The 57264-nt window shown below is 39.6% G+C and carries 66 protein-coding genes (2 of these 66 running past the window's edge); 53 read left to right on the top strand and 13 right to left on the bottom strand.

Annotated features, from left to right (window positions below; genetic code table 11):
* Positions 1-895, top strand: the 3' portion of a protein-coding gene (glgA, locus tag FCL54_RS10250) for a glycogen synthase GlgA (protein ID WP_138126008.1). The gene continues 572 nt to the left of window position 1, outside the view; the window shows 895 of its 1467 coding nt (coding positions 573-1467); its start codon lies beyond the left edge, outside the window; it ends in the stop codon at positions 893-895.
* Positions 896-944: 49 nt separating this feature from the next.
* On the opposite strand, the gene FCL54_RS10255 is transcribed toward glgA, so the two are convergent.
* On the bottom strand, positions 945-1226 hold the full coding sequence (locus tag FCL54_RS10255) for a hypothetical protein (protein WP_138126010.1): 282 nt from the start codon (positions 1224-1226) through the stop codon (positions 945-947).
* 126 nt (positions 1227-1352) lie between these two features.
* Here FCL54_RS10255 and FCL54_RS10260 point away from each other — a divergent pair, with 126 nt between their 5' ends.
* From FCL54_RS10260 to FCL54_RS10315, 12 genes are all read left to right on the top strand, one after another.
* Positions 1353-2696 (top strand): Na+/H+ antiporter NhaC family protein, encoded by a 1344-nt coding sequence (locus tag FCL54_RS10260; RefSeq protein WP_138126012.1) that lies wholly within the window; start codon positions 1353-1355, stop codon positions 2694-2696.
* A gap of 92 nt (positions 2697-2788) precedes the next feature.
* The gene (locus tag FCL54_RS10265) at positions 2789-3844 is read left to right on the top strand and encodes an EAL domain-containing protein (protein WP_171016773.1); all 1056 of its coding nucleotides are present in this window, start codon (positions 2789-2791) and stop codon (positions 3842-3844) included.
* Positions 3845-3927: 83 nt separating this feature from the next.
* The gene (locus FCL54_RS10270) at positions 3928-5094 is read left to right on the top strand and encodes an acyl-CoA dehydrogenase family protein (protein WP_138126016.1); all 1167 of its coding nucleotides are present in this window, start codon (positions 3928-3930) and stop codon (positions 5092-5094) included.
* Positions 5095-5111: 17 nt separating this feature from the next.
* Complete coding sequence (locus FCL54_RS10275) at positions 5112-5339, top strand: group-specific protein (RefSeq protein ID WP_138126018.1); 228 nt, start codon at positions 5112-5114, stop codon at positions 5337-5339.
* Between the two features lie 144 nt (positions 5340-5483).
* Positions 5484-6602, top strand: coding sequence for a sporulation integral membrane protein YtvI (gene ytvI, locus FCL54_RS10280; RefSeq protein WP_138126020.1), 1119 nt, complete (start codon positions 5484-5486; stop codon positions 6600-6602).
* A gap of 28 nt (positions 6603-6630) precedes the next feature.
* The gene (locus FCL54_RS10285) at positions 6631-7242 is read left to right on the top strand and encodes a lytic transglycosylase domain-containing protein (RefSeq protein ID WP_425467121.1); all 612 of its coding nucleotides are present in this window, start codon (positions 6631-6633) and stop codon (positions 7240-7242) included.
* Positions 7243-7345: 103 nt separating this feature from the next.
* Positions 7346-8485 carry a conserved virulence factor C family protein gene (locus tag FCL54_RS10290; RefSeq protein WP_138126024.1) on the top strand — a complete coding sequence of 380 codons (1140 nt, stop codon included), beginning with the start codon at positions 7346-7348 and terminating at the stop codon, positions 8483-8485.
* A gap of 33 nt (positions 8486-8518) precedes the next feature.
* Positions 8519-8947, top strand: coding sequence for a BrxA/BrxB family bacilliredoxin (locus tag FCL54_RS10295; RefSeq protein WP_138126026.1), 429 nt, complete (start codon positions 8519-8521; stop codon positions 8945-8947).
* A 243-nt stretch (positions 8948-9190) separates the two neighbouring features.
* On the top strand, positions 9191-9637 hold the full coding sequence (locus FCL54_RS10300; RefSeq protein ID WP_138126028.1) for an SACOL1771 family peroxiredoxin: 447 nt from the start codon (positions 9191-9193) through the stop codon (positions 9635-9637).
* 21 nt (positions 9638-9658) lie between these two features.
* A complete protein-coding gene (locus FCL54_RS10305) occupies positions 9659-10321 on the top strand; it encodes a YitT family protein (protein ID WP_246055202.1) in 663 nt (220 codons plus the stop codon).
* A 124-nt stretch (positions 10322-10445) separates the two neighbouring features.
* Positions 10446-12617 (top strand): FUSC family protein, encoded by a 2172-nt coding sequence (locus FCL54_RS10310; protein ID WP_246055203.1) that lies wholly within the window; start codon positions 10446-10448, stop codon positions 12615-12617.
* A 127-nt stretch (positions 12618-12744) separates the two neighbouring features.
* The gene (locus FCL54_RS10315) at positions 12745-13560 is read left to right on the top strand and encodes a DUF6612 family protein (protein ID WP_138126029.1); all 816 of its coding nucleotides are present in this window, start codon (positions 12745-12747) and stop codon (positions 13558-13560) included.
* A 61-nt stretch (positions 13561-13621) separates the two neighbouring features.
* Here the strand turns inward: FCL54_RS10315 and FCL54_RS10320 are convergent, their stop codons facing one another.
* Positions 13622-14083, bottom strand: a complete 462-nt coding sequence (locus FCL54_RS10320; RefSeq protein WP_138126031.1) for a hypothetical protein — start codon at positions 14081-14083, stop codon at positions 13622-13624.
* Between the two features lie 128 nt (positions 14084-14211).
* Between FCL54_RS10320 and FCL54_RS10325 the strand changes: the two genes are divergently transcribed.
* The 4 genes from FCL54_RS10325 to FCL54_RS10340 all read left to right on the top strand — a co-directional run bounded on the left by FCL54_RS10325 (position 14212) and on the right by FCL54_RS10340 (position 17279).
* Positions 14212-15018, top strand: a complete 807-nt coding sequence (locus FCL54_RS10325; protein ID WP_138126033.1) for an aminoglycoside adenylyltransferase domain-containing protein — start codon at positions 14212-14214, stop codon at positions 15016-15018.
* A complete protein-coding gene (locus FCL54_RS10330) occupies positions 15015-15680 on the top strand; it encodes an HAD family hydrolase (protein ID WP_138126034.1) in 666 nt (221 codons plus the stop codon). The genes FCL54_RS10325 and FCL54_RS10330 overlap by 4 nt, the downstream gene beginning before the upstream one ends.
* Positions 15681-15765: 85 nt before the next feature.
* The gene (locus FCL54_RS10335) at positions 15766-16293 is read left to right on the top strand and encodes a hypothetical protein (protein WP_138126036.1); all 528 of its coding nucleotides are present in this window, start codon (positions 15766-15768) and stop codon (positions 16291-16293) included.
* Between the two features lie 134 nt (positions 16294-16427).
* A complete protein-coding gene (locus tag FCL54_RS10340; protein ID WP_138126038.1) occupies positions 16428-17279 on the top strand; it encodes an amidohydrolase family protein in 852 nt (283 codons plus the stop codon).
* A 92-nt stretch (positions 17280-17371) separates the two neighbouring features.
* On the opposite strand, the gene FCL54_RS10345 is transcribed toward FCL54_RS10340, so the two are convergent.
* Positions 17372-18115 (bottom strand): lipase family protein, encoded by a 744-nt coding sequence (locus FCL54_RS10345; RefSeq protein WP_138126040.1) that lies wholly within the window; start codon positions 18113-18115, stop codon positions 17372-17374.
* Positions 18116-18407: 292 nt separating this feature from the next.
* Here FCL54_RS10345 and trhO (FCL54_RS10350) point away from each other — a divergent pair, with 292 nt between their 5' ends.
* Positions 18408-19376, top strand: coding sequence for an oxygen-dependent tRNA uridine(34) hydroxylase TrhO (gene trhO, locus FCL54_RS10350; protein WP_138126042.1), 969 nt, complete (start codon positions 18408-18410; stop codon positions 19374-19376).
* Positions 19377-19418: 42 nt separating this feature from the next.
* Here the strand turns inward: trhO (FCL54_RS10350) and FCL54_RS10355 are convergent, their stop codons facing one another.
* Positions 19419-20327, bottom strand: a complete 909-nt coding sequence (locus FCL54_RS10355) for a hypothetical protein (RefSeq protein ID WP_138126044.1) — start codon at positions 20325-20327, stop codon at positions 19419-19421.
* A gap of 18 nt (positions 20328-20345) precedes the next feature.
* Positions 20346-21422, bottom strand: coding sequence for a toxic anion resistance protein (locus FCL54_RS10360; protein ID WP_138126046.1), 1077 nt, complete (start codon positions 21420-21422; stop codon positions 20346-20348).
* Between the two features lie 230 nt (positions 21423-21652).
* Between FCL54_RS10360 and FCL54_RS10365 the strand changes: the two genes are divergently transcribed.
* The 3 genes from FCL54_RS10365 to FCL54_RS10375 all read left to right on the top strand — a co-directional run bounded on the left by FCL54_RS10365 (position 21653) and on the right by FCL54_RS10375 (position 23987).
* The gene (locus FCL54_RS10365; RefSeq protein ID WP_138126048.1) at positions 21653-21892 is read left to right on the top strand and encodes a glutaredoxin domain-containing protein; all 240 of its coding nucleotides are present in this window, start codon (positions 21653-21655) and stop codon (positions 21890-21892) included.
* 65 nt (positions 21893-21957) lie between these two features.
* The gene (locus tag FCL54_RS10370; protein WP_246055204.1) at positions 21958-23100 is read left to right on the top strand and encodes an acyl-CoA dehydrogenase family protein; all 1143 of its coding nucleotides are present in this window, start codon (positions 21958-21960) and stop codon (positions 23098-23100) included.
* Positions 23101-23264: 164 nt separating this feature from the next.
* Positions 23265-23987, top strand: a complete 723-nt coding sequence (locus FCL54_RS10375) for a polysaccharide deacetylase family protein (protein ID WP_138126259.1) — start codon at positions 23265-23267, stop codon at positions 23985-23987.
* 79 nt (positions 23988-24066) lie between these two features.
* Here FCL54_RS10375 and FCL54_RS10380 read toward each other — a convergent pair whose 3' ends face one another.
* Both FCL54_RS10380 and FCL54_RS10385 read right to left on the bottom strand, forming a co-directional pair.
* Positions 24067-24585, bottom strand: coding sequence for a D-glycero-alpha-D-manno-heptose-1,7-bisphosphate 7-phosphatase (locus FCL54_RS10380; RefSeq protein WP_138126052.1), 519 nt, complete (start codon positions 24583-24585; stop codon positions 24067-24069).
* 66 nt (positions 24586-24651) lie between these two features.
* Positions 24652-25467, bottom strand: coding sequence for a DUF2935 domain-containing protein (locus FCL54_RS10385; RefSeq protein WP_342773872.1), 816 nt, complete (start codon positions 25465-25467; stop codon positions 24652-24654).
* Positions 25468-25661: 194 nt separating this feature from the next.
* On the opposite strand from FCL54_RS10385, the gene FCL54_RS10390 reads away from it, so the two are divergent.
* From FCL54_RS10390 to FCL54_RS10420, 8 genes are all read left to right on the top strand, one after another.
* A complete protein-coding gene (locus FCL54_RS10390; RefSeq protein ID WP_138126056.1) occupies positions 25662-26315 on the top strand; it encodes a cell wall hydrolase in 654 nt (217 codons plus the stop codon).
* 84 nt (positions 26316-26399) lie between these two features.
* Entirely contained in the window at positions 26400-26786 is a 387-nt protein-coding gene (gene kapB, locus FCL54_RS10395; protein ID WP_138126058.1) for a kinase-associated lipoprotein KapB, read from the top strand.
* 73 nt (positions 26787-26859) lie between these two features.
* Positions 26860-27774, top strand: coding sequence for an oxygen-dependent tRNA uridine(34) hydroxylase TrhO (gene trhO, locus FCL54_RS10400; protein ID WP_138126060.1), 915 nt, complete (start codon positions 26860-26862; stop codon positions 27772-27774).
* A gap of 110 nt (positions 27775-27884) precedes the next feature.
* On the top strand, positions 27885-28676 hold the full coding sequence (locus FCL54_RS10405) for an NRDE family protein (RefSeq protein WP_138126062.1): 792 nt from the start codon (positions 27885-27887) through the stop codon (positions 28674-28676).
* Complete coding sequence (locus tag FCL54_RS10410; RefSeq protein WP_138126064.1) at positions 28664-29557, top strand: EamA family transporter; 894 nt, start codon at positions 28664-28666, stop codon at positions 29555-29557. Before FCL54_RS10405 ends, FCL54_RS10410 begins: the two co-directional genes overlap by 13 nt.
* Before the next feature lie 157 nt (positions 29558-29714).
* Positions 29715-29891, top strand: coding sequence for a hypothetical protein (locus tag FCL54_RS23940; RefSeq protein WP_171016774.1), 177 nt, complete (start codon positions 29715-29717; stop codon positions 29889-29891).
* Between the two features lie 146 nt (positions 29892-30037).
* Entirely contained in the window at positions 30038-30739 is a 702-nt protein-coding gene (locus tag FCL54_RS10415; protein ID WP_138126066.1) for a Type 1 glutamine amidotransferase-like domain-containing protein, read from the top strand.
* Positions 30740-30888: 149 nt separating this feature from the next.
* The gene (locus FCL54_RS10420) at positions 30889-31563 is read left to right on the top strand and encodes a YpjP family protein (protein ID WP_138126068.1); all 675 of its coding nucleotides are present in this window, start codon (positions 30889-30891) and stop codon (positions 31561-31563) included.
* Positions 31564-31908: 345 nt separating this feature from the next.
* On the opposite strand, the gene FCL54_RS10430 is transcribed toward FCL54_RS10420, so the two are convergent.
* Positions 31909-32145, bottom strand: a complete 237-nt coding sequence (locus tag FCL54_RS10430; protein WP_138126072.1) for a YuzB family protein — start codon at positions 32143-32145, stop codon at positions 31909-31911.
* Positions 32146-32418: 273 nt separating this feature from the next.
* On the opposite strand from FCL54_RS10430, the gene trxB reads away from it, so the two are divergent.
* A complete protein-coding gene (gene trxB / locus FCL54_RS10435) occupies positions 32419-33366 on the top strand; it encodes a thioredoxin-disulfide reductase (RefSeq protein WP_138126074.1) in 948 nt (315 codons plus the stop codon).
* Positions 33367-33756: 390 nt separating this feature from the next.
* Here trxB and FCL54_RS10440 read toward each other — a convergent pair whose 3' ends face one another.
* Positions 33757-34203 (bottom strand): Hsp20/alpha crystallin family protein, encoded by a 447-nt coding sequence (locus FCL54_RS10440; RefSeq protein WP_138126076.1) that lies wholly within the window; start codon positions 34201-34203, stop codon positions 33757-33759.
* A 116-nt stretch (positions 34204-34319) separates the two neighbouring features.
* Between FCL54_RS10440 and FCL54_RS10445 the strand changes: the two genes are divergently transcribed.
* Complete coding sequence (locus FCL54_RS10445; RefSeq protein ID WP_138126078.1) at positions 34320-35270, top strand: thymidylate synthase; 951 nt, start codon at positions 34320-34322, stop codon at positions 35268-35270.
* A 72-nt stretch (positions 35271-35342) separates the two neighbouring features.
* On the top strand, positions 35343-35831 hold the full coding sequence (locus FCL54_RS10450) for a dihydrofolate reductase (RefSeq protein ID WP_138126080.1): 489 nt from the start codon (positions 35343-35345) through the stop codon (positions 35829-35831).
* 265 nt (positions 35832-36096) lie between these two features.
* Here the strand turns inward: FCL54_RS10450 and FCL54_RS10455 are convergent, their stop codons facing one another.
* Positions 36097-36807, bottom strand: coding sequence for a Rossmann-fold NAD(P)-binding domain-containing protein (locus tag FCL54_RS10455; RefSeq protein WP_138126082.1), 711 nt, complete (start codon positions 36805-36807; stop codon positions 36097-36099).
* A 92-nt stretch (positions 36808-36899) separates the two neighbouring features.
* Complete coding sequence (locus tag FCL54_RS10460) at positions 36900-37220, bottom strand: 2Fe-2S iron-sulfur cluster-binding protein (RefSeq protein WP_138126084.1); 321 nt, start codon at positions 37218-37220, stop codon at positions 36900-36902.
* A gap of 211 nt (positions 37221-37431) precedes the next feature.
* On the opposite strand from FCL54_RS10460, the gene FCL54_RS10465 reads away from it, so the two are divergent.
* The 7 genes from FCL54_RS10465 (at position 37432) to FCL54_RS10495 (ending at position 42203) form a co-directional block, all read left to right on the top strand.
* Positions 37432-37668 (top strand): hypothetical protein, encoded by a 237-nt coding sequence (locus tag FCL54_RS10465; RefSeq protein ID WP_138126086.1) that lies wholly within the window; start codon positions 37432-37434, stop codon positions 37666-37668.
* 58 nt (positions 37669-37726) lie between these two features.
* Complete coding sequence (locus FCL54_RS10470; RefSeq protein ID WP_138126088.1) at positions 37727-38020, top strand: hypothetical protein; 294 nt, start codon at positions 37727-37729, stop codon at positions 38018-38020.
* A 186-nt stretch (positions 38021-38206) separates the two neighbouring features.
* Positions 38207-38392 (top strand): PLD nuclease N-terminal domain-containing protein, encoded by a 186-nt coding sequence (locus FCL54_RS10475; protein WP_246055205.1) that lies wholly within the window; start codon positions 38207-38209, stop codon positions 38390-38392.
* On the top strand, positions 38393-39298 hold the full coding sequence (locus FCL54_RS10480; RefSeq protein ID WP_138126090.1) for an ABC transporter ATP-binding protein: 906 nt from the start codon (positions 38393-38395) through the stop codon (positions 39296-39298).
* A complete protein-coding gene (locus FCL54_RS10485; protein WP_138126092.1) occupies positions 39298-40077 on the top strand; it encodes an ABC transporter permease in 780 nt (259 codons plus the stop codon). The genes FCL54_RS10480 and FCL54_RS10485 overlap by 1 nt, the downstream gene beginning before the upstream one ends.
* 233 nt (positions 40078-40310) lie before the next feature.
* Positions 40311-40718 (top strand): DUF2203 domain-containing protein, encoded by a 408-nt coding sequence (locus FCL54_RS10490; RefSeq protein ID WP_138126094.1) that lies wholly within the window; start codon positions 40311-40313, stop codon positions 40716-40718.
* Between the two features lie 294 nt (positions 40719-41012).
* A complete protein-coding gene (locus FCL54_RS10495) occupies positions 41013-42203 on the top strand; it encodes a M20 metallopeptidase family protein (protein ID WP_138126096.1) in 1191 nt (396 codons plus the stop codon).
* A 30-nt stretch (positions 42204-42233) separates the two neighbouring features.
* Here FCL54_RS10495 and FCL54_RS10500 read toward each other — a convergent pair whose 3' ends face one another.
* Positions 42234-42818: a cell wall hydrolase gene (locus tag FCL54_RS10500; RefSeq protein ID WP_138126098.1), complete on the bottom strand. Its 585-nt coding sequence runs from the start codon at positions 42816-42818 to the stop codon at positions 42234-42236.
* Positions 42819-43131: 313 nt separating this feature from the next.
* Between FCL54_RS10500 and FCL54_RS10505 the strand changes: the two genes are divergently transcribed.
* From FCL54_RS10505 to FCL54_RS10550, 12 genes are all read left to right on the top strand, one after another.
* Positions 43132-43599: a GNAT family N-acetyltransferase gene (locus FCL54_RS10505; protein ID WP_138126100.1), complete on the top strand. Its 468-nt coding sequence runs from the start codon at positions 43132-43134 to the stop codon at positions 43597-43599.
* 97 nt (positions 43600-43696) lie between these two features.
* Positions 43697-43828 (top strand): RAxF-45 family protein, encoded by a 132-nt coding sequence (locus FCL54_RS24610; RefSeq protein ID WP_281281365.1) that lies wholly within the window; start codon positions 43697-43699, stop codon positions 43826-43828.
* Between the two features lie 150 nt (positions 43829-43978).
* Positions 43979-45877: a ribosomal protection-like ABC-F family protein gene (abc-f, locus tag FCL54_RS10510; protein ID WP_138126102.1), complete on the top strand. Its 1899-nt coding sequence runs from the start codon at positions 43979-43981 to the stop codon at positions 45875-45877.
* A 72-nt stretch (positions 45878-45949) separates the two neighbouring features.
* On the top strand, positions 45950-46120 hold the full coding sequence (locus tag FCL54_RS23945; RefSeq protein ID WP_171016775.1) for a hypothetical protein: 171 nt from the start codon (positions 45950-45952) through the stop codon (positions 46118-46120).
* 439 nt (positions 46121-46559) lie between these two features.
* Complete coding sequence (locus tag FCL54_RS10515) at positions 46560-47384, top strand: M55 family metallopeptidase (protein WP_138126104.1); 825 nt, start codon at positions 46560-46562, stop codon at positions 47382-47384.
* Positions 47385-47401: 17 nt separating this feature from the next.
* The gene (locus tag FCL54_RS10520) at positions 47402-48331 is read left to right on the top strand and encodes an ABC transporter permease (protein ID WP_138126106.1); all 930 of its coding nucleotides are present in this window, start codon (positions 47402-47404) and stop codon (positions 48329-48331) included.
* Position 48332: 1 nt separating this feature from the next.
* A complete protein-coding gene (locus tag FCL54_RS10525) occupies positions 48333-49289 on the top strand; it encodes an ABC transporter permease (protein ID WP_138126108.1) in 957 nt (318 codons plus the stop codon).
* 82 nt (positions 49290-49371) lie between these two features.
* Positions 49372-51012: a peptide ABC transporter substrate-binding protein gene (locus tag FCL54_RS10530; protein ID WP_138126110.1), complete on the top strand. Its 1641-nt coding sequence runs from the start codon at positions 49372-49374 to the stop codon at positions 51010-51012.
* A 92-nt stretch (positions 51013-51104) separates the two neighbouring features.
* Positions 51105-52031 (top strand): S66 peptidase family protein, encoded by a 927-nt coding sequence (locus tag FCL54_RS10535; protein WP_138126112.1) that lies wholly within the window; start codon positions 51105-51107, stop codon positions 52029-52031.
* A 24-nt stretch (positions 52032-52055) separates the two neighbouring features.
* Positions 52056-53156 (top strand): dipeptide epimerase, encoded by a 1101-nt coding sequence (locus tag FCL54_RS10540; RefSeq protein WP_138126114.1) that lies wholly within the window; start codon positions 52056-52058, stop codon positions 53154-53156.
* Complete coding sequence (locus FCL54_RS10545; protein WP_425467122.1) at positions 53149-54057, top strand: C40 family peptidase; 909 nt, start codon at positions 53149-53151, stop codon at positions 54055-54057. Before FCL54_RS10540 ends, FCL54_RS10545 begins: the two co-directional genes overlap by 8 nt.
* Positions 54020-54856, top strand: a complete 837-nt coding sequence (locus FCL54_RS10550; RefSeq protein WP_171016776.1) for a serine hydrolase — start codon at positions 54020-54022, stop codon at positions 54854-54856. Before FCL54_RS10545 ends, FCL54_RS10550 begins: the two co-directional genes overlap by 38 nt.
* A gap of 57 nt (positions 54857-54913) precedes the next feature.
* Here the strand turns inward: FCL54_RS10550 and FCL54_RS10555 are convergent, their stop codons facing one another.
* Positions 54914-55408: a L,D-transpeptidase family protein gene (locus FCL54_RS10555; protein ID WP_138126120.1), complete on the bottom strand. Its 495-nt coding sequence runs from the start codon at positions 55406-55408 to the stop codon at positions 54914-54916.
* A 160-nt stretch (positions 55409-55568) separates the two neighbouring features.
* On the opposite strand from FCL54_RS10555, the gene FCL54_RS10560 reads away from it, so the two are divergent.
* Both FCL54_RS10560 and FCL54_RS10565 read left to right on the top strand, forming a co-directional pair.
* Positions 55569-56063, top strand: a complete 495-nt coding sequence (locus FCL54_RS10560) for a metallophosphoesterase family protein (RefSeq protein WP_138126122.1) — start codon at positions 55569-55571, stop codon at positions 56061-56063.
* A gap of 371 nt (positions 56064-56434) precedes the next feature.
* Positions 56435-57264 carry the 5' portion of a phytoene/squalene synthase family protein gene (locus FCL54_RS10565; RefSeq protein ID WP_138126124.1) on the top strand. The gene runs 1 nt beyond the window's last position, so the window shows 830 of its 831 coding nt (coding positions 1-830); it begins with the start codon at positions 56435-56437; only part of the stop codon is in view: it crosses the right edge, with 2 bases visible at positions 57263-57264.

Consider the following 57264-nt stretch of genomic DNA (forward strand, 5'->3'; position numbering starts at 1 on the left):
AGTAGAGTTTTACGGGAAAGTTAATTTTATGAAGGCGGGACTCGTCTATTCAGACCTTGTGACAACGGTAAGTCCTACGTATGCACATGAAATACAGACGCCGTACTTTGGAGAAAGCTTGCATGGTTTGCTTCGAAAAAGAAGCAACGAACTGGTCGGCATTGTTAATGGGATCGATTATGAGTTGTACAATCCTGATACGGATGAAACGCTGGCCGTCAATTTTGATAGCAGAACAAATCTAAAATTCGAGAACAAGTTGAGCCTTCAGCAGGAACTAGGGCTAGGAGAAAGTGCTGAAACACCGATGATTGCCATTATCACAAGGCTGGTCGAACAAAAAGGAATCGATTTGATTCTGCATGTGCTGGATCAAATCATGCGTCTTGATGTTCAGCTCGTAGTTCTTGGCACCGGAGAAGAAAAATATGAACGGGCATTCCGGGAAGCGGAGCAGCGTTATCCAGGAAAGCTTTCTGCTCATATTTATTTTGACGATAACCTTGCCCGAAAAATGTATGCAGCTTCAGACATGTTCTTGATGCCTTCCCAATTTGAACCATGCGGAATCAGCCAGCTGCTTGCCCTTCGCTACGGAAGTTTGCCGATAGTCCGGGAAACAGGAGGATTGAAAGATACCGTTTTGCCTTACAACCAGTATACCGAAGAAGGTCATGGCTTTAGTTTTGCAAACTATAATGCACACGAAATGCTGGAAGCGATCGAACGGGCTACTGCACTGTTCCACCAATACCCAATTACCTGGAATAATCTGGTTAAGCGGGCGATGGAACTGGATTTCAGCTGGAAATCATCATCTGAAAAATATAAACAGTTATACGAGGGTCTGACCCCACATAAAACTGTGGATAACTATCAAACGAGCAGCCTTTAAATAGGTTGAGGCACTCCATCAATAAGGTGGAGTGCCTTTTTATTAATGATTATCTCGTTATGCTATAGAAGGCGTCGATTAATTCGGCTGGATTTGATTTAACACACAGCGTTTTGACGCCTCTTATTGTGTGAAGGTATAAAAATCCGTCCTCAGGGCCAACAGGCCGGTAAGACATGTCAAAAACTTCAGTGATCTTTACTTCTTTTTCGCCAATCTTAAGATAGTCTTTGTATAATACGATTTCTTTTTTTATTTCATCTACCCGTTTGGTAAGTCTGTCAACTACCTGTTTTCTTTCGACAAAGGAATGGATTGAAATAGGACCCATGAACATCACCGCACTTTTATATAGGTTATTATCATTGTAGCTTAAAAAAGCGAAAGAAAAAAATAACAAGTTTCCAATGGAATTTGTTAGGATAGATAAAGAAGTCATTCACAACAGGTGATTATAATGAGAAAGAAAAAGAAAGAGCTTTCTGTCAGAGAATTTGTAACGCTAATGTTGCTAACATTAGCCGGAGTGGTTTCCTCCGTGATGTCCGGCTTTCCGCTGGCTATTGGATTTTTGCCCGGATTGTTTTATTTGATTGCTCTAGCCAGAAAGAGAAATGCAACTGTAAATCAGTTAAGGAGGATGGGAATAGCCGGTATTTTAAAAACAAAAGAAGTGATTTGGATTTTTATTTTAATCGGTATGCTTTTGCCGGCATGGATGTTGAGCGGGACAATTCCGGCGATGGTAGATCTTTCGCTTTCTTTTATAAGTGCTAACCATTTTCTTGTGACGAGTTTTATTATCTCACTTGTCTTTTCAATGATTCTCGGAACTTCTGTAGGTACATTAAGCTCGATCGGCATTCCGTTGATGGCTACTGCAAAAGTGCTCGGGCTTCCGGTCGATGTAGTTGCGGGAGCTATCGTTTCCGGTGCTTTTGTAGGCGATAGAACGTCGCCGCTATCCAGTTCCCATCAGTTGTTGGCCAGTTCCCTTGAAATAAAGCTGAACATGCAATTTAAGGCGATGCTGCCGACCTCTATAGTTGGAATAATCGGAAGCGTTGTATTCTTTAGCTATCTTGATTTCGCTCTTATCTTTAAAGAAGGGAACGATGTTTCTGGAGCTTCCAATTTTTCCGGTTCGTATTTGCCTTTGCTGCCGCCGGTGATTTTATTGGCGATGGTTATTCTTGGCGTTAAAATTCGCTTTGCGTTTATCTGCAGTATTATCGGAGCGTCTGTTCTTGCTTTTTATAAGCATATAGCTGTTGGTACATGGGTTCACGCACTCTGGTTTGGAACCGAAACTGTTCATGGCGGCTTACAAAGCATGTTGATGCTTATGGCTTTTATTGCGCTGGCAGGAATATATAACGGCATCATCGAAGAAATGAAACTTATTCAGCCTTTGTTAGACAAATGGCTTGGATCGACCAGAACACTTGCCAGAAACACAGTGAAAACCATCGGCACAACACTTGGTATCTCAGTGATTACATGCAACCAGACGCTTCCGATCATCCTTACAGCCCGCTCGTTCCTGCGTCACTGGAAAGAAACAGCATCGGATCAAGAGCTTGCGAGAGTAATGTCGGATTCAACGATGGTCTTTCCGGCTATGATACCATGGAGCTTACTCGCAATAATGTGCAGTTCCATCATCGGTGTTCCTGTCTTATCCTATTTGCCATATGCTGTTTTCCTGTGGATTTTGCCAATCGCTACTATTTTATTTTCTGTAGCTTATAAGGTAAGAACAATCAAACAGTTGCCAGATATGACCCTTTCAGAAAAATAGACTCCTAACTAGCATATTGTAAACAATCCAGTAAAATAGACCGACATAAGTAAGAGACCGTATTTCAATTAAACATAAAGTGAGTGAGGAAAATGAATGGTTGCAGCAATTGCCTGGCGGCGGTAGAAATTTATGAACCTGGAATCTTGTCTTTAGTTTCAAAGGTTCCTGAGATCCATTTTGCAATAAAAGAAATTGTAAGCAATACAAGAGAAAATGAATCGGAAAACGAGGGGGTTATCCAGTTCACCTATGAAACGAAGAAGGAATTGTTTTTGCTATTAAAAGAAATTGTTAGCAACATGAATCTCATTTCTCAGCAAACCGTTCTTACTAGTATAGACCCGGCTGAAATTGGCACTACCCGTATCAACAGAATGATACTTGTTAATGAGTTGTTTGAAAGAGTCAGTCACCCGAACTATTTAAAGATTATTAACGATTCCCTGGTCACCAATCATATGCAGCCCATCATAGCGCTGGATGGAGAAACAATTTATGGTTATGAGTTCTTGCTACGACCCGCCAATGAAGCTTATCCCTTCAAACCGTATGAACTGTTTGAAATGGCCCAAAAATCCGGCCTCCAGGCGATGCTGGACAGCAGAGCGAGAATATCCTCCATCAAGGTTAGTTCAGAGTATTTACCGAAAGGTGTAAAACGTTTTATTAACTTTCTGCCTTCTTCGATATATGATCCTGCACATTGCCTCAAGAGTACGTTTGAAGCGGTTAAACAGTATGATGTGGATCCGAATGACATTGTTTTTGAAGTAGTGGAGACCGAAAAGATTTTAGATGTCGGACACCTTCAACGGATTTTTCAAGCTTATCAAGAAAAGGGGATCAAGGTTGCACTTGATGATGTTGGTGCAGGCTATTCTACCAATGAGATTTTAGCCAGACTAAATCCCGACTTTGCGAAGATCGATAGGGGACTGATAAGCTTTTGTGATATCGATCGGGAAAAGCAAGCGAAAATTGAAGACATCTGTTCGATCGCAATCCAACATAATATTACGCTGCTTGCAGAAGGAATAGAAAGGAAAGGAGAAGTGGATTACTTGCGTGAAGCTGGGATTCCTCTTGCACAGGGATATTATTTCGGAAAGCCACGGGAGGAACCGATCAGGGAATTGATCCTCTAGCATAAGAAAGCATTGTATTTAGCGAATGCTCCTTCGTTACGTTAAAATAGAATGACAGATGAAGAGCGAGGAGTGAATATTCATTGAATGATTTGTATCAGAGCTTTATAAAAAATGAACGGCAGCAACAGTTGTTTAGCCTTGCTGAAAACCTGTCGAAAAAGATAAAGGAAAGAGCGAAGGAAGCTGACCGGAACGCCGCTTTTTCTTTTGAAAACCTTCAGGATTTAAAAGAAAGCGGGTATGTAAGCCTGACCCTTCCTAATGAATACGGCGGAGAAGGGATATCTCTGTATGAATTCCTCTTGTTGCAAGAAAAACTCGCTGAAGGAGATGGTTCAACAGCGCTGGCTATCGGCTGGCACCTTGGCATCGTGATGGAATTAAGGGATGAGCGCCTCTGGGATGAGAGTGTATTTAAAAATATAGCTGGAGAAATTTCGAAGAACAAAAAAGTGCTGAACCGGGCGTCTACAGAGCCTGCAACCGGTAGTCCCACTAGAGGAGGGGTTCCGGAAACGTCCGCGGTAAAAGACGGAAGAAGCTATATCTTGAATGGAAGAAAGACGTTCACCACCATGGCACCTGCACTCGATTACTTTATTGTGACTGCGTTTATGGAAGAAACAGATTCTGTAGGTTCTTTTCTAATAAAAAAAGAAGACCCGGGAGTACATATCGATCCGACCTGGAACACCATCGGGATGAGGGGAACAAGCAGTGATGATTTGTTATTGAAAGATGTCCGGGTGCCGAAAGAAAGATTAGTTGAATTGAAGAATGCAGGCGGCAAAAAGAGTGCTAAAGGGTGGCTCTTGCACATACCTGCTTGTTATAGCGGTATTGCGATAGCTGCAAGAAACGAAGCAGTACGGTTCGCTAAAAATTATCAACCGAACAGCCTTGACACACCGATCGCAGAAGTTCCGCATATTCAGCAAAAAATAGGGGAGATGGAGATAGAATTGCTTAAAGCAAGGCATTTGATGTATTCCATAGCGGAACGATGGGACCAACAACCACACCAACAGGAACATATGGGGCCTGAACTAGCCGCAGTCAAGCTCGTCGTAACCAATGCTGCATATCGTGTCGTTGATCTTTCGATGCGAATTGCCGGGGGACGGAGCCTTTCAAAAGAATATCCTTTTGAACGTTATTACCGGGATGTGCGAGCAGGGCTGCATAATCCGCCGATGGATGACATAACGATCCAGATGCTTGCAAAACGTGCGATCGAGAATGAATAAAAGAGGAGTTGGATATGATGGGTAAGTGTAACATTGATCACTCAATAGAGGATGTATTGAATAAACTGAAAGCCCAATCTGAATATTTACCTGAAAATTTCCCGGATGAAATTAGAGAATATGTTGAGCGGGCTCCCTCTCAGGAAGAATTGAATGAAGTGTTTCACCTGTTAAAAAAATATGATCTTGCTACTTATGAAGAGCAGGAAGTAAGAAAAACGAAACTTCGAGCTTTATTGAAATAACTGTGAAACGGAAGGGAGGTATTCTCTTCCTTTTTATATGAATGAAACAAGAACTGCTATAAGCAGGGTAGTATGTTAAAAGGGATGTTTTTTTACGTAGAATTAAAAAGGTGTAACGAATGAAGCTGCAGACGAGGTGGATAAATGTTAAGTTTTTACCGGAGATATGCAAGGACAGCATTTGATATCGCATTAATTGTGTTGACTGTTTTTCTAATTATGTATGTGTTCAGTTTTTTGTTTCGTATCGCCGCTCCAATTTTTGTTGGCTATGTTATCTTCTTGATCATTGAACCGCTTGCAAGGTATTTGAATCGGAAGGGTATGAAGAAGACACTGGCTACTACCGTTTCAACCCTTTTGTTTATACTGGTCATCACGTCGATCGTATTTCTTGCAGGCGTTATTTTCACAGCTCAAATACAGCATTTGATCAATATGGTACCGTTTTATTTTGATAAGTTCCAGGATCAATTGATGGCCCAGGTACATTGGGCACAAAATCAGATCAACGCACTTCCGCCTGATGTAGTAAACAAAGCACAGGAATATACGTCGTTGATTATTTCAAGAGCATCCCACATTGCCAGCGCTTTTCTAAACGGGTTGTTCGAATTCGTAACCAGCATTCCAACACTACTCATAAATTTTATTGTTGGTATTATTCTTGCTTATTTCCTGAGCATCGAGATCGAGATGTGGAAACGCATAGCAGAAGAAAAAACACCGAAAACGTTCAAGAATGCTTATTTCTTTTTAAAGGAAAACGTTTTGACAGGGATCGGGGTATATTTGAAAGCCCAATTAAAATTGATCACGATTACGTTTGTCATCATTTTAATCGGATTGTGGATTTTACAGGTGGAAAATGCTTTTACAATTGCCCTTCTATCTGCGTTTTTTGATCTGCTTCCCCTTCTCGGAGTGTCCGCTGTGTTCATTCCGTGGAGCATTTACCTGTTTATCGTCGGAAAAAGCACTCTTGCGATATGGCTCTTAGTATTGCTTGGGATCGTCGTGTTGATCAGACAGGTCATGGAACCGAAAATAACTGGAGATTCTCTTGGAGTTTCAGCGTTTACAATTCTCGCATTCATGATCATCTCACTCTCATTATTTGGCGTAGCTGGAGTCATACTCTCACCGATCCTCCTCATCCTGATCAAAGCACTGTATGAAAACGGCTACCTAAAAAAATGGATCCATCTTCCCGAGGAAGAGTTTGGGGGGTCTGACCCCAATAAATCTGTGGATAACTTTTAGATAACATCCTGGAAATGAGGCATGTATGGTGAGGAAAGATATTACGATTCTTGGGTTGATTATTCTTTTTGTCTCACTTGTGGTGACTGCAGGGATCGTAGAGAACAAACCTGATGAAATGAAGAGTAACAATCTAAAAGAGAAGGCGATACCGAAGGAATATATTCCGATTTATAAAGAAGCGGCTGAATCTTATGATGTTCCCTGGAAGCTTCTTGCTGCGGTACATCGTGTTGAAACAAAGTTTTCAACGATGGATTCACTTGTTAGTCCTAAAGGGGCAGTGGGACATTTTCAGTTCATGCCGTTAACATGGCTCGGCTGGGGCTATACAGGTTCAAATCTTGGAGAACTGAATAAAGACGACAACATTGACATCACAGATCCAACGCTTATCGAAAAATACGGAGGATATGGTGTGGATGCTTCAGGAGACGGAAAAGCAGACCCTTATAACATGGAGGATGCTGTACACACTGCAGCTAAATATCTATCAGCAAACGGCGCTTCTAAGGGCGAATTGAAAAAAGCGGTGTATGCTTATAACCACAGCGAGGCTTATGTAGCGGAAGTAATGTCGTATTTTAATCAATACGAACAGGCATTTGAACCAATCGATGTGAAGAAGAAGATGCAATAGCACAGGGTTAGGTTCCCTCGATTGGATGGACGTGCTCCTTTATGATAAAATCAGTAGGAATATAGTCCAAAATCGATTCGCATTCGAAGGGGGAAGGGAAAAGATGAACATCATTTCAATAGAGCCAACTCCCAGTCCTAACACGATGAAAATCAATGTAAGCGAAGAATTACCGGCTGGGCAAAATCGAAACTATACGAAGGATGATAAAGATACTGCGCCTGATATTATAAAACAGCTTTTGGAAATTGTTGGAGTGAAAAGCCTTTATCATGTAATGGATTTTATTGCGCTTGAACGAAATCCAAAAGTAGATTGGGAGGAAATATTACCAAAGGCTCGAGAAGCGTTTGGCGAAGTCCCTGCAGAAGAAGTGCCTCAACAAGAAAAGAGTAACAATGAGGAAGAAGCTTTTGGAGAAATAAATGTTAAGATTCAGATGTTCAGGGGCATTCCGATGCAAGTTAAGCTTCATGATGGAGAGGAAGAGCTGCGTTTTGGTTTACCTGATCGTTTTATGAATGCTGCTATGGAGTCTTCTCCTGCTTCTTCCAATCTTGTAATGGAAAGGCAGTGGATTGAACAGTCTCCACGTTATGGAACAATGGAGGAAGTCGGAGAAAATGTCGTGGAAGAAGTTTCTGCTGCATATGACCAGGAAAGGCTCTCTAACCTTGTTAATGAAGCTTTAAATGGTGAAGGACCTTCTGAAAAAGAAGCTAAAAAAGAACGCAAAAAAGTCACGGAAGAGATGCTTGATGACCCTGATTGGAAAAATCGCTATGCAGCATTGGACCGGATGGACCCTTCCGAAGAAGACATACCGGTTCTGGCAAAGGCGCTGGACGATGAAAAGCCTTCCATCCGGAGGCTTGCTACCGTATACTTTGGTATGATTGAAGATCCGATCGTTCTGCCATACCTGTATAAAGCGTTAACTGACAAGACGATTACCGTGAGAAGAACTGCAGGAGACTGCCTTTCCGATTTAGGGTTCAAACAGGCGATTCCTGCCATGATAAAAGCGTTAAAAGATAAAAATAAGCTTGTACGCTGGAGAGCTGCTATGTTCCTTTACGAAGTTGGGGATGAAAGTGCAGTTCCAGCTTTAAAAGAAGCCCAGGACGACCCTGAATTCGAAGTGAAAATGCAGGTTAAAATGGCGCTTGAAAGAATAGAAGGTGGAGAAGAAGCAAAAGGATCAGTCTGGCATCAAATGACCCAGGCTAGAAAAAACACCTGATTAAATATTGCGGTTAAAGGAGGAACAATAATAATGAATCCATACGAAGAATACATGAGACAAGTAGCACAGCCAATGAGGGAAGAACTCACCTCTGCAGGATTTACTGAACTGACGACTCCTGAAGAAGTGGCAGACTTTGTAACAGGAACTGAAGGAACATCACTTGTAGTCGTGAACTCAGTTTGCGGCTGCGCCGCAGGGCTTGCCAGGCCTGCGGCGGTCGAATCGCTTGATAATGAAAAGAACCCTGACCATCTCGTAACCGTTTTTGCTGGACAGGATAAAGACGCAACTGCAAAAATGCGCGAGTACTTTGAAGGCTATGAGCCTTCATCTCCCTCAATGGCATTAATCAAACAGGGGCAAGTACTCCATTTCATTCCAAGAGACCAGATCGAAGGCCATGAAGTCGAAGATATCGTAAACAATTTAACTTCTGCCTATAATAAGTATTGCTAAAAATAGCAAGCTGATGGGCAAGACATTAAGATAAGGCGGAGGGAGAGTTCCGCTGATCTATATTTTCAACTTTTCACCATGCCGAACATTCCTTTTTGCAAAAAAGTTATGCTTTCCTATAAAAGTGAAATCAAGGGAGCTGGCTCAAGCCAGCCCCCTTTTCATTGTATAACACATTACTTCCATTGTTTAAATATGCTACAATCCTTTTGTAAGTAATCTTTCCTGGATAGGAGTGGTCAAATGCAACATGAGTTCCATTTAACCGGAAGCTGGAGCGGCGCGAGAAAAGGAAGCGGTAAAATAAAGGCCGGCAATTTAGAAGCTGAAGTTTCCATTCCTTCTTCTATGAACGGTTCAGGCGTAGGCACTAATCCTGATGAAATGCTTGTTGGCTCAGCAGCAACATGCTATATCATTACCCTTGGCCTGATGCTTGAAAGAAACAAACTTCCTGTCAAAGATCTGAAAATTAATTCAACAGGCACTGTTAGTGAGGAAGGCGGACTTCATTTCGATAAAATCCTCCATTTTCCTCACATTCACTTGAAAAGTGAGGCAACAGATGCTGACGTAACAAAAGCGAAAGAACTGGCAAGAGATGCCGAACAGGCATGCATGATTTCAAAAGCCCTTCAGGGAAACGTGACCATCTCTGTATCATCAAAAATATCTGTTGCAGAAGAGTAACTATTTGGGGTGTTATACACTTTGATTATTTCTAATTCAGCTAGAAATACGCTTGAGCGAAATGCACATTTAAGTAATCTATTAAAAACATACCTGGTTTTGATGATTGGAGCAGCCATCCAGGGAACGGGGATGGCCCTGTTTCTCTTTCCGCATGCGATTCCTTCTGGAGGAGCTGCAGGGATAGCGATTTTAGTAGAGTATTGGATATCCATTTCACATGGTTGGTCACTCTGGCTTTTAAACATTCCGCTTTTGATAGTCTCGCTTTCGTTATTGGGATTATCAACCGCAATTCGAACAATATATTCTGTTACGGTTACCTCTTTTGTGGTTATTCTATTGGAATCGTTCCATCATTTATTTGCTGGTCAACTTTTACTTGATCTGGTTTTAGGCTCATTGTTATTCGGAACCGGAGTTGGAATATTATTCAAGAACAAAGCTTCTTCAGGCGGCATGGCGATTATTGCTCATGTAATTGCAACATATTCCAGGTTTTCTCCTGGACAGGCTATGCTCATTGTGAATAGTTCTATCTTTATCATTACAGGATTTGTGATTGATTGGAAAATTATTATTTTGGCATTCATAGCCCAGCTTATAGGGACAAGAGTAATAGACTTTGTTTTTAAACGTCCGTTCTCTTTGAAGCTAGTTAAAAAGGTACTTCCTGGCCATTAGGAAATACCTTTTTTTCTGTTTACTTTAAACGATTGTTTTAAAGAGATAAGGGGAAAATAGATGCATAGAGACAATTAAACTTTCGAGCAAAAAATAAAAATGATATTTAAAAGGATGATGTCAATTGTCGCCTTTACATTTAAAGTTTCACTGGCTGGGGAGATTGCTGGCTTCGGACCCTGGCCGAAAGAGGCTAAACCAGGCTGGAAAGGCTGTTATTAGTTTACTATCATCCGTTACTGCAGTTATATTGTTTTTAAAGGTGGCAGGAATATCGCCTTTAAAACCGGCGATTGTGGCGGGAATTACGGGTATGATGGGAATAATGGTTGTAGTCGATGATACAAAAGAAGAGAAGAAAGTCACGACGCTTTTACTTGGGGTTTCCGCTGCTTTAGGAATTACCTTCGGATCCTTGCTTGCCAGCAACAGCTTCCTGGTAGGTGCGTTGATGGTAACTATATTATTCAGCGCTTTTTATTTCACTAAATTTGGAAGCCGTTATTTTTCACTTGGAATGATCGGGTTCATGACAGTATATTTCTCTGCTTTTCTAAAACTGAAAGCAGGGCAATTTCCTTACTTTTATATGGGCATCGCAATAGGAGTAGCTTTTGCATACTTAATTAACTTTGTTCTTTTCAAAGATTCCGCGCAGTTGCTTCGCAGAAGCATGCGGTCCTTTCATATTCAGGCTAACCTTACCTTTCAGATTCTCATAGAGATCATTCAAGACCCCGAAACAAAAGAGTCAAGGTTAAACAAACTAAACTATAACGTGGATAAACTCAGGCAGTACGCTAACCATGTGTCATCTGACTTAAATGTGCATGACGTAAAGGAACTATGGCCAGGTCTAACAAGCTCCCAGTTAAAACTATATGTTTTTGATACCGCGATGCTGGTAGAAACGTTAGCGGAGTCGTTACAGCGCTTGAAAAAAGATAAAGCATTTGAAAAGGAATCGATAAGGGAGCTGATAATCAAAGTAATCACATCACTTCGAAAAGCGGAGGTGTTAAACAATCAGTATCAGCCGGAGTATTTAATTGGTGCACAGAAGGCGACGCTTGAACTACGCAAATTGATCAAAACCCTTTTTGCAGAACAAACGATGCTGTCTGGTGGCTACCTTTACTTACTAAGAAGAATCGAGTCGATCGCGACGCATGTCACAACAGGAGGTTTGCAAATCCAGCAGGCTCTTAACGCTGAGCCTCCTAAAATAAAAGAAGAAGATAAAAAAACGGCTCAAGAAGGAGAAGAGGAAGAAAAAGACAACGAGGAGGATGGTCTCAAGCCATCGACCAAGAAAGCTTTTCAAGCACTTGCAGGCGGTATACTCGCACTTATTGTCGGATTTATCATTTCTCCTGTGCAGCCATACTGGGTAATCCTTACTTCGTTTATTATACTGATCGGCACAGAATCTGTTGGCCGTATTTATTTAAAGGGTTTGCAGCGATCTATCGGAACTGTGATCGGGGCGATCTTAGGCTTTGGACTGGCAAAAATGATTTCAGGTTATTCTGAGATAGAAATTCTTTTACTGTTTTTACTTCTTTTTTTCGCGTTCTACCTACTGGCTGTCTCTTATACGATAATGAGTGTTTTTATCACGATGCTCATCGCATTTATGTATGATTTGTTGCTAGGAGGAATAAGTTTTTCTCTCCTGGGAGCACGAGTAATCGATACTTTTGCAGGAGCAGCAATCTCCCTATTGGTAGCAGCCTTTTTATTTCCGACAAGAACAAAGGATAAGATCTCGGAGACCTTTATAGATTATTTGGACGAGTTAGAAAGTTATGTAAGTCAATATTTGAAGAGTTTTAATAATGAAGCGACTAGTATCAAAAAACTGGCTGATAGTGCTTTTCAACTCGATGAAAAAATCCAGGCCATTAAGGACCAATCAGAACCTATGCTTCGGCAGCCCGGTGCTAAAAGAAACGCTGAATTGTCCAGCTGGATCACCCTTTTTACTGCAATTAACTATTATGCGAAACATTTAGTCGCATCCTCTTATAAAAAGCACTTTACCAATCAAAAGGAAATAGAAGAGCTTTTTCCTGCAATTGAGGAAAAAATAAATCATAATATTTCTACGTTAAAGGAGTTAATCCATATACAGGCACCTGCTAAGAGGCTCTATCATCTCAGGAGCGAACGTGAACATGTCGAACGCTTGTTTCCTGAACAAAATGATCTTCTCCACCATATGTATTATATCTGGCGAATAAACCAGTCTCTCCTATTGTTGGGTAATAAGCTCGGGGCGAAATCAAAAGATTGACAGGTTGATAAAAAAGAAGGGAAGGAGATTCCCTTCTGGCTTCCCCAATATTTATCCAAATATGAAACTTTTTGTAAGTTATCCTCGTATTACATATTAGAGTGGAAAAAATTGAGGGGGGAACCATTTGAAAAAGATACGTCTCACGATTATGGCTTTATTACTTGCAGGTATACTGGCAGCATGCGGAACAGTGAATGTGGAACAGGGGATCGATGCAGCAGAGGTTTTTAAAAATGCTGAAGAAGCCTCCAAAGAACTGAATAGCTTTGCGATGTCAGGTAGCATTGAACAAACGATGGAAGCACCGGACGGGGAGAAAATGATCCTGGATACCCAGCTGGAAGGAAAGGTCATCGTTGATCCAATGGCCGGAATGCAGAAAATGAAGATGGACATAATGGGAAAGACCGAGGAAATGATTACATACTTTAATGATGAAGGATTTTATATGAAAGAGCCCCAGACAAGTAAGTGGATAAAGTTGCCTGAAAAAATGATGGCACAATTCGGTGGCATGGATAAAAAACAGTCCAACCCTGCAAATCAATTGGAAGAATTAAAGAACTACGTTGATGATTTCTCTTTAGAAGAAAAAGATGGAGAATATTTATTGCATCTTACAGCTTCTGGAGATAAGTTCAAACAACTCATAAAGGAAACGATTGCTGAGATGGGAACCGGAGCAGAAATGCCAGAAGAAATCTTATCAAAAATGAATGTTCAAAACCTTTCGTACGATTTTGTGGTTGATAAGGAGTCTTACTTTCCAAAAGAAATGAAAATGGTAATGGAAATGTTGCTTACTGCAGAGGGTAAAACAGGTAACATAGCAGTTGAGATGAGCATGGATTATTCTGACTACAACGAAATTAAAGAGATCAACATACCTGAAGAAGCACTAAATGCTGCAGAAATGCCTCTTTCTGGCCTGCCGAATTAAGAGAAAGCCCTCGCTGCAGGGCTTTTTTTTTGAATCGTAGTAATGGTAGACGTGTCTTCCATTATATCGATTGACGGATAGGTTTATTTTTAAACTGTACTTCATTATCTAATCCCGAATATCGAATCGAAAGCTCATCAAGGATAGCGTGATTATTCGTTAAAAAGCTATCATTTTTTTCAATCAGCACAACCAATCGCTCAATTTCCTCTTTTAATGCCTGCTTTAGAGAGTAATCGTAATCTTCAAGTGTTGCATCAACTGGCTTCAGTTTGGTACCCCATAGCTCAATTTCCTCCTGATTTTCATGTGGAAAGATATCCTGAATGGAATTATTATAAGCGATGAGGTTAGGATATTTTAATACTCTTGTGATTTTAACCGTACACTTTAGAATTCTTGTTTCTGTATTTACCTTGATAAGTATACCTGCATAGTCCCCTTTTGAAGCGGTAGTAAACAAAACTGCTTTTCCAATAAAGTCAGCTGCATTGCTTTTTGTTAACCATACTGTCGATTCCATTAAATCCCCTCACTAGCAAACTTTTTTCAACATCTTAAAATAATGGCTTCATGCCGTTGTACCAGTTTGGGTAGTAAAAAAGGAAAATATACATATAAGTGGAATTGTTTAAACCGGGGTGATAAATAATGAAGCAGTTGCCAGAAGAAACAGAAAAACTATTAGATGAATATTGTGATCTTATGAAAGATACGTTGGGGATGAAGTATAAAGCAACATATTTGTATGGTTCCATAGCGCTTGGCCAATATGAATCAGATACAAGCGATATTGATTTTGTTACCATCCTATCCAACTGCATTTCAAATTCTGATGTGGATTTACTAAAAGAAAGCCACGATCATCTGTCACACGAGTACAAAATAGCGAAGAAACTGGATGGAATGTATATTACTGAACAGAATATCGGAAAAACCAACGATGAAATGATGCCTTATCCGTATACTCATGATGGGAAATTTGTAAGGTCTGGTTATTGGGATATTAATCATGTGACATGGTACATAATGAAGACTACCGCTAAGGTAATTGCTGGTGAGCGAGTATCTATACCGACGAGGTGGGAAGATGTCCTGTCCACATTTGATTTTAATCTAAACGTATATTGGAAGAACGCATTCAAAAAAATACCTGTCAGGGTTGACTCGAAAACATTTGCAGAGGCTGTTCTTACCCTGTGTCGGATCTACTATTCTCTTGAAGAGGAGACTATCACTACAAAAAGAAAAGCAGGGTTGTACGCCTTATCACATAGTGAGTGGCCATTTAAGCCACAGATAGAAAAGGCGCTGTATTATCGGGGAAAGAATACAGAACTTCTTACAGAAGTAGAAACTAGTAATGCAACAGCCCATGGGGAAGAAATGATTGTTCTCTGCAATGAATTACTAACTATTCAAAAAAGAAAACATAATCTTATGGGGATAGAACGGTGAACGTCAGGGCTGTATTGTTTGACCTTGATGGAACATTGTTGGATCGTATGTCAACGATTAGACGTTTCATAGCCGCTCAGTTTGATCGGTATCCGGCCTTTCATAAAGTGGATAAACAAACGTTTTGCCAGCGTTTTGAACAACTGGACGCCAACGGGTATGTATGGAAGGATACAGTATACGAACAATTGCTAAAAGAATTTAATGTCACTTCACTCGAAGTACAAGAGCTGCTTGATGACTACCTGGATCGTTACAGCGAGTACAGCGTTCCTTATCCAGGCATGAAAGAATTGCTTCATCGGCTTGGAGATAAGTATAAACTGGGAATTATAACTAACGGCAGGGAAGCAACACAACTACCTTCAATCAAATCGCTCGGTATCGAAACAATTTTTGAAATTATTTTAATATCTGAAACCGAAGGGGTTAAAAAGCCGGATCCCCAAATATTCCGCAGGGCAGCTGAGTTGCTCGATTGTGATATCTCCGAGTGCTTATATATAGGAGACCACCCGTTCAATGATGTAGAGGGTGCAAAACAGGCAGGGATGAAAGCAATCTGGAAAAAAAGCGGAGACTGGGAAGATTGTTATGAGAACGATGGTGAAATAGATGGCCTGCTCGATGTACTGCCTATTCTGGAAAAGTTAGTAAAATAATTTGAAAATTCCGTTTACAACCATCGGGCTGTTCGCTATAATTAATATCATAGTAAAAAAGACGGGATAGGTAAAGAGCGATCAGTTGAACAATCAATGGGAAGGTATAAAGCTGACAACGGTGTTAAAAAAGAATGAAAAATACAGGGGCCTTACTTTTCATCAATATTACCTCCTTCTTCCTGGCTCACCGGTGGTATGCCATTATGTGGTCGTAGAACAACGGTCTCCGGAAATCTTCCTTTTTAAAGATTGGTATATGGATGGCTTCTTCAAACCTGACCAGAGGATGTCCAATAGCTGGTTGGAAACGGTCAACGAAGCTGGCAGATCCTTGAAAGTGCACGGAGGGAAAGGAGAAGTCGAACTTGATGCTACAAAAGGTTTTACCATCGGTTCAGATACAAAACCGGACATTCTTCAAATTGTTACAGACCAGGACGATGCGGCTCTTGGAACCTATGTAAACAAGCAAGTTATTCAAATAAGTGTGGGTAGAAAAATCAATCTTGCTCCGAGAGATATTGTCTCTTTGCCGCCAGTTTTCTTTGTGTTCAATGAGAAAGCATTTCCGATAGACACATTAAAAGACCTTGCATCAATCAGGTTCTAGCGTCACGGGTTCAGCTTTTGAAAGGCTGGCTTTCATAGCCGGCCTTTCAATTTGTTGATACCCAGATTTTCGTATAGCAATGGCAAATCCGTTTGGGAATTCACTTAACAGAACGAAAGGTTGGAGTTAAAAGGATGAAAATCATTGATGCGCACTTGCATTTTTCAAATATAAACAGTTTTAAAGAAACAGCTGAAAGCCTATCACATGTAGAATATAGTTCGTCTGGGATCCTATCTGAATATGAGCAATCGAACGTTGTCCTCGGAATCGGAATGGGGGTAACCGAAGTTAACGAAGGATTTCCTGACCGGGAAGGGGAAACTCCGATGGGACTTGATCTGGAAAGTACAGTTCCATCAAAAATTTTGTGCTGTCCCGGCATCAATCCTTATAAACTTGAAAAGGATAACCTTAAAAAACTGGATGTAACATTGAGTAAGCCGGAATCGGTAGGAATTAAGATTTATCTGGGTTATTATCCTTTTTATGCTTATGATGATGTATATAAACCTGTATACGAAATGGCTGAAAAGCATCAGCTTCCGGTTGTCTTCCATACAGGAGATACGTATTCCGAGCGAGGATTGTTAAAATATTCACATCCACTCACCGTTGATGAGGTTGCTGTCTTTAATCGAAATATCACTTTTATGATGGCTCATTTAGGTGATCCATGGGTGCTGGATGGGGCCGAAGTTCTATATAAGAACCCTAACGTTTATGCAGATTTATCAGGACTTATCGTCGGTACGAGGAGTGACATCTCCCGGTACGACAACTCAGAGCGTTTTTTTGATCACCTTCGCCATGCGCTTGCTTTTACGGACAACTACAAAAAGTTTTTGTTCGGTACCGATTGGCCACTCGTCCCCGTAAAACCGTATATTGAATTTGTTAAAGGACTAATTCCTCAAGAGTATCATGAAGATGTTTTTTATAATACGGCTCTAAAAGTCTTTCCTAAGCTGAAAAAATTTCTATAAGAGATGATGTATTAATGACGTCAACTATTTGCTTTATAAAAAAGAGTAACTCCGCAGAAAGTCGCTCAATAGCCTTGTTTCTACCTGCGTGCTTACAATCGGCGAGTTTCTTTTAAATGTTTTAATGCCTTAATATACGTGTTGATGGAATGGTTTCCTCTTATGCTGCCAGTCTGTATTGAGATGCGGTGGTCTCCTTTTAAATGGCTGTAATACCAGGTTTTATCCGATGTTAGAGAGCGGATTTTTTTAGGGGGGAGCATAGGTACGATATCATGGGTGTTTACCACGCGAAAGCTGCGATCTACCAGCCAGTCATAAACAGTTGTGAATCTTGGATTTCCCGTTCTTGGCGCTCCGAAGTTCATCATAACAGGAAAATCAAAGTGAGCGTTCGAAACAATATCAAGGATAGCTAAGACAGAAAGTGCACCTCCCAGACTGTGCCCGGTTATGTATAGCTTCTTAAAAGGCGATACGGAACGAAAGGCTCGGAAAATTTGTTCCCGGCAAGTTTTATAAATAGAAGTAAAACCGCTATGTGTTAAACCTGCTCCATTAGTAAAAGGAAATCTTTCCTGTCCAACATCCGCATCAGCAATCCAATCAGGGTCCGTTTGGGTGCCACGGAACGCAAGCACAACTTCGCTATCCGACTCCATGACAAACCCGAACCACTCAGGTGTGTTTCCTGTCTGTGCTTTAATGGGAGTAACTAATCTAAAGCCGTCCGGTACCGTAAATATGCCATCGTTCTTAAATTGTACATATGTCTTCTTACAACAGATCGCCAGGAAAAGAGCAAGCTCAACATTCAGGGGCCTAACAGTTACCATATCTTACAGCTCCAATTCGTTTTTGTAAGATTCTATTCAAAGAGCTGCACATTCTTTCCCTATTGAAAAGAAAAGTTTATCGAAAGGTTTAGGCTCTAATCATGACCACAATGAAAAAGAGCTGCCAGTAGGGCAAAGAGTTTCTCCTTCACAGTTTCGAAAAACAAGTGTGTTAAAGTTGCAATTCGAGGAAAATATATTATAATAATTCATTGGGTAAGAATTGAATATGGACTCAGTTACGTGACTTCATTATATTCTTGCAAAATATAAGAAGATAGGTGGTAACAAAATGAGTAAAGAAATGCCTTACAGAGTCTTGTTGTTCTACAAGTATGTACAAATCGAGGACTATGAGGAATTTGCAGCTAAGCACCTTGCTTTTTGTAAAGAGCTTGGCGTAAAGGGAAGAATCCTTGTGGCCGAAGAAGGAATCAACGGAACACTCTCCGGTACAGTGGAACAAACGGAAAAATATATCGAAGAATTAACGAGCGATCCTCGTTTCTCGGACATTGATTTTAAAATAGATGAAGCGGAAGAACATGCATTTAAGAAACTCTTTGTTCGTCCGCGTAATGAAGTGGTCACACTTCGTCTGGAAGATGACGTTAACCCGAATGAAATAACTGGGAAGCGGTTGGAGCCGGAAGAATGGAAAGAATGGCTGCAACGTGAAGATGTGATCATCCTGGACGCAAGAAACGACTATGAATATGATCTTGGACACTTCCGGGGAGCTATCAGACCTGATATAAAAACGTTTAAAGAACTTCCGGATTGGGTTAGGGAAAACCTTGCTGACCAAAAGGAGAAAACGATCATGACTTATTGCACAGGCGGTATTCGCTGTGAAAAGTTCTCCGGGTTCCTTGTAAAAGAAGGATTTAAAGATGTTGCCCAGCTACACGGCGGTATTGTGAAATACGGAAAAGACGAAGAAGCCAAGGGCGAGCTCTGGGACGGCCAATGCTATGTGTTCGATGAGCGTATTGCAGTCCCGATCAACCGTAAGGAGCATGTGGTAGTAGGTAAAGATTACTTTACTGGCGAACCGTGTGAGCGATATGTAAACTGTGCCAATCCGGAATGCAACGAGCAGATCCTTGCTTCTGAGGAAAATGAGCATAAATATCTTCGTTCATGTTCGCATGAATGCCGCGTACATCCGAGGAACCGTTATGTAAAAGAACATAACCTTTCAGAGGAAGAAGTACAAAATCGTTTAGCACAGCTTGAAAAAGAAGAAGCAGTTAATTGATAAAAACTCAAACGGCCTGCATGAAGGTTGGCCGTTTGAGTTTTATTTTTTGTCGTACCTTATCTTGTTCAGTTTTAACAGCTGTTGAATTCTCTGGACCTTTTTTCCTTCCAAAGTATCAAGATGGTTATGCAGCGTAAGCTCCATCTGGCATAAAGCTTCAAAAACAGATTCCTTTTGTCTTGTCTGATTTTCAATGCTTAAGGAAAGATAGGTATGAAGAAGAGACGGAAGGTCATCCCTGATAATTCTTCTTATCTCATGCTTTTCTTCAAGGTCAAACAGATCAAAATCGGGCAGCAGTTGCTTTGTGATCGACATCATTCTTTCAACCCTACCCTGAATAGAAGCTTCAAGGGAGAGATTATGATAATGATGAAAGTATAATCGATCCAGTTCCTTTTTTAAAGGTTCATTCGAATTTACCGTTGATAAACTGTGGATAGAACTTTTCCTATCAGTTAAGTTATCAATCAATGTATCATCAAGGAGGGTTATTTTATAAAAGATACCTTGAAAGTATGGTGACCGTTTAATATTCCGTTTAAAGATACGTCCTCGATCATTAAACATGATGATCGATTTTCTGCATTTACCAGTGCCGTTTTTAGAATGGATGAACTTTCGGTAACATTCGATAAAAAACTTTTTTTTAAGATGCGAACCTATATGGGTAGAAGCTTTAGACGTATCGATGCCCTGGACAGCAATGAATCTTTTGGATACTCGTACGGTAACCGTGTATCCTTTCAGTTTTTTCTTCCATTTACGATTGTCAGGTACCTCATTATTTCGGGCGTTATTAATCAGTTCATCCAAAAAGGCTTCCGTTTCCTGTAGAAGGTGTTGGGAACTTTGGTCATCCATCAGTTCCTTTTCCACAGTTTTATACCTTGAAGGGAGCAGTTTTTCAATCCAGGGCGGATAATAATTTTCTTCTAAGAACACCATCAAAACACTTCCTTATCTTCATTCTGATGCTTTTTCTTCAATTTTTTCATTATATAGGGAAGATCCGGATAGTTTTGTCCGCATTTCTTTATTAAGCTGATCCAGCTCTTCGACAAACTTTTTGCCTGTTTCAACGATACGATCATTCGATTGTTCGGTTAACTTTATCGCTTCGAACACATCATCGTATGCCTTTCTAAAAGATTCGATTGCAATCGCAGGTTCTTCGAGCGTTTTTAGAGTTTCTTCCGTATTCGTCCTAAGCATTTCAGAATTTCTGAGCAGCATGGTTTCTGTTGCCTTGTTGACATTCTGAACGGCATCGATAACTTTTTTCTGGTTGCCAAGTGCAAGCTGGATCGAAGCAGAGACCGTAATAATGTTTTTTGTCATCGTTACTGCGTTGAAGATCGCTTCTTCTAGTTTGTCGTTGTTTTCGGTAATAATATCAACCGAAGCCATCGATTGTCGAAGAACCATGACCGCCTGTGACATATTCTTTACGCGTGTTACTACTTTTTGCTGTGCTTTTTGTAATGGAAGAGGGTTTTCTTTCCATTCATCTTCTGCCATTTTGTCATCAAGCATTTCCATTAACGTTTGTCCGAGGTCGATTTGTTCTTCAAGGCCGTCAATTCTCTCTTTCGCAACTTCCTTTAGTTGCTCCAGCATCACATTATCTTCCTGGAGCTTGTCTCTTCCTGTAAGCAACGCTTCAACAATTTGTTCCACTTGGGCTTCAACAGTCTTATATTTCTTTGCATAAACTTCAACTTCATTTCGGCCCATAAGGCGGTTTAAAAGCGAAGACATTTTACTTTTCTTTAAATGAACCGGTTCGAGCTCAGATACATGGTCACGCAGTTTATGAAGATTATCTGGCAACTCATTGTTAGGTTGATTCAGCATTTCTTTTACAGGCCTTTTTAAAGCTTCGAGAGACTCGCCTGCTTTTTTTTGCGCATCTTCTCCTAATCCCGATAGAGCCTGGAGAATTTTTTCTGTATCATTGTTGTCATCGATATGCTTTAGAAGTTCTATTGCTTTCGTTTTCTTATTTATTTGGTTAGTTTCTTCAGAAGTATTGGAAGCCATTAGAATCACTCCTTTTTTAACTATAAATCACTGGAAGTTTTAATTGTATACTTTTATACGAAAGTCCTTTTAAAAAGGTTTCGTTGTATTGTAATATTCGTTATAGTAATTAAATTCCCCTTTATAACATGAAGAAACATAGCTGGTTTATATTTGTTGAAAGATAATGGTGGTACTGGTATGTTTGAAAATGAAAGAAAGGCGAGTTTAAATACTAAGAGGTGATAAAAGTGACTGATAAAAAAGTGATTGTTTATACACAGCCAAGCTGCCCGCCTTGCCAGATCGTTAAAGAATTTTTAACCCACCACAATGTAAACTTTACTTCTTATAATGTGAAGGAAGATAAAAACGCCCTTAATGAAATGGTGAAAAATTATAATTCTATGTCAACGCCAACCATCGTGATCGGAGAAGAAGTGGTTACTGGTTTTAATCAGGAACAATTGGAAAAACTGCTCAATCTTTAAAGGGCTCCCATTTTTAGGGGGCTTTCTATTATGGTGAAATGTTACAGAAAAAGGAGAGGAAGATAGTGGATTCTTTCATAAAAAATGAAAGGCAAGAAAAGCTTGTAAAGCGGGCGAAAGAACTGGCTGAGCGGTTTAAGGAAAATACAGCACGCATCGACCAGGACGCCCAGTTGCCTTTTGCGAATATCGATATGCTTAAATCAGCCGGATTTCTTGGGTTAGCTGTTCCTGAGGAGTATGGGGGAGAAGAAATTTCCCTTTATGAGCTTGTTTTGGTTTTAGAACAGCTTGCACAGGGAGATGCTGCAACAGCGCTGGGCTTTGGATGGCACCTGGGAGTATTGATGGATATTAGAGACCGTAGAACCTGGGATGAGGAGACATTTAAATCATTGTGCTTACAGATTGTAGAACAAAATGCTTTCCTTAACAGAGCGCAAACTGAACCTGAGACAGGCGATCCAACAAGAGGAGGAGTACCAGCAACAACAGCATCCAATCCTAATGGAAAATGGATTCTTAATGGAAAGAAGACCTATACAACGTTTGGGGATGCACTTGATCATATTATCGTTAAAGCAACGATTGAGGGAACGGAAGATATTGCGGATTTCTTAGTGAAAGCAGACCAGGAAGGTATAGCATTAGAAAAAAAATGGGATACACTTGGCATGCGTGGAACGAGAAGCGATGATTTGATTCTGGAAAACGTAGAAGCCACTCTCGTGGAAACGTATGATAAGGAACGAAAAGAAGGGCTACCTCCTGCATGGTTATTGCATATTCCCCCCGTATATGTGGGCATTGCACTCGCAGCAAGGAAAGAAGCAATCGAATTTGCAAAATCTTATCAGCCAAATAGTTTGCCTCATCCGATCAGCGAGGTTCCGCATATTCAGTCTAAAATAGGTGAACTAGAGCTTGAGCTTATCACCGGAAGGCATACACTTTATTCAATCGCTAAAAAGTGGGACGAGGATAAAGAAAAAAGGATTGCGATGGCGGGAGAACTCTTTGCAGCTAAGCATGTAGCTGTGAATGCAGCGATCAAAGCTGTAGACCTTTCCATGAAAATCGTTGGCGGAAGGAGTTTATCAAAAGATTTTCCATTTGAACGTTACTATCGTGATGTAAGAGCAGGATTGCATAATCCGCCTGTTGATGATTTAACTCTCCATGTGCTTGCAGGAATGGCTTTGAAATAACAACTGCCACCGGTCGATCGACCGGTATTTATTTTGAGCAAATAAACATGGCCGTATAAACCAATAATAAATAAAAATCTAATACTATCTAAGGAATATGGAAAGGGGGTCTTCCTTTGGATTATAAACAAAAGTGCCTTGCTTTTTTTGCGGGAATTCTATCAATGATGTTGTTTATTTCAGAAACCAACGCTAATCCGGTGAAGGAGGATAGATATTTTTTTGAAAAACAGGGAAGAGCGATCTGGGAAGTTCCGACTGAGAAAAAAGTAGTGGCAATTACATTTGATGATGGCCCGAGTGAAAAATACACACCTCAAATTCTTGATGTTTTAAAGAAGTATGACGCAAAAGCGACCTTCTTTGTTGTTGGTTCGAGGCTGATTGACCAGCCGGATATCGTAAAAAGGCAAGTAAAAGCTGGCCATGAACTGGCCAACCATACTTACGATCATCCAAATTTCAGAGGACTGACAGAAGTTGAAATCAGAGACGAGATAAGAAAGACAAAGAAAGCCATATTCGATCTAACTGGTTACTATCCAGTTCTGTTCAGGCCGCCGGGCGGATTCTATAACAACACGATCATAAGCACGGCAAACAATGAAGGATATACTGTGGTGATGTGGTCCTGGCACCAGGATACTTATGATTGGAAGCAACCGGGTGTTAATAAAATCGTTAGAAAAGTTGTCAAAAATGTCAAAAACGGCGATATCATTCTTATGCATGACTATGGTGGTAACAGGCGGCAGACTGTTGAAGCGCTTAAGCAGATCATCCCTGCCTTAGAGAAAAAGGGGTATCGGTTTATAACGGTTTCAGAATTGATTAAAATGCATCCGAACTATCGATACCTCGAAAGAATAGGAAAGATTAATTCTTGAGTTACCACCACCTGGCTCAAGCTTGAAGTATGGATTCTTACAAAAAAGGCCGTTAAAACACGGCTTTCTTTCAGAATTATTATTTTTTGTCGGTATTGTCTAAGATCCAATCTACAGCTGAACCGATTGACTTTGTTGAGTGATTTGCTCCTGGTTCATATTTTCCGATAAAAACAGTTTTGGTTCCAGCCTTCTTGCCGGCCAGGATATCGGTGTCCCTGTCTCCCACCATATAACTTTCACTGAGATTTATTTTATATTTTCCCGCAAGGTCTGTGATCATTTTTCCCTCCGGTTTTCGGCAGGCACACCCTGCTTTAGGTTTATGAGGGCAATAGGCGATATCATCTATAACCGCGCCGTCTTTTTTTAGTTCTGTGATCATTTTATCGTGGATATTCTGAAGCATTTCTTCTTTCATAAACCCCAGTCCGACACCGCCTTGATTTGTGACAACGAACACTTTGAAACCATGGTCGTTTAATCTTTTTATTGCATCCCCGGCTTCCTCAAATAATATTAAATCTTCAGGAGTATTAACATATCGAACATGATCATTGATTACACCATCTCGGTCAAGAAAAACAGCTTTTTCCATAAAATAAAAACACCTTACCTTAGCAAAAGTTACCTGTAGTATACCCTGAATAGCATGAATAAAAAACTAGCCGGTAACTCTGGGCTTTGTAGGATCGCAGCCCGGAGGAGAAACCGTGCTAGTGTCCGCTAACTTATTAAGATAATAGCATTCTTCACGTGCCATATGGTCAGCCATCAGGGGAGTAAGCGTTGATAACAGTTGCTTGCTGAGTCCCATTTCTTCTAGTTCTCTTAAAAAAGTCTTAAAGATTTTCATTTCGATGTTCACGCTTTCGTTGAAGCGTTCCAGAACAGGAAAGTCGTTTAGATTCGCCCTTAGAAATCCGGCTATTTCTACTGCTTTTAGGTAAAAGTGTTCAAACTGCTGTGTAAAATGAAGGCTTTTTGTTTTAAGTTTTGTTTCGGTTCGATTCATGGAATCTGAAATGGCGCCTGCATGGCCTGCTGCATCAAGCAGCCAGAGCAAATGATGATGTACTTCATGCTGCTTTGGAGGTGCTTTTTCATGAACTAAGTAAGAGAGAATTCTAATGTATTCGTCCAGTTCATTTACCATATGATTCAAAAAAACAGCGGTAAGATGAATAGAAAGTTTTCCGATTAACAAATTTCGAATGATCGCAAGCTTATATTCCCTTAACCGGCCGGCCGCATCATAAGCTTTCTTACTTAGTTCCAGGAGAGATTGATGGTTAACGGACTTCCTTGAATCTTCTAATAATTGGTCAAACAACACGATGAATTGCTTCGCCTGTTTTACATTAGCTTTTTCGTTAGGGGCGAGCGCTGAATGGATAAATCTTGAATGATCACCAAGTATCTGAAGCCAAAAGCGATGTTCATAAATGGCAGTTTTGATATATTCCGTTTGATTCAACACATTCACTCCCTGTTTAGACCTGCGATATAAATCATTAAAAACGTATGAATGGAAAGTTGAAAATAGACCGCTGTTTTTCAGTTGTGGGAAATAATGGCGTTCCTTCCTTTACACTCCTATTGTTTTATCCTCTTTTGTCCTTTAGGGTTATGGGTAGCCTGCCTGCCTTATCTCTTAAGGAGGGAAATAACGAAATGAAAAAAGCATTGTCAAAAGCTCTCTTACTATTTTTAAGTTTTATTGTAATGGTTTCTGTTTTTATATATAAGAATCATAATCTTGCAGAAGCAAACGGACCGGTCGTAAAAGTTAACAAGGTAGATGCAGAAATTAAAGAAACGCAAAAAATTGTTAATCAGCTTGATTTTAAAGAAGAAAATGATTTGAATGATTATGATACAAAAGAGGAAGTAGCAATCGCACAAATTATAGAACCAAAAAAAGTTGAATTGTCTGCTTACCAATCCTGGCAGCAAATAATAGGCACAACATATTCAGTTAAGGAAATCGAAATGCTTGCAAAACTTGTTCATGGAGAAGCAAGAGGAGAATCTTTTGAGGGAAAAGCTGCTGTTGCAGCTGTTACATTAAATCGTATACAGTCACAGAGTTTTCCAGATAATTTAAAAGATGTTATCTACCAACCAAGAGCCTATACAGCGGTTGCTGATGGCCAGTTCAACAAGAAGCCTACCGGTGAAGCATATAAAGCTGTCTACCTTGCCCTTAAAGGGTGGGATCCGACTGACGGCGCATTGTTCTATTATAATCCCAAAACTGCTACATCAGAGTGGATTCGAACTCGTCCAACTATCAAAAAAATAGATAAACATGTTTTCGCCCGCTAAAGACACTTCTCATTCCTGGGAAGTGTTTTTTTGAGCTATTCTTGATATGCTAAGAAAAAGTATTAAACGGGGGAGGACAATGATATGGAAGAAATAAAGTATAAAACTGGAGAACTAGTGGTGGCCCATAAAAAAACTGGCAAATATATAGGGGAAGTGATAGAAGTTAAGCCGACACAGGCAGTTGTAAAAGTATTGGCTGTTTTGAAGCATCCTGCACAGGGAGACCTTCATAATCCGCGAAAGGTTGACGTGCCAATGTTCCATCAGCGAAAAGCGCTTGCTTGCTATGAAAAAACACTTGTACCCTTTTCGGCTTTAAAACCGTATGATGGGAATGTTCCCGACTATAACGAATCTTTACGGGACGCACTCGGAAAGCAAATATCAAAGCTAGAAGCAGATAGCAGTGATTGGTCTAAACGTTCCCTGCAAGAATTAAATGTTCTTAAGCAGGATTATTTCAAGTAACTTTACAACACCTTAAGGATAGGGTAAATTATTATACTGAATAAAATATAAAAAAAGGTGGTTGGCGTTTGATATGGGATCAAAAGCTAAACAATATCGGGTACTGCTTTACTATAAGTACGTTCCGATTGAAGACCCCGAATATTTTGCAAAAAAGCATCTTAAGTTTTGTAAAGAACTTGGATTGAGAGGAAGAATCCTCGTTGCAAAAGAAGGGATTAACGGCACTGTCTCTGGAACAGTGGAACAGACTGATGAATACATGGAAAAAATGCATGAAGATCCGAGGTTCGAGGATCTCTGGTTTAAAATAGACGAAGCGGAAGGTCATGCGTTCAAAAAGATGCATGTGCGCCCGCGAAGTGAAATCGTCACGCTTAAGCTTGATAATGATATAAATCCAAATCAAAAAACAGGCAAGTATCTGGAGCCAGAAGATTTTTATCAAGCTCTTCAGGATGAAGATACGATTGTGATCGATGCAAGAAACGATTACGAATATGATATCGGCCATTTCCGGAACGCGATCCGCCCGGATGTCAAAGCATTCAGGGACTTGCCGGAATGGATCGAGACAAACCTTGGTGACAAAAAGGACAAGAAGGTATTGACCTATTGCACTGGCGGTATCAGATGTGAGAAGTTTTCGGGGTACTTGCTTGATCAAGGGTTTGAAGACGTTTCACAGCTGCACGGCGGGATCGTGAGCTATGGGAAAGATCCTGATGTGAAAGGGAAGCTGTGGGATGGAAAATGCTTCGTTTTTGATGATCGCCTTGCAGTAGATATTAATCATACAGAAGATGCTAGAGTAGTTGGCAAGTGTTATCACTGTGGAACTCCGGCTGAGCAGTATATAAATTGTGCCAACGTCGAATGTGACCTTCTTCATATCGTTTGTGAAAACTGTGAAAAGGAACTTCAGCATTGCTGTTCTGAAACCTGCCTTGAGAAAAAGGAAAAGCATGAAAAAGCGGAAGTAAAATAAAAAGCTAATAAACGCAGCAGACTTCTCTGTTGCGTTTTTCTGTTGGTTTTGAAATAATATCCAGTGGAACTGAAAGATAAACTGCTACTACAGTGAAAGGTGTGCTATCGATGTGCCTGCTTTCGTTTGCTTATCAAGTACATCCTGACTATCCGTTGATTTTAATATCGAATCGCGATGAAGTATACCACCGGCCGACTGCCAGAGCCCATTTTTGGAAGGACTATCCATATGTATTAGCCGGCAGGGATTTAGAAAAGAATGGAACATGGCTGGGAGTGACCACAAGTGGTCGGTTTTCTGCTCTAACGAATTATCGTAAGCCTGGAGAAATACAGAAATCTACATCCAGAGGTGATTTGGTCTCTGGCTTTTTGACTGGAACCCAGAAGATTTCTGAATACATAGCCTGTTTAGAGGCATCTGCGGATAACTATAATGGATACAATATTATCGCAGGAAGTTTGGATGATCTATGGTACTTTTCAAACTGTTCTATGCAATCGCAAAAAGTGAAGCCGGGAATTTACGGATTAAGTAATCATCTGCTTGATACGCCATGGCCCAAAGTCAGAAAGATAAAATCCGCCCTGTCTGATTATCTGGCTTCAGCGGATCCTGTGACTATTGACGGGCTCCTTCAGCTTTTATTAGATGGAGAAAAGCCGAACGACGAGGATTTGCCTGATACAGGGGTAGGCCTGGAATGGGAAAGGATTTTATCCCCTGTTTTTATTAAATCTGAAAGATACGGCACCAGGGCAAATACCGTGATCCTTATCGACCGAATCGGCAACTTATCTTTTTATGAAAAATCTTTCGATAGCGGAAAGTTTTTCACTTCTAGCTACAAAATCAAGCTTGGCAATGGCAATGGAGTTGGGGAATCATGCGTTATATAATGATGGTTTCTCTTGGTGCTTGCTGTTATGGGGTACTGTCAACTATAGTAAAGTTAGCTTATAACGATGGACTCAGGGTAGATGAAGTAGTAGGGAGCCAGATGGTAATAGGAGTTCTTTTACTGTGGATGATTACGGTATTTACTTCCAATAAACGCTCCTCATTGAAAGAAGCTTGCTTACTTTTGTTCGTAGGTGCAACTACGGGATTGACCGGGATTTTTTATTATAATTCTCTTCGGTTTGTAGATGCGTCGTTTGCGGTTATTCTGTTATTTCAATTTACATGGATAGGAGTACTAATTGAATCACTCTGGAAAAGACAAAGGCCGTCAAAAGGGAGAATTCTTGCCCTTATCCTGCTGATGGCAGGAACCTATTTAGCAAGCGGTATCCATGGAACTGGCATACAGGAATTTTCTCTGATTGGAATTTTACTTGGACTCGGGGCAGCACTATGCTACTCCCTGTTCATTTTATTTAGCGGCAGTATTTCAATAGAGTTGAATCCATGGGTAAGAGGGAGTTTACTTTCGAGCGGCGGTATGGTTATAACTCTCCTAGTCTATCCGCCTTCATTTATGATGGGGATCAATATGGATACTATGCTTTGGGGCGGTCTTTTAGCTTTGTTAGGAGTTGTTGTTCCGACAGTATTATTCACCACAGGAGTCCCTAAAATCGGTGGGGGAATGGCTGCAATCCTGGGGGCAGCAGAATTGCCAATGGCTATTTTTGCTTCAAGTCTTTTACTCAGAGAAAGGGTAACATTTCTTCAATGGGTTGGAGTAGTTGTTATTTTGCTAGGGATCATACTACCGGAACTTAACCGAAAAAAGTATAAACACTCTCCGGGGGAACATAAACGATTAGTTAGCTAATTTTTTTTAATCATAGGGACGCCAACTCATGAATACATTTAGTTTCTAACTAAGCAAAAACCACAGAAAGAATCGTTAGAGGATTAGTAAAAAGTATTCAGTTTATATTTTCTAGTAAAGGGTATATGTTGTCCAACATTTACTGGGAGGGATTACGATGAAAAGAAAACGCCACTATGTTGAAGATCAGTTGCTTAAGGAAGCTGCGGGTATTAGGGAATATAAAAAAATGGACGTCCTAAAGTTTTCCAGAAAGCCTGGTCGAAGCATAGGAAATAAACATCCCAGAAAAGAAATAACCAAAACAGGAACGTTGTTAAATCCTCAATATTGATTTTTTAGATGGACTTTTGTCCATCTTTTTTTGAGGAATCATGTTGTTTTATGAAACGTTATTTATCATGGTTTCTCATGAAAAAAGGATTGGAGCAGAATCCGTAGAACATTTAACTGATATTTCAATGGAAAAGGAGAATTTAAATGAGTCAGCAAATAATCGCCATGGGTGGCGGTGGATTCTCAATGGAACCGGAAAACCTCTTATTGGATCGATACATACTTGAGCAGACTCACAGGACAACCCCAAAAGTTTGTTTTCTACCAACTGCCAGCGGAGATTCTGAAAATTACATCAACCGATTTTACGCATCCTTTAATAAGCTGGATTGCACACCGTCTCACTTATCGTTGTTTAAACCACATGTCTCTGATTTAAAAGAATTCATCCTTGAAAAAGATGTAATTTATGTAGGTGGAGGTAATACTTTTAACCTGCTTACTTTATGGAAAGCGTGGGGGCTTGATGTGGCTTTAAAAGAAGCATGGGAATCAGGAGTTATACTTGCCGGGCTAAGTGCGGGGTCGATCTGCTGGTTCGAGCAAGGTATAACAGATTCTTTTAGTGGATCCCTATCAAAGCTAGACTGTCTGGGTTTTTTGCCAGGAAGCAATTGTCCACACTATGATGGAGAAGAAAACAGAAGGCCATCCTTCCATGACCTTGTTCTGAATAGGGAAGTTACCCGTGGACTTGCTGCTGATGACGGTGTGGCTTTCCATTTTAAAGGAAACGATCTCTATGAAACGGTAAGTTCTCGACCAACTGCGATGGGTTATCATGTTTATAATCGAGATGGGGAGGTTTTAGAAGAAACGATCAAGCCTGTATTTTTAGGCGAATAAAAAGAACTCATTAAAATATGTATTAACTTTGTTTTCTTAGAACCTTTTAGTTCATTTTTCACAAATGTATGAATATTTTTGGATGCACTGGCATTTCTGTAGCTTTCATGAGAAAATATAGTGTATAAAATCTGAAAGGGAGAAAGCTAATGCCACTCTGGATCAGAAAAATATTTGTAATATTTATCGCTATCGTTACACTTGGAACAGTAATTCCAACAAACTACCTATATTCTGAAACTGAAAAATCTAAGGCAGACTATATAAACTCGAATGAAGGACAAGACCTCTCAGAAGGCCTGTCTCTAAATGACGATGAAATCAGTTTACCAGATTTAGATTCCGATCAAAACAAAGATACCAGTATATTTACTCCCTGGAGTGAAATTGCTTCAGCTTTGACTGACTATAACGAGTTAGCGCCTACTTTTGTAGATTTTGCCGTACGGGAAGCTGAAGTACAGGGAATTCAGAAGTTTGGTACTTACATAGCAGACCAGGTAGGAGACCAATATTTAGATACTATTTTACCTCAGATAGAGTTGGTTATGAACAATTTAACCGATGAGATGGATGAAGAAATGCTGAGGCATGTAATTGTCTCAACAAAGCCTGCTGGAGGGACAGGGGAAAAGATTCTCCATTTTTATGATGGCAGGTCAGGAAGAGATATTTTTCGTTTCCATGTTAGAAGAGACCATCCGCCCCAGGATGGATACTGGTTTAACTTTCATTACCACAAAGCATCCGATAACTTCGAATCCCACCATGATTTAGGAAAAATTTATTGGGATAAAAATACGCCGCCTAACTGGATGGCATAAAGTTAGTTAAACACTGTTCTCTATCCTTGAACAGTGTTTTATTTATTTTTGTGTTGTACAAAATCGTTAAGAAAGGGATTGGAAAAGTGGAGTTAGTAAAATGCATAAGGGACGTTTATAAAGAACATGAAACATATATTGAACACGTAAGGCCAAAATGTCTTTTTAAAAAAGGAAATATCTATCCTGCGTTTCTGGAAGGTGAAGATTATTGGGTAACAGTTGATGAAGAAGGCTTCCAACATGTTATTAGCTCAGAAAAAGAAATTGGGGAAGACTTTTGGTTTTCTTTTCGATTTCAAAGCCTTTGAAAATAAAAATACAACCTACGACAGGTTGTATTTTTTAGAACATAGGATTTTCTTCAAGAAATTGATAAACGTTGTCAACGAGTTCTTCAGGTGTGTTACCTGTAACTCTTTCTCCGTTGACTAAACAGAAAATGGATTCTGCACAAAGCGTGCAATGGCTTAGACAGGAATATTCAATAATATCAAAGTCAGGATCTTCTTCTAACATCTCCATTGCTTTATAAGAACCATTTGCAAGATTGCTTATACAAAATTCTATAATCGGATTCATTTCTTATCACCTCTAATAACAAAAAACATCACATTAAACAGTAACAAACAAGGACATCTACTTATTTTAACAAGCTTTGTCGAAAAAGAAAAATAAAATGGATAAAAACATTTAAGCAGGAAAATTCAAGGTGAGTATTATATATACTATAATGATTGTAGTAGGATACTCCCGGAAAATAATGTTATCTATTTTCAAGGCAAAGAAGAGAGTAGATGGTTTAAATCGGCTTAATTAGGAAAAACATATAATGAATGAAGGAGGATGGATAAGATGTATAAAACAGTTATTGTAGGAACAGGGCCTGCTGGACTAACAGCTGCCATTTATCTTGCCCGTGCAAATATGGAACCGTTGGTTATCGAAGGACCAGAACCAGGTGGGCAATTGACGCTGACAACAGATGTGGAAAATTTCCCTGGTTTCCCGGATGGAATCATGGGTCCTGAATTAATGGAAAATATGAGAAAACAAGCAGAGCGTTTTGGAGCTAAAATTCACAAAGGCTGGGTCACTGACGTTGATTTATCCAACCGGCCTTTTAAACTAAAGGTTGATAATCTGGGGGAAATTGAATCACAGGCTGTTGTAATTTCTACAGGTGCAAGTGCTAAAATGCTTGGAATTCCTGGGGAAAGTGAAAACATGGGCCGTGGCGTTAGTACCTGTGCTACGTGTGATGGCTTTTTCTTCCGCGGCAAGAAAATAGTCGTGATCGGTGGCGGAGATTCTGCGATGGAGGAAGCAACCTTCTTAACGAAATTTGCTTCTGAAGTAACGATTGTTCATCGACGCAATGAAATGCGTGCTTCTAAAATTATGCAAGAGCGTGCACAGCAAAACGATAAGATCAAGTGGAAGCTGAACTATTCTCCAGTGGAAGTAGTTGCGGAAAACAATAAAGTCTCTGGTATAAAAATTAAAAATAATGAAACAGGCGAAGAGGAACTGTTTGAAACGGATGGAATTTTTGTTGCTATCGGACATAAGCCTAATACCGACTTTTTAAAAGGCCATCTTGATATGGATGAAAAAGGTTATCTTAATGTGAAAGCTGGAACGACAGAAACAAATGTGGAAGGCGTCTTTGCCTGTGGAGATGTGCAGGACTTTACTTACCGCCAGGCTATTACAGCAGCTGGTTCTGGCTGTATGGCAGCAATGGATACGGAAAGGTTCCTTGAAGGAACAGCATTTGTGGACTGGAGTATCAGTAAGTAACAAATTAAATTTATGAAATAATATAAAGCCTGGTTTATTCCAGGCTTTTTTGTACTTTGCACGAAGAAAATGGGAAGTTAATTTTCGAGGAGTCTGCGTGTATTTCTTTCCTTGAACTGTGGTTTGACGTTCCACTTCTTTGAGATACGTCAATTGATTGGAGCAGAGGGCAGGCGACTCCTGCAGGATAAGCAACAGCTGAAGCGTTGCCCGCGGAAAGCGAACTGCCCGGAGTGGAAAGGAATACTGCAATTGCGTCACCGTACATCTATAATTTGTAGCTTATTAAGCAACAAAATATGCCAAAAGAGACTTATTTTGAAAATTGAAAAACACATGCCGTTTACTATCATTAGTTGGCATGTGTTTTTTTGATTCTCAGGGAAAATACTATTCAATATCCAGGAACCGTTGTTTGTTACCTTTGATATCGGATTTAGGAATGCGAACTTCCAATACACCGTTTTGATATCTGGCTTTCGTATTTTTGGGAGAAACATGATAAGGAAGAGGAACAATTCTTTCCATTCTTTCATACGATCTTTCTTTACGGTAATATTTATGGTTCTCATTTATTTCTTCAATCCTGTTATCGTTTTCAACAGAAATTCTAATTCCTTCGTTCAATACCTCTACATCGATCTGTTCTCTTTTCACTCCCGGAATTTCAGCCTCTACGATGACATCAGCATTTGTTTCGTAAATATCTACTCGAAAAGATCTACCAGGGAAAAAATTTTGAAAGGGATCTTTCCAAAAATCATCAAAAGAATTCAGCCACTGCTTTACCACTGGATCCTCAAAAATTTTTGGCAGTTTGTCTTTTTTAGATGCCATTGGCTTTGCTCTCCTTTACACCGTTTTTTTCAATAATTAACATATGATTTGCAAGGTAAATGGTGCACACAGTATGGTAAAATGAAAGATAATTGTACGGATGAAAGGAGAAAATAATGAAGCAATACCAGGATTTATGTAAACATATCTTACATACCGGAACCAAAAAAGAAGACAGAACAGGAACAGGAACAATTTCCGTTTTTGGTTATCAAATGCGATTTGATTTAAAGGAGGGATTTCCTTTATTAACGACAAAACGGGTTCCGTTCCGTTTAATTGCAAGTGAACTTTTATGGTTCATTAAAGGGGATACCAATATAAGATATTTACTTCAACATAATAATCATATTTGGGATGAATGGCCATTTAAAAAGTATGTAGAATCTGAAGAATATAAGGGGCCTGATATGGCTGGTTTTGCCCATCGCGCTCAGCATGATGATGAGTTTAGGAAGATTTATAAAAATGAATTAGATAGATTCTGCAGTCGCATTTTAGAGGATGATGAATTTGCAGAAAAATGGGGGTCGATTGGCGCAGCTGCTTATGGTGCCCAGTGGAGAAGTTTCCAGGGACCATACGGATCAACGGATCAGCTAAAAGATGTCATTGAACAAATCAAAACAAATCCTGACAGCCGCAGGCATCTAGTAGTAAGCTGGAATGCGAATCAATTCTCACATGGTGAGGCACTTTTGCCACCATGCCATACACTTTTTCAATTTTACGTGGCGGATGGAAAGTTAAGCTGTCAATTGTATCAGCGTTCAGGTGATGTATTTTTAGGAGTTCCTTTCAATATTGCCAGCTATGCGCTTCTTACACATCTGATTGCTCATGAATGTGGTTTAGAAGTTGGAGACTTTGTTCATACATTGGGTGATGCCCATCTTTATTCAAATCATCTGAATCAAGTTAATACGCAGTTAAGCCGTGACACAAGGCCACTTCCAAAACTTAAACTCAATCCGGATGTGAAATCTGTTTTTGACTTTGAGATGGAGGATATTAAGATTGAAGGATATGATCCTCATCCGGCAATTAAAGCGCCTGTTGCAGTTTAGTCTTTAATTTTGTTATTTTTGCTCCGGAATGTGGAGTTACAGGTTTATTTTCTGAAAGGGGTTTTACAAACTATGATTTCCTTTTTAGTCGCAATGGATAAGAACAGAGTGATCGGCAAAGATAACGATTTGCCCTGGAGGCTTCCAGCCGATCTGGCATATTTTAAGAGACTAACAATGGGGCATCCTATTGTTATGGGAAGAAAAACCCACGAATCGATAGGCCGAGCTCTGCCCGGACGGGAAAATTTTGTCGTTACGAGAAGTAGGGATTTTGTTGCACCAGGCTGTACGATTCTTCATTCGGTCGATGAAATTAAAAAGATGGAATCAGTGCGTGATGATGAGATTTTCATCATTGGCGGAGCAGGATTGTTTGACGAAACGCTGCGTTTTGCTGATAGGCTCTATATTACTGAAATTGAAGAAGTTTTTGAAGGGGATACTTACTTTCCGCCGGTCGATTTTTCAAATTGGAAAACTATTTCAAAAGAAAAAGGCATTAAGGATGAAAAAAATCCTTACGATTATTATTTTGCAGTGTATGAAAAGATCAAATAAAACTCGCTGACCGGAAAGTCTTTAGGCAAGACGAAGAGATATTCAAAATTAAAAACGATGTCGAACATTATCTTTTGCTAAAGGAACTGAGCTTTTCCTGCTCTAGCGAATTGTATATTTGTAGCGGGCTTAGGCATCCCATTATCATTTGAGATAGTGGAAGAAAACTTGCGGAATATCCGAACTATGGTTCAAAATTCTTTCATCAGAATTTGAATAGTTCGGATTTTCCTTTGGTTAAAAATACTTTTGTCCCTAATTTGGTTTACTTGTCTTTTCTATTATTTTCCATTTCCAAAGCTATTTGATTGCCAAAATGCCCGAGATTCCCTTTTGAATAGGAACGGATTACTTCAGGTAAAACCGAATCCATTGCTTTGGTTATATAAATAGGTTTAATCCCTTCTGCAGTAAAACTGTTTTCTAACTCCTTGGATGCTTTGATAGCATACCAGGTTGCCCGACGGTTAATTTTTTCTACGACAGCTTCATCATCATAACAAACGTCACCTATTTTATTGAATAGGTTTACAACTCCTAAGCATTTTTCACCAACATTATTTCGTTCTGGGGTAATAAAAAGCCCTTTTCCATGTTCCAACAGATCCTGTGCATGACCCATAAACTTCATACCCATTAATTTAAGGTCTGGATATTTCTGACGCAATTCAGATGTTTGTTTGGAAGTTGCCAGATTAACGAACAAAATGTTGGATAACAAGAGGTTTTGTTCCAGAAGTGAATCGAAAAACTCCTCGATTTTAGAAGCAGGCAATACCAGTAAAAATATGTCAAGTTTTTCTATATCAGTAATAGCTTCCAGTTTGTTGCTATGTTGGAATTGTCTTGAAAAATTCTGTGCTTTTTTAATATCGGGATGGTATACGTAAGTGCCTATTTTCACTTGGTCAAACTGCTTCATAAGAGCAGTACCAAGCCGTCCGATTCCGGCCATTCCAATTTTTAAAGGTGGCATTTCTAACCTCCTGTTAAACTAAAGTTTTATAAAACGGTTACCCTCCTACAAAGTAGAGAAAAACCACCATCTTACTGGTGGTTTAGGTATTGTTACTTTTCAGGTCTCGGCCCTGCATCAAGTCCTGTTTCGGATTCTGTTTTAATAGGGCGTACTTCACAGTCACCGTTCACTCTAACCTGACAGGATAAACGTAAGTTTTCTTCAACACCTTTTCGTTTAAAGGCTTCCTTTTCAATTTCAGTAAGCTCTCCAAAATCTCCATCGATGACTTCTACACGGCATGTTGTACATTTAGCTTTTCCACCACAGCGGTGAAGGATATCCACGCCATTGTCTTCTAATGCTAAAACTAACTTTTTTCCCTCTTCAACTTCAAATGTTCCTTTTTCTGGTACAATAACTTTTGGCAATTTTCTTACCTCCTGTATGTAACTTAAGTTTCCTCACTTAACTATTCTATACAATATAACGAAGAATTTGAAGGGCAACATATTTCGTTCAAAATTAAACCTTTAATTTTTTCAGAATTGTCAAATAAAAAGGGGTTGGTCTGTTTAAAATGGGTTATAATAATAGTGAGAAGATAATATCTTCTTAATATAAAGCAGGGGGGCGGTCGGCATGGCTGCTGTAAAACACGTCTTAGCTTTTGGCCCGTATGTCTATCGGATTGAAGAAGTTGACAATGATTTAGTTCTCGAACTCTTTATGACCCCTGAAAAAGGTGAATCAGTACCATATCTGAAAGTAAAAGGTGTTGATGCATTGCTTCAGCTTCGCAACATCTTGAATCAAGTTATTGAAGATACGAAAGATGATCCCGTTGACGAAACCGATTTTGAACATGTTCCTTATTAAGCCGCTTAAGAAGCGGCGTATTTTTTAATAAAAGAAAAGGTTAAGGAGGAGTAATTGGTTGTATAAAAAGATGAGCGATGCACTGGAACAAGTCCTTAGCGATTGGCGGCTAATGGAGACTAATTTAGATCAAAACACAGAAGTGACAGTGAACTTTGAAGAAAATTTTTATATGTTTACAAATTTGCTGAAAGAGTGGATGGTAACTCTTGAACATCCACCTGAAACACTCGAAGAAGCTGAAGAGATAGCGGAAATAAAAGCAATAGAGGAAAAAATTCCTGTACCCATCTTAGTTCCATTCCTGATTGAATTAGATAATATTATTCTTGAAAAGCAAAACCATTGTTAGAAATCCTTTTCGAATAAAAGAAAAGGATTCTTTTTTGTTAAATTTTTTCTGTTTGATAGGTTTTTGCTTTTATTCAAGTATTTTCAGGGAATTTTAGCATAACTTTACAAAAAAAGGATTGCGTATTTGTAGTTATAAAGTTATAATTTAGATGATTTTCTAAATGTCTAATGAGGGGGAAGGCTAGTGGATTTGAATTGGGCGTTAATTGCTCCTGTCATCATATTGGAATTTATCTTAATGATAGTTGCGCTTGTTGATGTTATTAAATCAGACGATACAAACGGGCCTAAATGGCTATGGGTCCTTGTTATCCTTTTCATCGGTTTTCTTGGACCGATTCTATACTTTGTTATCGGGAGGAAGCGCTAAGTGAGTCTGGTAACAGTTACTGATCTTACTAAACATTTCGCGGATAACACCGCTGTTAACAACGTTTCTCTTTCGATCGATAAGGGAAAATGCATCGCTTTATTAGGGCCGAACGGAGCAGGGAAAACGACAACGATTAAAATGCTTGCAGGTTTATTGAAGCCGACATTCGGAACGATTCAATTCGAAGGATCAGAAGAAAGAGATTACCGAAACTTAATTGGTTATTTACCGCAATATCCTGCTTTTTACCGTTGGATGACTGGAAAGGAATACCTTGTTTATGCTGCGGAATTAAGTGGTTTACCAGATGGTGAAGCAAAAGAAAAGGCAGAAGAGCTTCTAAAAATGATGGGGATTGAAGAAGCTGCAAAAAGAAGGATAAGCACGTATTCGGGAGGCATGAAACAAAGGCTCGGACTGGCCCAGGCAATGATCCATGATCCGAAACTGTTAATATTAGATGAACCGGTTTCAGCACTGGATCCTGTCGGTCGTTATGAAGTCCTTGAAATGATCCGCAAACTGAAAGAAAAAACAACTATTTTATTTTCAACCCACATCTTACATGATGCGGAAGAAGTGAGTGACGATATTTATATTATCCGAAATGGGGAAATCGTATTATCCGGTACGCTTCAAGAACTTCAGGAAGAACATCAGCAACCGGTTATCGTGATCGAAACAGCTGAAAAAAATGAAGAATGGCTTGGACAGCTAGAAACCTATGCATTCGTTGCAAACGTTGCTTCAACAAGAGCAGAAATTCGCATAGAAGTAAACGATGTCGATGAAGCAAGAAATCAGATTTTGAAGGATATACTTTCCTTTAATATAAAAGTGAAGACATTTAAAGTGGGGTATACCTCGTTAGAAGATTTGTTTATTAAGAAGGTGACGGAATAATGGGCCAGTGGTTTATATTGTTCAAAAAAGAATGTATGGAAAGCTGGCGTAATTATAAGTGGTTATGGATGCCGAGTGTTTTTCTTATTTTAGGCTTGATGCAGCCCATCACAACCTACTATTTGCCTGATATTCTAGCAACCGCTGGAGAGCTTCCCGAAGGCTCAGAAATTTCGATTCCAATACCTCCTGCACCTGATGTCATCGCCGCGACGTTCGGACAGTTTTCCCAGATCGGAATTTTAGTCCTCGTTCTCGCTTCGATGGGAATAGTTGCAGGAGAACGAGCCAGCGGAACAGCAAGTATGATACTTGCAAGGCCCGTGTCAAGGTTTTCCTTTATATCAGCTAAATGGGCGGCCATGCTTTTATTAACATGGCTTTCCTATCTGGTTGGATACGCAGGAAGCTGGTATTATACGTTTTTATTAATTGGTGAAGTAGAAGCAACCAATGCGATCGGGGCTTTCTTCGTTTATGGACTCTGGTTAACATTTGCAGTAACATTAACGGTCTTTTTTAGCACGATCTTAAAAAATGCAGGTATAGTAGCCTTTCTATCTATCGGAAGCCTGCTTGTTATATCAGCATTATCCCATACGTTAACAAAGTTATTAGCATGGAGCCCCGGAAGGCTTTCTGTCCATGCGAGCAGTATTGTCTCTACAGGTGAAGGAGCGGACCACTTTTTTCTTGCGCTATCAGTTTCGATCGGAATTATAATAGTTTTACTCATTCTTGCTTACTATCTTTTCAAGCAGAAAGAATTAGTAGAATGAAGTAGCAGACCCGGCATTCTTTGCGGGTCTTTTTTATGCATTAAAATAAACGGCAAGACGGAAAATGATACAATTGGCTGTTTAGCAACAGCTTGCTAAAGGAGAAGTTGCATAGGGCGATTTGAAAATTTTCTGATATTTTTATAGGATGGTAATAGAGGTTTTTTATTCTGAATCGATTAAAAATTCTGTTGATTCCCCATAAAGAAAATTGCATTATTGGAGGTGAGCGCATGGCCAGGAAATATTTTACTTTAGAGGAAGCGAACGAAATTTTACCGGAAGTATCAAAAGAATTGGCAAGAATAAAACAGATAAAAGAGGAATTTAACGAGTTATACCAGCAACTGCAAATGCATCACAAAACATTGCAATACAGGCATAAAACCAGAGCAGATGCCGATATTATGTTCAAAAAAGAAACACAGATGGAATTTATGGAGATCGAAGTTAAAACATATATTAGGAATATCGTCTCAAAAGGAGTAGAGATCAAAGCGATTGACCAGGGGCTTCTTGATTTCCCGGCCCAAAAAGACGGAGAAGAAATTATGTTGTGCTGGAAAGAGGGTGAAGAAGAAATCAATTACTATCACGGTACTGATGAAGGCTTTGCCGGGCGAAAACCGATAACAGAATGAAGATACTATACAGAAGAAAGGAGGAATTGTTTCCCGGCCTTTCTTTTTTTTGTGTTCATTATCACCCATTTTTCAAAAAACCGGATATATAAAAGATAGCTGTTTTTGCACAAAAGCGATAAACTGCGATGTAAGTTACTGCTGATCGCTGCGGAAAGCGAACTGCCAGGAATGGAAATCAACGCTATAAAAATTTCATTCACCGTATTAAAAATAAATAAATAAAAACCGTTTAAACCAAATTCTAAGTAGGGAATGGAATGTATGTAAAGAATGGACGAGGGAGTGAACAAAATGGCAAAAACAGATTTGGAATTTAAAGACCTTACGGAACAGTTTCTAGACGAGATTATTGAAGCAAGGCGGCATATTCACCAGCATCCTGAACTGTCTTATAAAGAGGATGATACTGCTGAATTTGTAATATCCTACCTTGAAAAGTGGGATATACCTTATGAGCGAATGATCGGTACCGGAGTCATTGTTGATATTAAGGGAGAAAAGGGAGATGGCTTAGATATCGGTGTACGAGCAGATATTGATGCCCTTCCAGTGAATGAACAAACAGATCTTCCATATGAATCGGAACATGAGGGAGTGATGCATGCTTGCGGTCATGACGCCCACACTGCTATATTGCTCGGCACTGTGTATCTATTGAACAAAAGAAAAAAAGATATGAAAGGCAGTGTGAGATGTATCTTCCAGCCAGCTGAAGAAGTAGGAGCTGCAAAAAAAATGATAGAAGCCGGAGTTCTTGAACATCCTCATATCGACAGGATCATGGCACTCCACCTATGGCCTTACGTGGACCTTGGCAAAATTGGCATCAAGTATGACAACATCACCTCATCTGCTGACAATTTTTCGATTAAAGTCAAAGGGGAGGCCGGTCACAGTGGAAGGCCTCATCAGGCAGTGGACGCTATCGCAATTGGAGCGGAAATTATTAAGGCGTTCCAGTTTCTTGTAGCAAGATGGAATAATCCTGTAAAACCGCTTGTTATTAACGTTGGCCAGATTGATGGCGGGAAAGCACCGAATATTATATCAGATGAAGTGAACCTCCATGGAACAGTACGAGCTGTTTATAAGGAAACCAGGGATGCTGCAGAAAAAAGAATTAATAAGCTTGTCCATACGCTGGCGGAAGAATACGGAGGAAAAGCGACAATTGATTACCAGAGAGGTTATCCCGCAATCAACAATGATGAAGAATGGACAAAATGGGTGGAGAAAAATGCAAGCGAAGTTCTCGGAAAAGACAATGTGGTTAAAATAAAAGAGCCCTCTATGGGAGCGGATGATTTTAGTGCTTATTCAACAAATGTACCGAGCACATACTTCAGGCTTGGAGTTCGAGAAGACGGCAAAAAAACATACGATCTGCATCATCCTAAATTCCAGTTCGACGATTCGGTACTAGAAACAGGGATGAAAGTATTCACAGCCACTGTCTATAACACATTAAGTAAAGATGAATAAAAAAAGCGCCGCTGTAGGCGCTTTTTTTCATTATTTGGCAAATCGATGCTTTCCGATTGTAACCGTCACTTCTCTTGTTGTAATCCAATCACTAGTTGCGGTTCTTGGGTTATAGAAATACAGGGAATCCTGTCCCTGGCCGCGAAATGCAATCGCTTCTTCTACAGCTTTTTTCGATGACCAGCTTGCAGGTTTGTTGATTTCTCCGTTTTGCACAGGTGTAAACGCATAATGCCCGTATGCTTTTTGATACACTACATTATGGACACTGTTTGGGAAATCGGAGCTGTCGACGCGATTTAAAACAACAGTCGCTACCGCAACCTTTCCTGCATACGGCTCCCCTTTGGCTTCAGCGTTTACCAATCTAGCTAACAAATCCTTTTCATAAGAAGAAATGGCAGATGGAATAGTTAACTTTTGACCAGCATACAAATAATTGTTCCATAGATGGTTAACCTTCTTAATTGCAGGCACTGGAACTTGATAGTTGTTACTGATTTCCCATAAAGTATCACCTGGCTGAACATAGTAATCAGAAGCAGCCTCGGTATTTGATCCGAAAAAGACCAATGCCGTACATAAACTGATTGTTGTTAAGACTAGTTTTTTCATAGTAAAATCCTCCTCTTTATTTTTCCGATATTAGGATAACAGGTAAACAAGGAGGATTGGTCAGGTAGTCATTTCCAATAATTTTTTTATTTTCTGTGAACTGCTTCATGATGCGGATTGTTCAGTTTAATTACATTTATATTACATTGTAATAAAAGAGGTAACCGCATCCAGGTGAGGAGGTTAAAAACAAAAATGGCGAAAAGTTCATCCTCAAAATAAAAAACTTTATTTCCTTTACATAGATATAAGGGATTTTTAGTAATATGTAATATAGAAAACTTGTTGCCTGTAGAGGAACGGAGGAATAATCATGATCGTTTTTGAAAAAGTAAACGAACAATTATTAGGTCTTCTAAAAGAGATCATTAATTCCAATCCTGTATACAACCGATTGGAAAATGGGCACGAACAGCGTACGATGGAGGAGATTAGAAAAGAATATTTACATCAGGATCATAATCGGGAAACGTGCCTTATTAAAGTGAACGAGAATTATATAGGGGTCATCGACTATATGATTCATAATCCAAAAGATAAAACACCCTGGCTGGGTCTTTTGCTGTTGCACGGCGACTACCAGGGATACGGTTTTGGGAAAAGGGCATTTAAACATTATGAATTAAAAATGAAGGCCTTAGGTTTAGAGAAAGTTAGATTAGGGATATTAACAGAAAATTTAAATGCTCGCAGCATGTGGGAAAAGTTGGGTTTCAGATACTTGAAAACGGTTAACGTAGAGCAAAGTGCGGTTGATTGTTATGAAAAACTAATATATTAAACAGAGACTACTAAAAAATCGGCAATAAACCTTGCAACGATACAAAAATATTGGATATAATATAAGGGATATGACGAACGCAGGAGGTGGAAAAGAGATGATTTATTCTGTAGCGCGCACGCAATTTATAGAATTCCTTCATATTTGCCGTGCAATTTTTCATGATGCAGTTGTTGACGGGAGAAGTATGCCCTTTTTTAACAATTGCATAATGACTACAGAATGGTAAGTAATCTCTTTCCCCATAAATCCATATATAATGGAACGAAAGAGAGCCCTGATGCTCTCTTTTTCTATTCCATCAAGTAGAGGATCTTTTTGGCCATGGGTAAGGTATCTTATCCATGGCCTTTTTCTATTTCGAAAGGAGAAAATAACAATGATCGTAAGTTCAATAAATAATATAAGTAAAATGTTCGGTGGTAATCTTATCTTTGAAAATCTTTCTTTTGAAGTAAATGAAGGTGACAGGGTAGGCCTGGTAGGGAGAAACGGAAGTGGAAAAACAACTATTTTCAAATTGATTGCCGGCATAGAGAATCCGGACACCGGTGAAATCCATCTTAAAAAAGGGACCAGGATTGGGTATTTATCCCAGATACCCACTTATTCCAAAGAGACCTATGTCAGAAGCGTTCTTGAAAGCGCGTTTTCTGATGCAATGGAACTGGAAAGGGAAATGAAACAAATAGAAACAAAGCTTTCAGCTGAAAGCGATAAGACATTGCTCCAGAAATTAGCAGAAAAGTATGGCGAGCTTCAAGAACAATACACCATGATCGGCGGATATGAAGTTGAAGCGAATATCCAAAAAGTAGCACACGGATTACAGATAAATAGCCTCTTAGATCAGCCGTTCCATAAACTGAGCGGGGGGGAACAGACAAAGGTATGTCTTGGTCTTATATTGTTGCAAAAAACAGATGTTTTGCTGTTAGATGAACCTACGAACCATCTTGATATTTTGGCAGTCGAATGGTTGGAAGATTTTTTAACGCAATATGCTGGAGCGGTGATCGTCATCTCTCATGATCGTTACTTTTTGGATAAAGTAACGACCAAAATTTTCGACCTGGAAGACGGAGAATTAAATGTTTACCACAATAACTATTCAGGTTTTGTAAAAGAAAAAGAGGAAAAACTGTTGCTGGAATTCAATGCTTATCAGGAACAACAAAAGAAAATAAAAAAGATGAAAGAGGCAATTAAGCGATTGAGAGAATGGGCTAACCAGGCCAATCCGCCAAATGCCGCACTTCATAAAAGAGCACGGAACATGGAAAGGGCGCTTGAACGAATGGAAAAGCTAAAAAGGCCGGTCCTGGAAAGAAAGAAGATCGCCCTGCAATTTGAACAAAACGACCGGAGCGGAAAAGATGTATTGCTTTTAGAGGATGTCTCAAAAACCTTCGGCAAAAAGACATTATTTAAAAATGCAAATCTTCATGTGCGATATATGGAGCGCATCGCGATTGTTGGAGAGAATGGAAGTGGTAAAACGACGATGCTAAAAATGATCATGAAATCACTGAGCCCTGATGCCGGAGATGTGCGAATAGGAAGCAACGTAAAAATCGGATATCTTTCCCAGCATGTGGAAGCAAGTCATATGAATGAAACCGTGCTCGAAGCTTTTCGGGATCAAGTAGCAGTAACTGAAGGAGATGCAAGACACATACTGGCAAAATTCCTTTTTTACGGCCCGGCAGTATTTAGAAAAGTTTCTCAGTTGAGCGGCGGGGAAAAGATGAGATTACGATTAGCACAGTTAATGCATCAGGACGTAAACCTTCTCATCCTTGACGAACCTACAAACCATCTGGACATCGATTCACGTGAAGTGTTGGAGGAAGCTCTTGAAGATTTTAATGGTACCATTCTTGCTGTTTCCCATGATCGGTATTTTTTAAACAAACTGTTTCATACTACCTATTGGATCGCAGATAAACGGTTACACCGGTTCGATGGAAACTACACATGGGCGTTCCCGAAACTAAAGGAGCTAATCAATAAAGAACCATCAGTCAATACGAAACTAGAGGAAATAGAAATTTCCAAAAGCCATTATATGAAAGAGCAGGCTGTATCTCCTGCGGATGCAACAAAGCCTATCGAAGAGGAACTGGAACAGTTGGAAGAGAAACTGTTCTTATTAGATAAGGAAATGGCTGAAGAGCACGATCTTGGAAAACTGCAGGCATTTATTGAAGAAAAAGAATCGCTTGAACGACAGCGAAACAAATACTATGAGCAGCTAGACGAATTGTATCTGGCATAAATGGGGGTTTGTAAAGGTTCACTAAAAAGGGAAATGTAACTATAACTCACCATCATAAAGGAGGCATTTAAAATGGCAAAGGATAAAAACATGAAAAACAAGCGGGAAACAGAAAAAGCCAACTTGGAAGCTAACGAAGCGTTTTATCCTGTCGATGAAGCGGATAAATCATCGCCAATCTCTTACTTGTATAACAACATGGCTGCGGTAGACGTAACAAAAGACAAAGACAGCAATCGTTAAGAATAAGGTGCGCCTGGAATGGCGCTCCTTTAAAAGGCAAAACATAAATTTCACGTACCGTATTTTAAATATATTTTTTATAAAAAGGAAAAAATAATTTAAGGAGGTGATAGAATGAGCGATTCAAAACAAAACCAAAAACATAATACAGAGATTGGAAGTGAACTTGCAGCAGATCAGAACAATAATAAAAAACATAAAAAAAATAAGAAGCAAAAGAAAAATACTTAAAAAATAAAAGGCGTGATATGCGCCTTTTATTTTTATTTACAAACTCTACTGAATATATATACAATATTACAGAATTGGATTTGTTTGTCATATTCGAAGTAAAATTTTAGTCATTTTATACTCATTTCGAAGTATTGTTTTGTAACATTCCTGAAATAATGCTATAATTATCTGAAAGTTGCTAGTAGTGTCAAAAGGGGGTATATTTTTGAAATTATATGTATCAGTTGATATGGAAGGGATTAGTGGATTAGTAGATTCAACTTTTGTAGATTCTGGAAAAAGGAACTATTCAAGAGGACAAGAAATTATGACTCAGGAAACAAACCATGTCATACATACTGCTTTTGAAAACGGCTGCAATGAAATAATTGTAAATGACAGCCATTCTAAAATGAATAATCTATTAATCGAAAAACTGCATCCAGAAGCGAAATTAATTTCAGGGGATGTGAAACCGTTCTCAATGGTCCAGGGGCTTAATAATCAGTATACAGGCGCTATGTTTGTAGGATATCACGCTCGTGCTTCAAAGTTTGGGATCATGTCTCATTCCATGATTTTTGGTGTGCGAAATTTTTGGATCAATGATGTAGAAATAGGGGAACTAGGTTTTAATGCCTATGTTGCTGGATATTACGGTGTTCCGGTTCTCATGGTAGCAGGAGATGATCAGGCTGCAAAAGAAGCTGAAGAACTTATTCCTGGTGTAACAACTGCCGTCGTTAAAGAAACAACTTCCCGTTCGTCAGGGTTATGTTTGACACCTGAGAAAACAGGTGAATTGCTTCGGAAAAAAACGAAGATAGCTCTTGGAAACAGTGACAATGTAAGTCCATTAGTTCCACCAGAAAATCCGGTGTTAAGAATCGAGTTTGCAAACTATGGACAGGCTGAATGGGCAAGTTTGATGCCTGGAACCGTTTTAGAAGAAGGAACAACAACCGTTCGATTTGAAGCGAAAAATATTTTGGAAGCCTACCAGGCAATGCTGGTAATGACCGAGTTAGCAATGCGAACAACATTTTGTTAGGAAAGTAGGTTTCAATTGTGGGAAAGTACATAGTTAGCCGATTCGTCGGTGCACTTATCACCCTGTGGATCATCGTTACGCTGACATTTTTTCTAATGCATTTGATTCCAGGATCTCCTTTAAATAATGAAAGGAACACGAGTGAAGCAGTTCAGCGAAATCTGGAAGCACATTATCATCTTGATAAACCTGTTGTTGTACAATACGGAATATATCTAAAATCTCTGCTTCAGCTCGACTTCGGTCCGTCAATTAAACAGTCATCTCAATCAGTTAACGATATGCTCGGCCAGGGCTTTCCGATTTCAGCAGAACTTGGCTTTTATTCGCTGCTCATCGCAGTGATGTCCGGAATTGTTCTGGGGATCCTGGCTGCATTAAAGCATAATCATATGATTGATTATCTTGCAATGACCATCGCGGTAATCGGTATTTCAGTACCGAACTTTATTATGGCAACGCTACTGATTCAACAAATCGCAGTTAACATGGAATTGCTTCCCGTTGCAACATGGGCATCTCCAGCACATATGATCTTGCCAACTGTTGCCCTTGCTACAGGGCCAATGGCAATCATTGCCCGTTTAACTCGTTCTAGCATGCTGGAAGTATTGAATCAAGATTATATCCTTACAGCAAGAGCAAAAGGTATTTCTACTTTTAACATTGTTATGAAACATGCTTTAAGGAACGCCGTCTTACCGGTTGTTACTATTTTAGGAACATTAGTTGCTGGTGTTCTTACAGGAAGTTTTGTTATTGAAAAGATTTTTGCGATTCCTGGTATGGGTCAGTACTTTGTAAAAGGCATCAATAATCGCGATTATCCGGTTATTATGGGAACGACTGTATTTTACAGTGCTTTTCTGATATTAATGCTTTTCCTCGTCGATATTGCTTATGGAATACTCGATCCGAGAATTAAGCTTCATAAGAGGGGGGACTAGCATGGGAGTGCCAAACCAAACAAATACAAAAATAGCTGAGCCTTATACACCTGATGAAATGTTTGTGCCAGTGGAACAGAATAATTCTGAAGCTGAAATGATTTCAAGACCAAGTATTTCTTATTGGAAAGATGCCTGGTTAAGATTGAAGAAGAACAAATTAGCAATGAGCGGACTTGTTATTTTAATCTTTTTATTGATCATGGCAATCATCGGCCCGATGCTGACACCTTACAGTATGGAGCAGCAAAGCTTGACAAAACAAAACCTTGCGCCATCAAGCGAATACTGGTTTGGAACAGATAACCTGGGAAGAGATATGTTTACTAGAACATGGTATGGAGCAAGAGTATCGCTTTTCGTTGGAATCATGGCTGCTATGATCGATTTCCTAATCGGTGTCTTATATGGAGGTTTGTCCGGGTACAAAGGCGGCCGTACGGACAATATCATGATGCGGATTATCGAGATCTTATATGGATTGCCGTACTTGTTAATGGTTATTTTACTTATGGTTGTAATGGGCCCTGGTCTGTTGACCATCATTGTTGCATTAACGGTGACAGGATGGGTTGGAATGGCCCGGATTGTAAGGGGGCAGGTTCTCCAGTTAAAGAACTCTGAGCATGTCCTCGCCTCCAAAACCCTGGGAGCTAGTACGTTCAACATAATTAGAAAAAACTTGCTTCCAAATACGATGGGGCCAATCATTGTTCAAATGACATTAACAGTTCCGACTGCGATCTTTGCAGAAGCATTCTTGAGCTTCCTCGGACTTGGTGTTCAATCTCCTGCAGCAAGCTGGGGCGTACTCGCAAATGATGGACTGCCTGTCATTTTATCAGGAGACTGGTGGAGATTATTTTTCCCTGCGTTTTTCATTTCATTAACGATGTTCGCCTTTAACGTACTCGGAGACGGACTCCAGGATGCACTGGATCCGAAGTTCCGAAAGTGACAAATGGGGTACCGGCTTTTCTTATTCAATAGAATAAGAGGATGCCTAAAATATATTAAACTTTTATTAAGGGGGAAAATTTGTGAGAAAACTAACAGCAGCATTGTTGTCAGTATTGCTAGTTTTCGCGCTTGTAGGATGTACAACATCTCAATCCAGCTCAGAAAACAACAGTGGCAGTGCAGATTCTGACAACAAGAAAGAAGAAAAGGGTGGAGAAAAGATTCTCCTGTTAAACAACGGGAATGAACCTACTTCATTTGATCCGCCAATTGGTTTTGACTCTGTTTCATGGAATGCTTTGAACAACTTGATGGAAGGTTTAACCCGTCTTGATAAAGATGACCAACCACAGGCTGCAACAGCAGAAGATTGGAAAGTATCGGATGATGGCAAGACTTACACGTTTACTATTCGTGAAAATGCAAAATGGTCAAACGGAGATCCTGTGACAGCTGAAGACTTCGAATATGCATTGAAGCGTTTAGCAGACCCTAACACTGCTTCTCCAGCTGCGTTCCTTGCAAACTTCATCGAAGGCGCAAAAGAATTTAACGAAGGAACTGGCTCTGCTGATGATATGAAAGTTAAAGCAGTAGATGAAAAAACATTGGAAGTTACATTGGTTGCACCTCAAAATTACTTCTTGAGTGTTATTTCTAACCCGGCATTTTTCCCGGTTCATAAAGCAACGGTGGAAGAAAATAAAGACTGGGCGACAGAAGCAGACACTTTTGTTGGAAATGGACCATTTAAACTTACAAAATGGGAGCATAGCAGCGAGTTTGAATTCAAGAAAAACGAAAACTACTGGGATGCTGAGAACGTTAAGTTGGATGGCGTTCACTGGGCGATGATAGATGATACAAACACCGAGTATCAAATGTTTAAAACCGGCGAGCTTCATCAATCTGATGTTCCTGCTGATCTAAGTGAGCAATTGTTTGAAGAAGGTAAAGCACAGGTTGAAGACCAATCTGGAACTTACTTCTATCGCTTCAATGTAAATATGGAGCCTTTCCAGAACGAAAACATCCGTAAAGCATTTGCATTGTCTGTCGACCAGCAAAAGATCGTTGATTTTGTAACAAAAAATAAAGAAAAAGCAGCACACGCTTTCGTAGGTCCTGGATTCAAAGACCCGGCTGGCGGCGACTTCCGTGATGTTGGTGGAGAGCTAGTTTCACCTGACGCAGCAAAAGCGAAAGAATTGTTAGAAAAAGGTATGAAAGAGGAAGGCTATGATACACTTCCTAAAGTTACAATGACATACAACACGAGTGACACTCATAAACAAATCGCTGAAACAATGCAGCAAATGTTTAAAGAAACATTAGGTGTTGATGTAGAACTTGCTAACATGGAATGGAATGTTTTCTCTGATGAGCAAAAAGCAGGCAAACTTCAATTTTCTAGAAGTTCTTTCCTTGCCGACTATGCAGATCCGATCAACTTTATGGAAAACTTCCAAACAGGACACTCTATGAACCGTACAGGCTGGAGCAATGCAGAGTTCGATAAGCTGATCCAGGATGCAAAAGCAGAAAGCAACGAAGAAAAACGCTTTGAAATGTTACACCAGGCAGAAGAGATCTTGTTTGAAGAAATGCCGATCTTCCCAATCCACTACTATAACCAGGTTTATTTAGAAGCTGACAATGTAGAGGGCATCGTAAGACACCCTGTTGGATATTTAGAATTAAAATGGGCAGATCTTAAGTAAGCGATGAAATAAAGGGGGTTCATAATGAACACCCCTTTTTCTATTGAAAAGATGGCGATACATAGAACATTGAAGAAATGGGGTTGATTTAGGTGACCACTCTTCCAAAGTCGATTAGGCCAGGAGACACAATCGGAGTAATCGCTCCAGCAAGTCCGCCAAACAAAGAAAAAACAAAAATAGCGATTAACTACTTTGAACAACTCGGTTTTAACGTTGTGACAGGAAATCATATATACACAAAATCAGCTTATTTAGCCGGAGATGATAACAAAAGGTTAGAGGATTTGCACATGATGTTTGCAAATGAAAATATTGATGCTGTTTATTGCGCTTGCGGTGGCTATGGAACTGCAAGAATTGCCGACTTCATAGATTATGAGTTAATTAGAAGAAATCCAAAAGTTTTCTGGGGATACAGTGATATTACGTTTCTACATACCGCAATCTTTCAAAAAACGGGGCTGATAACCTTTCACGGTCCAATGCTCGGTTCCGATCTTGGAGAAGGTTCGATCGATCCGTTGACAGAAAACTACCTAAAACAAGTAATAGAGCCAACTGACATCCACTACACAGAACAAATTAGCCCCTTACAAGTGCATGTAGAAGGAAAAGCTTCTGGACCTGTTGTTGGAGGAAACCTTTCTCTCCTGGTTAGCACTCTCGGTACTCCATTTGAAATCGATACGAAAGGGAAACTGCTCTTTATTGAAGAAATAGAAGAAGAACCATACCGAATCGACCGTATGCTGAACCAGTTGAGAATGGCTGGAAAGTTTCAGGATGCCGCAGGCGTATTGTTGGGTGATTTTAATAATTGTGTGCCTGGTAAAAGAAAGGAATCTTTTACGTTAGAGCAAATTTTCGAACAGTTGATAGTACCTGCTGGTAAACCGACAATGAGCGGTTTTTCAATAGGACACTGCGTGCCACATATTAGTATTCCAATCGGTTCTCAAGCAGTGCTTTCTACTTATAATAAGACACTGGACATAAAGGCAGGATGTAAAAAATAATGAAAGTGTAAAAGGTGGAAGAATATGAAGATTAATGGCATTCAAACCGAGCGTTCAGCAGTACCCTTGACGAAACCCTTTAAAACCGCACTTAGAACAGTAACAGTTGCAGAATCCATTATAGTTAAGATTACAACTGATAACGGACTAGTCGGCTGGGGAGAAGCGCCTCCAACTGTTGTGATAACAGGAGAGAGCCTGGCAAGTATAGAAGCGGCAATAAACCAAACCATTAAACCCAAAATTTTAAACAAATCATTACTTGCTTATGAAGAAGTTTTTCAGATTTTACATCATGCCCTGGTAGGAAACACAAGCGCCAGGGCAGCGGTGGATATGGCTCTTTATGACCTTATCTCTCAAAATGCCGGCCTCCCTCTTTATCAGTTTCTTGGCGGCTATCAAAGTGAAATCGAAACAGATTTTACAGTAAGTGTAAATTCCCCTTATGAAATGGGGGAAGATGCGATGGAATATATTAAAAGGGGCTTTAGCGTATTAAAAGTTAAAGTCGGCAAGGATGATATTAATACGGATATTGAGCGAATAAAAGAAATACGAAAACAAATCGGTTATGACTATATGATTCGTCTTGATGCAAACCAGGGTTGGGAAGCGAAGGAAGCTGTCCGTTCAATCAGAAAAATGGAAGATATGGGCCTCGATATTGAATTGATCGAACAGCCGGTTGTTTCCCATGATGTTGAAGGATTGAAGCTGGTAACAGATTCAGTGGATACTCCTATCATGGCCGATGAAAGTGTCTTTTCTCCCAAACAGGCATTTGAAGTACTGCAGAAGAGGGCCGCAGACTTACTTAATATTAAACTGATGAAAGCTGGAGGGATTTATAGAGCCCAGACAATCAATGCTATTGCAGAGACCTGTGGAGTAGCATGTATGGTGGGCAGCATGATTGAAACGAGACTTGGTATAACTGCAGCTGCCCATTTTGCAGCTTCAAAAAAGAACATTACACGTTTCGATTTTGATGCACCGTTAATGCTTTCAAATGACTTTGTTCAGGGCGGTGTCATTTATAATCAAAATAAAATGAAACTACCGGATTCACCTGGACTTGGAATTACCGAAATTAATCTATCAGGAGGTGTTCGTGTTGACTAAAACACTGGCAGTAAACGTGAAAGTTGCAACACTCTGGACAAAACCCCAGAACCCGCCAAGGGAAATAGATAAACCTGCACTGGAAAACCCTGTGCGTCTGGAAGAGTGGCTGGATTCGCTTCATTACGAACCTCGATTGCAACTGTGCAATGATAATATGGTTCAGTCACAATTGTTGTACGGTGAAAAAGTGTTATTCCTCGATGAAGAAGATGGATGGTCAAAAGTAATTGCTCTTTCACAGCCATCCTCCAAAGATGAAAGAGGGTATCCCGGCTGGATGCCGAGTACTCAATTAAAAGAAATCGAAGAATATACAAAACTCTCCGATGATAAAACAGTGGAAGTTGTAAAACCTGTTACGAACCTGTTTGAAGACAAAGATAAAAAAGGCTTGGAAGTAAGCTTCCAAACTCGCTTGCCGTTTATTGAGGAAGAGGAAGAATGGATACAGGTTGGAACTCCCACTGGTTATCAATGGCTGAAAAAAGAAGATGTGATGGTAAGAGAGAAAAATACACCAAAAGGCGATGGTGAACAAGTAATCAAGGCTGCAGAAAAATTCGTTGGCCTGCCTTATTTATGGGGAGGAATGTCGTCGTTTGGATATGATTGTTCAGGGTTCTCCTATAATATGACCCGCTCAATCGGTTATACCATTCCACGTGATGCCCATGACCAGGCGAAGGATGGAAAAGTAATAGAAAAGGAAGATCTGAAACGGGGGGACCTTCTGTTCTTTGCTTATGAACAGGGAAAAGGGGCCGTTCATCATGTTGCCATCTATTATGGCGACGGGAAAATGATTCATGCACCAAACACTGGAAAGACAGTTGAGATCATTGAATTGGCAGGAACAATCTATGAGGAAGAACACTGTGAATCAAGAAGGTACTGGTAAATCAAGTGAAGTGAAGCTGTTCCAGTTAGAGTCCGAGATCAAAACTATTATCAAGGAATTGCCTGGTGATTATTCTATCGTTATCGAAACATTAGAGGGAACAATCTCTTTAAAAGGAGAAAACCAACTGCCTGCAGCAAGCTTGATAAAGCTGCCGATAATGATAGAAGCATTTCGGCAGAGTGAAGCTAACATTATTGATCTTGATGAAATAGTTGATGTATCAACTGTAAAAAAGGTTGGAGGTGCAGGAATCCTTGCACGCCTATCATCCATTGCTTCGTTAACGATCAGAGACCTCTTAACACTCATGATCATTGTCTCTGACAATACAGCTACAAACGAGTTGATCGACCGTTTAAGCACCGATAAGATAAATAACCTTTGCAGAGCGTATAATTGCCAGAGTACAAGGTTGCAACGAAAATTAATGGATTTTGAAGCGTTAAAGAATGGAAAGGACAATCTCACATCTTCAAAAGACGTGGTCAAACTTTTAAAAGGAATTGATACTGGTCAGGATTATTCAAAAAGGACCAGAAAGGAAATGCTTTCTATCCTTTCAGAACAACAATTTCTTGATAAGCTTCCGGCCTTTATTCCTCAAGATTCAACAGAAGAATTTTTTATGGCGAACAAAACCGGAGAGCTGCCAGGTGTTGAGCATGACGCAGCTATTATAAAATCAAACGGAAAACATGTATATGCCTGTGTCATGTTTGCTAATTTATACGAAAACAAAGAAGGAAAAGTGGCTATTTCGGAAATCGGAAGGGCGATCTGGGAATTCTTGAAATAACTTTTGAAAGGAGCCGGCCAGGCTTCTTTCTTTCTATTTTCTTAACGTGGTTAAATTTTATTTAGTTATATAAACAGGAGTACCGATTGGAACTATATTTGCCAATTCCTCAACGTCCCTGTTATACATTCTTATACACCCTTTCGAGACATATTTCCCTATTGATGAAGGATCGTTTGTTCCATGGATCCCATAACCTTTTTTAGAAATGCTCATCCACATAGTCCCGTAAGGTCCGCCGGGGTTTGGTGCTTTGTTTATGATAATATACTCACCAGTCGGCGTCCTGCTAAGCATCTTTCCAACACCAACAGGAAAAACTTTTACCACCTGATTGTTTTTTCTTAATGTTAATCTCCTTTCAGAAAGGGAGATTAAAATCGAATATGGTATGGTTTCTTTGTTTGGATAACCGGGAACAATTATCTGTTGCCCGGGAAAAATAACGTTGGGATTCGGAAGCGGATTAGCATCCAGGATTGCTTGAACAGATATCCTGTAATCTATAGCTATAGATGAAAGTGTTTCACCGGGCTTGACTATATGGTACATAAATCAATCATCCTTTTTTGCCAGTCTATGCATGTGAATTTAAAATAAAAACACTTAATGTGGATTATCCTTTATGGAAGAAGGGGAAAAAATAAAAGGTAAAAAGGTTAGTAGAAGAAGTTTCTTTATTCTTAAAGAAATAAAAGGGTGATGCATCGCGATGAAAATTGGAGTTATATCTGATACACATATGCCAGGAATGGCGAAAAGCTTGCCTGAGCCATTAATGCAAGGGTTAAAGGGCGTCGACCTAATAATCCATGCGGGTGATTGGAAAACACTCGATGTCTATAATTCTTTAAGTGAGTTAGCACCTGTAAAAGGCGTAGTTGGAAATATTGATGGAGAAGAAATCAAGGCTGAATTTCCTGAGAAGCAAATTATACAGGCTGGTCCATTTAGAATTGGCATTATACATGGCCATGGGAAGAAAAAAACAACAGAGAAGAGAGCGATAGAAGCTTTCGAGGGAGAATCTGTAGATATGATTATATTTGGCCACTCGCATATTCCGCTGAAGAAGGAACATGACGGAGTGCTGCTTTTTAATCCTGGTTCACCCATTGATAAAAGGAGACAGCCTGAGTATTCTTACGGCATGGTAACAATAAAAGACACTATAGAAGCTGAGCACATCTTTTATAAGAAAAAATAACAGGGCAGCGGAACATACCGTTTTGCCCTGTTATTTTTATGTCTGGTTCATTATCCCACTTTTGCTGTTGAATCACTGGATAAAAAAGAAATAAGGCTGGAATTCTGGAGAAATAGTACAACGAAAGACTTAATTTAAATAGAAGGATTAACCAACAAAAAGTGTTGTTTTTTATATAACTTTAGAATCCGAATAAAAACACATTATGATTTGATAGGCAGGTTCTAATTTTGTATAATAATTGTATAACTTATGTGTAATTGCTCATATAAAGGATATAGGAGAAAGAAATTAATATTTTGGAACCGATGACATCATTGAGATTATACAGTTCTGTTAGAAATCATACCGATTCGAAGGGTGGGAGCAAAATGATATTAAAGGCCTATGAACATTGCGAAAATATTATAAAGAAAAACTCAAAAACGTTTTACAGGGCTTTTTCATTTTTACCTGAAAGTAAAAAACGAGCGGTCTGGGCTGTCTATGCATTTTGCCGGGAAGTCGATGATATCGTTGACGAGGGAAATGAACCAGCAATACAACTAGCTGAATTTGAAGAAGATTTTGAGGCTTTCCTAACTAATAGAATTAATGCCGACAACTTGATGTGGGTTGCTTTAGAAGATGTTTTTGAGCAATTTAAAATGGACATCAATCCTTTTCGAGATATGATAATCGGGCAAAAAATGGATTTGTACAAAACAAAATATGCTAGTTTAGCAGAGCTGGAAGACTATTCCTACCATGTGGCAAGTACGGTAGGTTTAATGTTATTGCCGATCCTTGCTCCTGAAAATAAGGGGGAATTAAGAGAGGGCGCTGTTTCCCTGGGGATTGCTATGCAGATTACAAACGTGTTGAGAGATATTGGTGAAGACCTTGAAAGAGGAAGAATTTACCTGCCAGAGGAGTTACTAAAAAAACACAAATACCTATTAGAAAATCTTCTTGCAAAAAAGGTAACAGCAGAGTTCATTGCTATTTGGGAGGAACTTGCAACGATTGCCGACTGCTATTATGAAGAAGCATTTAAAACTATATCCCTTTATCCTGAAGACGCCAGACTGCCTGTTCAATCTGCCGCCGTTTTTTATCGGGCAATTCTCGATTCTGTTAGAAGGAATGAGTACCAGGTATTCCATAAAAGATCGGTAGTTTCTGATGAAGAAAAGAAAGACCTGCTTATGAAGTTCGCTTA

Source organism: Exobacillus caeni (assembly GCF_005747095.1).
Taxonomy (GTDB): domain Bacteria; phylum Bacillota; class Bacilli; order Bacillales; family Guptibacillaceae; genus Exobacillus; species Exobacillus caeni.

Coding starts and splice junctions, on each gene's coding strand:
- FCL54_RS10465 (WP_138126086.1), top strand. CDS start 37,432: ATGGCTGCTGTAAAACACGTCTTAGCTTTTGGCCCGTATGTCTATCGG.
- FCL54_RS10320 (WP_138126031.1), bottom strand. CDS start 14,083: ATGGAATCGACAGTATGGTTAACAAAAAGCAATGCAGCTGACTTTATT.
- FCL54_RS10420 (WP_138126068.1), top strand. CDS start 30,889: ATGCCACTCTGGATCAGAAAAATATTTGTAATATTTATCGCTATCGTT.
- FCL54_RS23945 (WP_171016775.1), top strand. CDS start 45,950: ATGGCAAAGGATAAAAACATGAAAAACAAGCGGGAAACAGAAAAAGCC.
- trxB (WP_138126074.1), top strand. CDS start 32,419: ATGTATAAAACAGTTATTGTAGGAACAGGGCCTGCTGGACTAACAGCT.
- FCL54_RS10455 (WP_138126082.1), bottom strand. CDS start 36,807: ATGCCACCTTTAAAAATTGGAATGGCCGGAATCGGACGGCTTGGTACT.
- FCL54_RS10295 (WP_138126026.1), top strand. CDS start 8,519: ATGAATCCATACGAAGAATACATGAGACAAGTAGCACAGCCAATGAGG.
- FCL54_RS10430 (WP_138126072.1), bottom strand. CDS start 32,145: ATGAATCCGATTATAGAATTTTGTATAAGCAATCTTGCAAATGGTTCT.
- FCL54_RS10390 (WP_138126056.1), top strand. CDS start 25,662: ATGAAAAAAGCATTGTCAAAAGCTCTCTTACTATTTTTAAGTTTTATT.
- FCL54_RS10340 (WP_138126038.1), top strand. CDS start 16,428: ATGAAAATCATTGATGCGCACTTGCATTTTTCAAATATAAACAGTTTT.
- trhO (WP_138126042.1), top strand. CDS start 18,408: ATGAGTAAAGAAATGCCTTACAGAGTCTTGTTGTTCTACAAGTATGTA.
- FCL54_RS10380 (WP_138126052.1), bottom strand. CDS start 24,585: ATGGAAAAAGCTGTTTTTCTTGACCGAGATGGTGTAATCAATGATCAT.
- FCL54_RS23940 (WP_171016774.1), top strand. CDS start 29,715: ATGAAAAGAAAACGCCACTATGTTGAAGATCAGTTGCTTAAGGAAGCT.
- FCL54_RS10490 (WP_138126094.1), top strand. CDS start 40,311: ATGGCCAGGAAATATTTTACTTTAGAGGAAGCGAACGAAATTTTACCG.
- kapB (WP_138126058.1), top strand. CDS start 26,400: ATGGAAGAAATAAAGTATAAAACTGGAGAACTAGTGGTGGCCCATAAA.
- trhO (WP_138126060.1), top strand. CDS start 26,860: ATGGGATCAAAAGCTAAACAATATCGGGTACTGCTTTACTATAAGTAC.
- FCL54_RS10300 (WP_138126028.1), top strand. CDS start 9,191: ATGCAACATGAGTTCCATTTAACCGGAAGCTGGAGCGGCGCGAGAAAA.
- FCL54_RS10410 (WP_138126064.1), top strand. CDS start 28,664: ATGCGTTATATAATGATGGTTTCTCTTGGTGCTTGCTGTTATGGGGTA.
- FCL54_RS10255 (WP_138126010.1), bottom strand. CDS start 1,226: ATGGGTCCTATTTCAATCCATTCCTTTGTCGAAAGAAAACAGGTAGTT.
- FCL54_RS10450 (WP_138126080.1), top strand. CDS start 35,343: ATGATTTCCTTTTTAGTCGCAATGGATAAGAACAGAGTGATCGGCAAA.
- FCL54_RS10495 (WP_138126096.1), top strand. CDS start 41,013: ATGGCAAAAACAGATTTGGAATTTAAAGACCTTACGGAACAGTTTCTA.
- FCL54_RS10260 (WP_138126012.1), top strand. CDS start 1,353: ATGAGAAAGAAAAAGAAAGAGCTTTCTGTCAGAGAATTTGTAACGCTA.
- FCL54_RS10540 (WP_138126114.1), top strand. CDS start 52,056: ATGAAGATTAATGGCATTCAAACCGAGCGTTCAGCAGTACCCTTGACG.
- FCL54_RS10355 (WP_138126044.1), bottom strand. CDS start 20,327: ATGGTGTTCTTAGAAGAAAATTATTATCCGCCCTGGATTGAAAAACTG.
- FCL54_RS10550 (WP_171016776.1), top strand. CDS start 54,020: ATGAGGAAGAACACTGTGAATCAAGAAGGTACTGGTAAATCAAGTGAA.
- FCL54_RS10445 (WP_138126078.1), top strand. CDS start 34,320: ATGAAGCAATACCAGGATTTATGTAAACATATCTTACATACCGGAACC.
- FCL54_RS24610 (WP_281281365.1), top strand. CDS start 43,697: ATGATTTATTCTGTAGCGCGCACGCAATTTATAGAATTCCTTCATATT.
- FCL54_RS10265 (WP_171016773.1), top strand. CDS start 2,789: ATGAATGGTTGCAGCAATTGCCTGGCGGCGGTAGAAATTTATGAACCT.
- FCL54_RS10505 (WP_138126100.1), top strand. CDS start 43,132: ATGATCGTTTTTGAAAAAGTAAACGAACAATTATTAGGTCTTCTAAAA.
- FCL54_RS10375 (WP_138126259.1), top strand. CDS start 23,265: ATGATGTTGTTTATTTCAGAAACCAACGCTAATCCGGTGAAGGAGGAT.
- FCL54_RS10360 (WP_138126046.1), bottom strand. CDS start 21,422: ATGGCTTCCAATACTTCTGAAGAAACTAACCAAATAAATAAGAAAACG.
- ytvI (WP_138126020.1), top strand. CDS start 5,484: ATGTTAAGTTTTTACCGGAGATATGCAAGGACAGCATTTGATATCGCA.
- FCL54_RS10345 (WP_138126040.1), bottom strand. CDS start 18,115: ATGGTAACTGTTAGGCCCCTGAATGTTGAGCTTGCTCTTTTCCTGGCG.
- FCL54_RS10325 (WP_138126033.1), top strand. CDS start 14,212: ATGAAGCAGTTGCCAGAAGAAACAGAAAAACTATTAGATGAATATTGT.
- FCL54_RS10560 (WP_138126122.1), top strand. CDS start 55,569: ATGAAAATTGGAGTTATATCTGATACACATATGCCAGGAATGGCGAAA.
- FCL54_RS10275 (WP_138126018.1), top strand. CDS start 5,112: ATGGGTAAGTGTAACATTGATCACTCAATAGAGGATGTATTGAATAAA.
- FCL54_RS10440 (WP_138126076.1), bottom strand. CDS start 34,203: ATGGCATCTAAAAAAGACAAACTGCCAAAAATTTTTGAGGATCCAGTG.
- FCL54_RS10485 (WP_138126092.1), top strand. CDS start 39,298: ATGGGCCAGTGGTTTATATTGTTCAAAAAAGAATGTATGGAAAGCTGG.
- abc-f (WP_138126102.1), top strand. CDS start 43,979: ATGATCGTAAGTTCAATAAATAATATAAGTAAAATGTTCGGTGGTAAT.
- FCL54_RS10415 (WP_138126066.1), top strand. CDS start 30,038: ATGAGTCAGCAAATAATCGCCATGGGTGGCGGTGGATTCTCAATGGAA.
- FCL54_RS10290 (WP_138126024.1), top strand. CDS start 7,346: ATGAACATCATTTCAATAGAGCCAACTCCCAGTCCTAACACGATGAAA.
- FCL54_RS10500 (WP_138126098.1), bottom strand. CDS start 42,818: ATGAAAAAACTAGTCTTAACAACAATCAGTTTATGTACGGCATTGGTC.
- FCL54_RS10555 (WP_138126120.1), bottom strand. CDS start 55,408: ATGTACCATATAGTCAAGCCCGGTGAAACACTTTCATCTATAGCTATA.
- FCL54_RS10405 (WP_138126062.1), top strand. CDS start 27,885: ATGTGCCTGCTTTCGTTTGCTTATCAAGTACATCCTGACTATCCGTTG.
- FCL54_RS10525 (WP_138126108.1), top strand. CDS start 48,333: ATGGGAGTGCCAAACCAAACAAATACAAAAATAGCTGAGCCTTATACA.